This window comes from Sphingobium sp. 3R8, from assembly GCF_020166615.1.
GTDB lineage: Bacteria > Pseudomonadota > Alphaproteobacteria > Sphingomonadales > Sphingomonadaceae > Sphingobium > Sphingobium bisphenolicum.
On the sequence record NZ_JAIQXR010000017.1, the window covers coordinates 57,473 to 113,357 of the forward strand.

The following is a 55,885-nucleotide window of genomic DNA, read 5'->3' on the forward strand; positions in this document are numbered from 1 at the left end:
GCCGACGTCACCATGGCCGCCTATCGCTGGACCTACCGCCAAGTGAAGGCCGGCATGACCCCTGCCGATATCGGCGCGCTGATGAGTGCCGCGACCAAGCAACTGGGCGGGCAGGTGGAGTTCAACCTGATCCTGCTGGGCGAGGCCGCCGCCTATCCGCACGGCTCCGGCAAGCCGCAGGCGGTGCGCGCGGGGGAAGTCGTGCTTATGGACTGCGGCTGCACGGTCGAGGATTATCAGTCCGATATCAGCCGCACTTTCGTTTACGGCGCGGCCCCCAGCGCGCAGCAGCGCAAGGTCTGGAATGACGTGTCGCAGGGGCAGAAGATCGCCTTCGCCGCCGCCAAACTGGGCGCGCCCGCCGGCTCGGTCGATGACGCGGTGCGCAGCTATTATGAAAAACAGGGTTATGGCCCCGGCTATGCGCTGCCCGGCCTGTCCCACCGCACCGGCCATGGCATCGGCATGGAAGGGCATGAGCCGGTCAACCTGGTCCATGGCGAAACCACGAAGCTGGACGTTGGCATGTGCTTCTCCAACGAACCGGGCCTGTATCTGCCCGGCACCATGGGCATCCGCATGGAGGATTGCTTCCACATGACCGCGCAGGGACCGGCATGGTTTTCCAAGCCGCCGGTGTCGATCGAACAGCCGATCGGGTAAGCGCCGGACCATGGAGTTGATTGAACTCGATGCGTCCGGCTGGGCAAAGCCGTTGGACTTCTATCTCGCCCTGTTGCCACGACTGGGCGCGCCTGAATGGCATGGTCTTAATCTGGATGCCCTGTACGACAGTTTGCTGGGCGACATTAACGCCGTTGAGCCGCCCTTCGCTGTAACGATAGCAAATATCGACAACCTGCCGGTCGAGATGGCCGACTTCATGGCGCGGGTGGCAACTGTGTTCGCCGATGCCCGACATGACCATGGTGTGGAGGTCACGCTGCAATTGATCTGACGCGGGTTGTGACACCACGACCAAATCCCCCGCTTGTGCGGCGGGCCGCTTCCCACTAAATCGCCCCCATGACCTCGACCAACGACATTCGCCGCTCCTTCCTCGACTATTTCGGGGCCAACGGCCACACCATCGTCCCGTCCGCGCCGCTGGTGCCGCATAACGACCCGACCTTGATGTTCGTCAATGCGGGCATGGTGCCATTCAAGAATGTCTTCACGGGTCTGGAAACGCGCCCCTACAAGACCGCGACGTCGAGCCAGAAATCGGTCCGCGCCGGCGGCAAGCATAATGACCTCGACAATGTCGGCTATACCGCGCGCCATCATACTTTCTTCGAAATGCTGGGCAATTTCAGCTTCGGCGATTATTTCAAGGAACAGGCGATCACCCACGCCTGGACCCTGCTGACCAAGGAATGGGGCCTGCCCGCGGACAAGCTGACCGCGACCGTCTATCACACGGACGACGAGGCGTTCGACCTGTGGAAGAAGATCGCCGGCCTGCCCGAACAGCGCATCATTCGCATCCCGACAAAGGATAATTTCTGGGCGATGGGCGACAGCGGCCCGTGCGGTCCCTGTTCGGAAATCTTCTACGACCATGGCGACCATATCTGGGGCGGCCCTCCCGGTTCGCCGGAGGAAGATGGCGACCGCTTCGTCGAAATCTGGAACCTCGTCTTCATGCAATATGAGCAGGAAGCGAACGAGATCGTCAGCGAACTGCCCAAGCCGTCGATCGACACCGGCATGGGTCTGGAGCGCATCGCCGCCGTCATGCAGGGCGTGCAGAACAATTACGATACGGACACGTTCAAGGCGCTGATCGCGGAGTCCGGCGCGATCACCCGCACCGCGACGGATGGCGAATTTCAGGCAAGCCACCGCGTCATCGCCGATCATCTCCGCTCGACCAGCTTCCTGATTGCAGACGGCGTGCTGCCCGCCAATGAAGGCCGCGGCTATGTCCTGCGCCGCATCATGCGCCGCGCCATGCGCCATGCGCATATCATCGGCGCCAAAGACCCGTTGATGTATCGCCTCGTTTCCAGCCTCGTGTCGGAAATGGGCGGCGCCTATCCCGAACTGGTCCGCGCCCAACCGCTGATCGAGGAAACCCTGCTGCGCGAGGAAACCCGTTTCCGCAAGACGCTGGAAAACGGCCTGCGCCTGCTGGATGAAGCCACCACCGGCCTGGGCGACGGCGCGACGTTGCCGGGCGAAACCGCGTTCAAGCTCTATGACACCTATGGCTTCCCCTATGACCTGACAGAGGATGCGCTGCGCACCCAGGGGTTGTCGGTCGACCGCGCAGGTTTCGACGCCGCCATGGCCGAACAGAAAGCCGCCGCCCGCGCCGCCTGGAAGGGCTCCGGCGAAAAGGCGTCGGACGAAATCTGGTACGACATCTCCGAAACCTTCGGCACGTCCGAGTTCGTCGGCTACGCCTCCACCCAGGGCGAAGGCGAAGTGCAGGCCATCGTCAAGGACGGCGCGCGCGTCGATAGCGCCACCGTCGGCGACACGGTCGCGATCATCACCAACCAGACGCCCTTCTACGGCGAAAGCGGCGGCCAGAATGGCGACGCGGGCACCATCACCTCGCTCGGCGGCCTCTCAGCCGAAGTGGCCGACACGTCCAAGCCGCTCGGCCGTCTCCACGCCCATCAGGCGACGATCACCGCAGGCAGCGTGAAGGTCGGCGACACCGTCCAGTTGACCGTCGATGTCGAGCGCCGCGACCGCATCCGCGCCAACCATAGCGCCACCCATCTGCTGCACGCGGCCCTCCGCAAGGAACTGGGCCAGCATGTGACGCAGAAGGGCAGCATGGTCGCGGCCGAACGTCTGCGCTTCGACTTCTCCCACCCCGAAGCGCTGACCCACGCCCAGATCGCAAAGGTCGAGGCGGATGTGAATGCGCAAATCCGCCATAATGAGGAAGTCACGACCCGCCTCATGACCCCGGACGATGCGATCGGCGCGGGCGCGATGGCGCTGTTCGGCGAGAAATATGGCGACGAAGTCCGCGTGCTTTCCATGGGCCGGGGCGACGAACATCATTATTCGGTCGAACTGTGCGGCGGCACGCATGTCCGCGCGACCGGCGACATCGCTTTGTTCAAGATCGTGTCGGAAAGCGCCGTCTCGTCGGGCGTCCGCCGGATCGAGGCGCTGACCGGCGAAGCCGCGCGCCTCTGGCTGGTGGACCGCGACGACAAGCTGCGCCAGACCGCCAACGCGCTCAAGACTTCGCCCGAGGAAGTGCCCGCCCGCATCGTCGCGCTGGTCGAACAAAGCCGCAAGCTGGAACGGGAACTGGCCGAAGCGAAGAAAGCGCTGGCCCTTGGCGGCGGATCGGGCGCAGCCCCGGCCGGTCCCGAACAGGTCGGCGCTGTCAGCTTCCTGGGCCAGGTCATCGACGGCCTCGACCCCAAGGAACTGCGCGGCATCGTGGACGGCAACAAGAAGACCCTAGGCAGCGGCGTGTCCGCGATCGTCGCGGTGGTCGACGGCCGCGCGACCATCGCGGTCGGCGTCACCGACGACCTGACCGCCAGCATCAGCGCGGTCGATCTCGTCCGCGTCGGCGTCGAAGCGCTGGGTGGCAAGGGCGGCGGCGGGCGTCCCGATATGGCACAGGGCGGCGGCCCGGACGGCGACAAGGCCGCAGCCGCGATCGACGCGGTGAAGGCGGCGCTGGCGAGCGTGCCGGTTTCGTAACGCGACGGTAAGATTTTGCTGTGACATCATGCCTCTGCCTGACAGTGGAGGGATGACATGCGCTTAGTTGTGATCGGGATGGTCGCCATGATGGCGACGTCCGCTACGGCGCAGGTGTCCGCAGCGCCGCCGCCACCACCTATCGCGGTGCCATCTGCGACCCGCGTCCCGCCCCCTGTCTTCTCCCCATCGCCGGGGGATCTGCGCGGGTTGCCCGTGACGTCGATCATGGTCCGTATGATGCTGGGTAAGCGGATTCTGTGGAATGGCCCGCTCAATATCGGGGGAAATGGCGTCGCCCGCATATCTGTTAACGAACCGGTCGACAGGCCGGACGATTGCAATGCATCGCCAGAGAATAGAGCGTATCGGCAGATCGAGCTATCGATAAACAGCCAGACCTACAGGTCTGGCAATATGCCTGAATATAGGCTGTCTGCCCGCTATGTCCGGCCCGGTGAAGGTGCCGACTGTCCCATGGGAACGCGGACCATTGCCATTGACCAAGGCTTTTCGCTCGATGGCAGGAAGAGCTTCTTGTTCGAAGGGGATGGCGGTATGCAGGTGCAGATCATGCTACAATGATAGCATATGGCGCTACGCTCTGGCTTTTTCTCGCCTGATCGGATGAACCAGGTAAGGCGATATTATGCGGATAAAGCGCTGAACCATGTCCCTGGATTTAACCGCGATCATCGATGACATTATCGCCCAGATCGCCATGGCGGAGGATCGCGGTACGGTCGCCAGCTACATCCCCGAACTGGCGAAGATCGATCCTGCGCAGTTCGGCATTGCCATCGCGACAGCCGACGGCCGCCTCCTGACCGGCGGTGACGCCGACACCGGCTTTTCGATCCAGTCCGTGTCGAAAGTCTTCGCCCTGACCCTGGCGCTGGGCAAGGTCGGCGACCAGCTATGGGACCGTGTCGGGCGCGAGCCATCGGGCAATGCCTTCAATTCCATCGTCCAGTTGGAGCAGGAGAAGGGTGTCCCGCGCAATCCCTTCATCAACGCCGGCGCGATCGTCGTCGCCGACGTCAATCTGGGCGGGCACCAGCCGCGCGTCGCCATCGGCGAGATGCTGCGTTTCGTGCGCTATCTGACCGGCGACGACAGCATCGCCATCAACGAGGATGTCGCGGCGTCCGAAACCGCCACCGGCTATCGCAACATGGCGCTCGCCAACTATATGCGCGCCTTCGCCAATGTCCGACATCCGGTCGATCTGGTGCTCGGCACCTATTTCCATCAATGCGCGATCGAGATGAGCTGCCGCCAACTGGCGCTCGCCGGCCGCTATCTGATGCTCGATGGCCGGCATCCCGACGGGGGCAGGGTGGTGTCGCCCAGCCGCGCCCGGCGCATCAACGCGCTGATGCTGACCTGCGGCCATTACGACGCCTCGGGCGATTTCGCCTTTCGGGTCGGCATACCCGGCAAGTCGGGCGTAGGAGGCGGCATTCTCGCCATCGTGCCGGGCCGTGCCTCGATCGCGGTCTGGTCGCCGGGCCTCAACGACAGCGGCAACAGTTGCCTGGGCACCCAGGCGCTGGAGCTATTGGCGCGCCGCACCGGCTGGTCGGTTTTCAGCCCGCCCGAAGAGGGCGATTAGCCTACCTCGTCCGGCCGCAACCGCCGCAGCTTGGGTGCGGTCGCCATCTGCGCCGCCTCCTTGATCCCGACGCGCAGATCCTCGCGGGTCTGGTGGATCGATGCGATCACCGGCCCCATCGCGACGCCCAGGTCGACCAGCGCCGTCTCGGCCAGTTGCAGCGAGCTTTCCAGCGTCTCGGGCACCGCATCGCTCGCCCCCGCCTTGTAGAGTTGGGCGGCATGATCGGTATCGCGCGCACGGGCGATGATTGGCAGGTCCGGCACCCATCCGCGCACCCGCTTGGTGACGCGCACCGAAAGGACCGGGTCGTCCATCGTCAGGATCAGCGCGCGGGCATGGCCCAGCCGCAGCCGGTCGAGCATCTCCACCCGCGCGACGTCGCCGAACAGGATCGGATAGCCCAGTCGCCGCGCCTCCGCGACCACATCGGGGTCCGATTCGACGACGACGAACCGCTGTTTGTGCGCCTTGAGCAGGTCGCACACCATGCGGCCCACGCGGCCGAAACCGATGACGACCGCTGCCGCCTCGATATGGTCCTCGGTCGCTTCGATCCGCTCCTCGCCCAGCGCCATTTCCAGCCGCCGGGCGACGTCATGGCCGATCCGCGCCAGCAGCGGCGTGATGGTGAGGCCGATGGCGGTCACGATCTGCCAGAAGGCGGCGGTCGATGGCAGGATCAATTGCGCAGCCGCGGCGGTCGACAGCACGATCAGCGTGGTTTCCGACGGGCTGGACATCAGCACCCCGACCTCCAGCGCCACGCCCTTGCGCACGCCCGACAGATAGAGCAGCGCCGACGTCACCAGCGTCTTGGCCAGCACCACGCCCAGCACGGCGAGCAGCAGGCTGGGCCAGTTGGCCAGGATGACGCGGATGTCCAGGCTCATGCCCACGGTGATCAGGAACACGCCCAGCGCCAGCCCCTTGAACGGGGCGGTCATCACCTCGACCTCGCTATGATAGTCGGTTTCGGCGATCAATATCCCGGCGAGCAGCGCGCCGACGATCGGCGACAGCCCAGCGATCGAGGTGGCGAGGCTGGAGACGATCACGACCAGCAGGCTCGCCGCCAGGAACACTTCGGGGCTTTTCGTGCGCGCCGCCTGGCTGAAGATATGGGGCAGGACCAGCCGACCCAGCACCAGCATCACGGCGATGGTGATGCCGCCCTTCATTAGCGTATTGGCCATTTCGCTCCACGCGCCGTCGGGACTTGCGGCTACGGAAGGGGCGAGCGCGCCCAGCATGAAGATGATCGGCACCAGCGCCAGATCCTCGAACAACAGCATGGAGAAGGCGGCGCGTCCGACCGCGCTCTGCGTGCCGACCATCGGCAGCACGACTGCCGTGGAGGACAAAGCCAGTGCGAGGCCCAGGCCGATCGCCCCGGCGGTTGGCTGTCCCAGCAGGTACAGACCCGTCGCGATCAGCAGCGCGCCGCCGATCAATTCGGTCGCACCGACCCCGAAGACCTGCGCGCGCATCGTCCATAATCGCCGGAAACTCAGTTCCAGGCCGATCGAGAAGAGCAATAATATGACGCCCAGTTCGGCGAAAGGCTCGATCGCCGCGCCATTGGATATGGTGACATGGTATAGCCAGGGATATTGGCCGACCAGCGATCCCAGACCCGCCGGTCCGACCGCGAGGCCGACCAGAATGAAGCCGATCACCGGACTGATGCGAAGCCGCGCGAAACCGGGAATGACGAGTCCCGCCGCCCCCAGGATGACGAGGGAGTCGCTGAAACTATTGGGATTGATTGCACCGGCCATGGCGGCATCATTGCGGCAACGGGTCGCAATATCCAGCCTTTTGGTCGAAAAAAGCATATTGTCGATGATGGTGCGGACGGCGGGACTTGAACCCGCATTTCCAGGGGAAGGCGGATTTTAAGTCCGCTGCGTCTACCGATTTCGCCACGTCCGCCCATCATGCCCTTGGGCAGGGCATCCCCTGACGGCTGGCGCGCGATAGGTCAAGCCATGGATCGACAAGATGGATCGACTCAGGCGTCGTCCTTGCCGTTAAGCCGTTCGCGCATTTCCTTGCCCGGCTTGAAATAGGGCACCCGCTTGGCGGATACCGGCACCTGCTCGCCGGTGCGGGGATTGCGCCCGGTGCGCGCATCGCGGGCGCGGGTTGTGAAAGCACCGAATCCGCGCAATTCCACGCGGCCGCCGGTGGAAAGCCGGTCGACAATTTCCCTGAAGAAGAGATCGACGATCTTTTCCACTTCCGGCAGGCTGAGCCCCGGATTTTCCTCGGCCAGCTTCTGGATCAGTTCCGAACGGATCATTGGTTCTCCAGCGCCCCTCTGCCGTGCCCCACGTCCTGCATAGAGGTTCCGCAAGGCGTTGACAATCGGGCAACATCAAGATCGTTACGTTTCCAAAAGGACGATGGCATCACGACATGAAAAAGCCCGCCGGACATGGGTCCGGCGGGCTTTTTCATTTGTCGAAGGACAGGAAGGTTCAGCCTTCGGTCTTCGCCTTGAGCGCTTCGCCCAGGATGTCGCCCAGCGACGCGCCGCTGTCGGACGAACCATATTGTGCGACTGCCTGCTTCTCTTCGGCGATCTGCATCGCCTTGACCGAGAAGGTCGGCTTCTTGGCGCGGTCGAAACCGGTCACCATGGCGTCGAACTTCTGGCCGATCTGGAAGCGTTCCGAACGCTGCTCGTCGCGGTCGCGACCCAGGTCGCTGCGCTTGATGAAGCCGGCGGCACCATCTTCGCCAGCCTGGACTTCCAGGCCGCCGTCGCGGACTTCCAGAACGGTCACGGTGACGATCGCGTTCTTGTTGAGGCCGGCAGCCGCAGCAGCGGTGCCGCCAGCGGCCGGGCCGCCACGCTCAAGCTGCTTCATGCCCAGGCTGATGCGCTCCTTCTCGACGTCGATGTCGAGAACGACGGCCTGAACGGCCTCACCCTTGCGGTGCAGCGCCAGCGCGTCTTCGCCCGAAATGCCCCAGGCGATGTCGGACATGTGGACCATGCCGTCGACGTCGCCGTCCAGGCCGATGAACAGGCCGAACTCGGTCGCATTCTTGACTTCGCCTTCGACGGTCGAACCGATCGGGTGACGCTCGGCGAAGCTGTCCCACGGGTTCGACTGGGCCTGCTTGAGGCCGAGCGAGATGCGGCGCTTTTCGGGATCGACTTCGAGGACCAGAACTTCGACTTCCTGGCTGGTCGATACGATCTTGCCGGGGTGAACGTTCTTCTTGGTCCAGGACATTTCCGACACATGGACCAGACCTTCGATGCCCGGCTCCAGCTCGACGAACGCACCATATTCGGTGATGTTCGTGACGCGGCCCGACAGCTTGGCGCCGATCGGATATTTGGCGGCGGCGCCTTCCCAAGGATCGCTTTCCAGCTGCTTCATGCCGAGCGAGATGCGCTGGGTGTCGCGGTTGATGCGGATGATCTGCACGCGGACGGTGTCGCCGATGTTGATCATCTCGTTGGGGTGGTTGATGCGCTTGTACGACAGATCGGTGACGTGCAGCAGGCCATCGATGCCGCCCAGGTCAACGAACGCACCATAGTCGGTGATGTTCTTGACGACGCCTTCGATGATCTGGCCTTCGGCCAGCGTCTGGATGAGGCCGCTGCGCTGTTCGGCGCGGGTTTCTTCCAGGATGGCGCGACGCGACACGACGATGTTGCCGCGACGACGATCCATCTTCAGGATCTGGAAGGGCTGCGGAATGTCCATCAGCGGGGTGACGTCGCGCACGGGGCGGATATCGACCTGCGAACCGGGCAGGAACGCCACGGCGCCGTCCAGGTCGACGGTGAAGCCACCCTTGACGCGGCCGAAGATGACGCCTTCGACGCGGGCGCTTTCGGTGAACTCGGCTTCCAGCTTGTCCCAGGCGGCTTCGCGGCGAGCGCGGTCGCGCGACAGCATGGCTTCGCCATGGGCGTTTTCGACGCGATCGACATAGACTTCGACTTCGTCGCCGACCTTCAGGTCGGCCTTCTGGCCCGGCGCGGCGAATTCGCGCAGCGGCACGCGGCCTTCGGACTTCAGGCCGACGTCGATGACGGCCAGGTCGTTTTCGATGGCGGTAACGGTGCCCTTGACGACGCGGCCTTCGAAACCGCCGTCTTCGCCACCGAGAGAATCATTGAGAAGCGCGGCGAAATCGTCGCGCGAGGGGAATGCCGTAGAGGCCATGGTTGGTCCTTCACTCATCATTGCTGGCCAATCGGTTGTGTCCGATGGTCTTTGGCCAAAGCATGTTCAGGACCGAATATCCTGAACATATCCCGCGAGTTAGGAGCTTGGGAACGCGCATTCTTGAAAAGCGAAAAGGGCGCCCGGAACAACCGCGCGCCTTGACGGGTCAACTTCTGGAGCGACCTTCAAGCTGGGCGTCCACAAGCGCGATCGCCCGCTGGACGGCCGCGTCTATAGTCAAATCGCTCGTATCTAGCAAGTCTGCGCCTTGCGCGACCTTGAGCGGGGCATGGTCGCGGCTCATGTCGCGCGTGTCGCGGGCCTGGATGTCGGCGATCAGGCTATCCATGTCCGGGTGCCCGCCATGGCTGAGCGCGTCCTTGTAGCGGCGCTCGGCACGCACATGGACGCTGGCCGTCACGAAAATCTTGGCGTCGGCGTCGGGTGCGATGACCGTGCCGATGTCGCGCCCGTCCAGGATGGCGCCGCCCGGCTGGGTCGCGAAATCGCGTTGCCGCTGGACGAGGGCGTCACGTACGCTCTGATGCACCGACACGCGCGAGGCGAGGGAGCCGACCGCTTCGCTGCGCAGCGCCGGATCGGCCAGGATCGCGTCCTCGAATCCGGCGGCGGCCAACGCATCGGCTTCCACATCCGGGTCGCCGCCCGCCTTCAGCACGGACAGGCCGACCGCGCGATAGAGCAGGCCGGTGTCCAGCACGGGCAGGCCGTAATGGCGGCCCAGCGCCTTGGCGATGGTGCCCTTGCCCGATGCGGCGGGTCCGTCGACGGCGATGATCATCGCTTCTTCCCTTTCAGCGCATTGCCCAGCCCCAGCAGGGCGATCGCGGCCCACACGACCTCCAGCGCCATGGACGCCAGATTGAAATGAACGGTCAACGACCAGATAAGCAGCAGTGCGCCGACCAGGTTCATCGCGTTGAAAATGACGAAATTCAGGGTTTTGGCCATATTGCTATAGGCATAGGCGACAACCATCAGCGCGCTGCCCATCAACCCGATGACGTTGGCAAGGTCGAACGTCATGCGATGGCTCCCAATTGGGCCAACAGCGGCACGAAGGTCGGGAAGCTGGTGGCGACCGGGCGCATATCGTCGATGGTCACGCCGTCTTTCGACACCAGTCCGGCAATGGCGAAGCTCATCGCGATCCGATGGTCCAGTTTCGTCGCGATCGGCCCGCCACCAGTCAGAGGCGCACCGCCGCTGCCTTCGATGATGATGCCATCCTCCAGTTCCTCGATGCTCACACCGATCGCCCGCAGCCCGGCCGCCATGGTGGCGATGCGGTCCGATTCCTTGACGCGCAGTTCGTCCAGCCCGCGAAACACGCTGCGCCCCTGCGCCAGCGCGGCGGCGATGAAAGCGACCGGATATTCGTCGATCATGCTGGGCGCGCGCGCCGGGTCCGGCTCGACACCCTTGAGCGCCGACGCCGTGACGATGAGGTCGCCGACCGGCTCGCCGCCGACGTCGCGGGCGTTGATGACCTCGATGTCGCCGCCCATCTCGCGCAGCAGGTCGATGAGGCCGGCGCGCGTCGCATTCAGTCCGACATTGGCGATTGTCACCTGCGATCCGGGCACCAGCAGCGCGGCGACCATGGGGAAGGCGGCGGAGGAGGGGTCGCCGGGCACCACGATCTGCTGCGGCTGCAACTCCGCCTCGCCGACCAAGGTGATGATCCGCGTGCCGTCTGCCTCCACCTCGACGTTCAGTTCGGCGCCGAAGCCCTTGAGCATCCGCTCGCTATGGTCGCGGGTCGGGATCGGCTCGACGACGCGGGTGATGCCAGGCGTGTTGAGGCCGGTGAGCAGGATCGCCGATTTGACCTGCGCCGATGCGACGGGAAGGCGATAGTCGAGCGGTACGGCCGGGCAGGCGCCCTTCATCGTCAGCGGCAGACGGTCGCCGGGGCTGGTCGTGAAGCTCGCCCCCATGCGCGCCAGCGGCTCGGTGACCCGCGCCATCGGGCGCTTGCTCAGGGACGCGTCGCCCACGAACGTCGCCGTCAGGTCATGGCTGGCGAGCAGGCCCATCAGCAGGCGCGTCGATGTGCCGCTATTGCCCATGTCGAGCGCGACGTCAGGCTGGAGCAGTCCGCCCACGCCCACGCCATGAATGTGCCACACGCCATCGGCATCGCGCTCTATGGTCGCGCCCATCGCCCGCATCGCGGCGGCCGTGGACAGCACGTCCTCGCCTTCCAGCAGGCCTTCGACCCGGCTGTGCCCGATGGCCAGGGCCGACAGCATCAGCGATCGGTGGGAAATGCTCTTGTCGCCCGGCACGGTCACGCTGCCCGCCAGCGGCGGCGCGGCGGTGAAGGTCATGGGGGTGGGCTGGTCTTCAATTTGGGTCACGGGGTATCCATTGTCCTGGAACCGAAAAAATGCGCCCGGCTTTTGACAGCGCGGTCCCGCTATGGCAAGGCGCCCGACGTTTCGCGGGCAACGTCTGTTGTGCCGCGTGAATTTCTATTTGAGCATCTAAGAAGGAACAGGCCGGACATGGTGAAGGCTGAATGGGGCACGAAGCGGACCTGCCCGAAATGCGCGACTCGCTTCTACGACCTGGGCAAGGATGATCCGGTAACCTGCATCAATTGCGGCAGCGCCTGGGAACCAGAGCCGGTGCTGAAGTCGAAGCAGCCGCTGCCTTATGAGGAAGCGGCGCCCAAGAAGGTGATCGAGACCGCCGACGGCGAGCTGGAAACGGCCGACGACGATCTGGACATCGACGTCGATGACGATGGCGATTCGCCGGACAATGACGTCGATCTGGGTGGTGACGACGATCTCGGCGTCGATGCGGCGAGCGATGACGACAGCGACGACAATTAACTGAAATTTGTTCTTGCCAAGGAGATTGCCGCCACCTAATGGCAGCGACCTCCGAGGCGCCGGACCCAACGGCGCTTCACTGGTGACGGGGCCTTAGCTCAGCTGGGAGAGCGCCTGCATGGCATGCAGGAGGTCAGCGGTTCGATCCCGCTAGGCTCCACCAATTTTTCGGAACAAGAAAATGTCCGGGGGACATTTTCCCGAAAAATGCCTGAGCGCAAGCGAGGGGCGCCCTATCCTGCGGGAGGGGCGGCGCTTGCAACTTGCCAGGAAATATAGTTGGCCGACGGCATTGCCGGACATGGCCTGACCATATGATTGCGGCCCGGCCGCGCATGATGGGGCCTTAGCTCAGCTGGGAGAGCGCCTGCATGGCATGCAGGAGGTCAGCGGTTCGATCCCGCTAGGCTCCACCAATGTCGTCGAAGAGGAAGCCGTCGGTGAAGATGGTGCCCAGCGGCTTTTCTCCCCATCGCCAAACATGTTCGGGACGCAGGATTTTACGCGTTCATTGCGCTCCAGACTCGCCAAAGCGACGCTTTCCTGCCATTGCTGCGGCATGAAGGACGAATTGGCCATCCAGGCCGCCGAACTGGGCGACGACGACGCGATCCGCGCCATCCTGACGCGCTTGTGCGACGTGACGCATATGGGCTTTGCCGCTGTTGCGCACGTGACCGAAGATCGCTGGATCGCCTGCCAGGTGCTCGACAAGATCGCCTTCGGCCTTGAGCCCGGCGCCGAGTTGGAGGTGCAGATGACGATCTGCAACGAAATCCGCCAGACCGAAAATTATGTGGTCATCGACCATGTCGATGCCGACATCGCCTGGCGGAAGCATCCCGTGCCGATCTTCTATGGCTTCAAAAGCTATGTGTCCTTCCCGGTCATACTGGCGGACGGCAGCTTTTATGGCACGCTCTGCGCGATCGATCCCATGCCGCGGCTGGTGAGCGGGGCCGCGACGATTGCGATTATCGAAGATTGCGTGCGCGACGTGAGCGCTCTCCTGTCAGCCCGCCTCCTGCCGCACCTCATGGCTGCCGGCGCGACGACGGACGCCCCGCGCCCTCAGGCGGGCTGAACAAAGCTGTCCATCACCCGCTTGCGGCCGGCCGTCTCGAAATCGATCTCCAGCTTGTTGCCCTCGATTTCCGCCACGGTGCCATAGCCGAACTTCTGGTGGAATATGCGCAGGCCCACGCGCATGTCGTCGCGACCCTTGTTGCCCAGAGATACGGCCGATGACCGCGCCTCCACGATCCGCACCGGCTCCCGGCTGAACTGGCCGCTCGTCTGCGCGCGCTGCCAGCCCGGACCCCGACCGCTGCCCCGCGCGACATTGGCGAAGGGGTCGTCGCGTTCCGACCAGTTGGCGCGCCACAGCGATGCGCCACCGCTCATGCTGCTTTCCGATTCGACATGTTCGGGCGGCAACTCCCCGACGAAACGCGACGGGATGCTGCTGGTCCACTGGCCATAGATGCGGCGATTGGCGGCATGGATGATGGTGCAGCGCTTGCGTGCGCGCGTGATCGCGACATAGGCGAGCCGGCGCTCCTCCTCCAGACTGTTGAGGCCGCCCTCGTCCAGCGCGCGCTGCGACGGGAAGACGCCTTCCTCCCACCCCACCAGGAATGTAGTGTCATACTCCAGCCCCTTGGCGGCATGGATGGTCATGATCGTGATCTTGGCGGACTCCGCCTGCGCCTCATTGTCCATGACGAGGCTGACATGCTCCAGGAACGCGCCCAGCGTCTCATATTCCTCCATCGCGCGGGCCAGTTCGGACAGATTCTCCAGCCGCCCGGCGCTCTCGGTCGTACGTTCGGCCTGTAGCATCGCGGTGTAGCCGCTCTCGTCCAATATCTGCCGCGCCAGTTCGGCATGGGGCAGTTGCGTCGCCCGGTCGCGCCAGCGCGCCAGATCGCCGATGAAACTGCCCAGCGACCGCCGCGCCTGCGGCGTCAATTCGTCGGTGTCGAGGATGCGCGCCGCCGCCAGCGCCAGCGGTATCCCCTCCGCCCGCGCCAGTCGATGCAATTTCTCCACCGCCTTGTCGCCTAGCCCGCGCTTGGGCACATTGACGATCCGCTCGAACGCCAGATCGTCGGCCGGTTGATTGACGAGGCGCAGATAGGCCAGCGCATCGCGAATTTCCGCGCGCTCGTAAAAGCGAAAGCCGCCGACGATGCGATAGGGCAGGCCGATCTGGATGAAACGGTCCTCGAACTCGCGGGTCTGGTGCTGGGCGCGCACCAGGATCGCGACCTCGTCCAGCGATCCGCCGCTGCGTTCGATCGCCTCTATCTCCTCGCCTACGCGCCGCGCTTCCTCCGGCCCGTCCCATACGCCGACGACCTGCACCTTTTCGCCCACGTCGATATCGGTCCACAATGTCTTGCCCAGGCGGTTGCCATTTTCGGCGATCACCCCTGATGCGGCGCCCAGTATGTGGGGCGTGGAGCGATAATTCTGCTCCAGCCGGATGATGGTCGCGCCGGGAAAATCCTTTTCGAACCGCAGGATATTGGCGACCTCTGCGCCGCGCCATGAATAGATGGACTGGTCGTCGTCGCCGACGCAGCAGATATTCTTGCGCGTCTGGGCCAGCAGCCGCAGCCAGAGATATTGGCTGGAGTTGGTGTCCTGATATTCGTCCACCATGATGTAACGGAAACGTTCCTGATATTGCTCCAGCACGTCGCGATGCTTCTTCAATATCGTCAGAACATGCAGCAGCAAGTCTCCGAAATCACAGGCATTTACCGCACGAAGCCGGGCCTGATAGGCGGCATAGAGCGTCTGCCCCTTGCCATGGGCATAGCCTTCCGCCTCGCCCGCCCCGACATCCTCCGGGGTCCATCCCTTATTCTTCCACTGGTCGATCAGCCCGGCCAGTTGCCGTGCGGGCCAGCGCTTCTCGTCGACCCCCTCCGCCTGGATGAGCTGCTTGAGCAGCCGCAACTGATCGTCGGTATCGAGGATGGTGAAATTGGATTGCAGTCCGACCAATTCGGCATGACGGCGCAGCATCTTCGCCGCGATCGCATGGAAAGTGCCGAGCCAAGGCATCCCCTCTACCGCGTCGCCGATCATCCGCCCGACGCGCGCCCGCATCTCGCGCGCGGCCTTGTTGGTGAAGGTCACGGCCAGGATCTCGGACGGCCAGGCCCGCCGCGTGCCGATCAGATGCGCCAGCCGCGCGGTCAGCGCCGCCGTCTTGCCGGTGCCCGCACCCGCCAGCACCAGCACCGGCCCCTCGGTCGTCAGCACAGCCTCCCGCTGGGGCGGATTGAGCCCGTCGAGATAGGGCGGGTCATTGGGGGAGGGGGTAGGGACTGTCATGGCTGGACAACTAGGCATGGGGTGGATCGGGGGCAAGGGGCGCGCCTCTTGCGGTGACAGGGCTTCTATGAGAACAAAAGGCGAATCATGCAAGGGAGCAAGCCGATGGTGACGGGACGATGCCAATGTGGGGCGATACGCTATGAAGCGACCGGCGAGCCGGCTTATAGCGCCATTTGTCATTGCAGCGACTGCCGCGCCAGCGCCGGCGCGCCGATGGTGGGCTGGGCGCTGTTCCCGGCGGACGCCGTGACGATCACCGGCGATCCGGTCCGCTACCAGTCGTCCGACAATGCGACCCGGCATTTCTGCGGCACCTGCGGCACCGGCCTTTTCTACACCAATCCTGTGGTTTTTCCCGGCGCCATCGATATTCAGAGCGCCACGCTGGACGACGCCGCGACCCTTCCGCCGGAGGGGCATGTGCAGATGGCCGACGCCGTGCCATGGATGGCGACGGCGCACGAACTGCCCAAATATGATCGCTACCCCGACGGCCCCTGACCCCCGACGCCGTTCATCTGGTCGCACCTATGCCACGTTCGGCCGTCATGGCGGAACGGGGATGTCCTGAAGCCGGTTCTTCGTCCGCCCGTCCTAGAAGCGGGCGACCTGCGGGTCGAAGAACATAGGAAAGGATGATCCCGATGAAATCCATCATGCTGGCCGGCGTTGCGATGCTGAGCTTCACCACTTTGGGTGCCGCGGCCGTGGCGCAGGATACGCCCGCGCCCAGCAGCCAGCCGCCCGGTGACGCCATGACGCCGCCGTCCGAACCCGCAGCCCCGGCGACGCCAGCCACGCCCGGCGATGCGGGTATGGCGACCCCGCCAGCGCCTGCCGCGCCGGCAACTCCCGCCATGCCTGCAACGCCGCCACAGGGCGATCCCAATGCCGGCCAGCCGACCGGCGCCGTGCCGGCGGACCCCGGCATGGTTCCTGCGCCTGCTGGCGTGCCCAAAAACCCGGCCGCTCCGGTCGGCTCTTCCGCCAACCCTGTGACGGTCGGCGGCAACATGACCCCGCCACCGACAGAGGCGAAGGACTATCCGCGCTGTTCCCGCACGGTGCAGGACAGTTGCGTCAATCCGGGCGAGGCCGGGAAGATGCGCAAGCGTCGCTGACCGCCGATGCCGGGACGGGCAGGGCGGCGATCAACGCCGCCAGCCCGGCCCGGTCCCGTGCCGCATCGGCCAGGCTGTATCCGTCGAGCACGGCCATGAAGGCGACAGTGGCTTCCGCCAATATGGCGGTCAGGCCACAAGCCCGGCGGATCGCGCAGTTTGCGCAGTCCGCCATTTTCATGTCCGGCTCGCTATACCGGACCACCGCGCCGATGCGCATCTCTCCGGGGGCCTCCGCCAGCGCGAAGCCTCCGCCGCGCCCGCGCCGGGTGGTAATGAAGCCGCCCTGCGCGAGATGGTGCACCACCTTCATCAGATGGTTGCGCGACAGCCCATAGGCGTCGGCAATCTCTGGAATGGTTGCCCATCCGGTCGGCGCGACGGCGAGGTGGATCAGCACGCGCAACGCATAGTCGGTGTGACGGGTCAATTGCATGGCGTCATCCGATACCGGTGCGGTGTCGCGCTTCAAACATATATTCTATTTACTCCTTTAAAGACGTAAATTAAATACATCTTATCGACTCGACAAAAAGGTCAATCAGATGTCCAACTCGCTGTCTCCGCGCACCATCGCCATCGTCAAATCCACCGGCCCGGCGCTGCGCCAGCACGGCGTGGCGATCACCACCGCCATGTATGCCCGCCTGTTCCAGGATGCCGAAGTGAAGGCGATGTTCGATCAGGCGGCGCAGGATAGCGGCGAGCAGCCCAGGCGGCTGGCTGCGGCGATCCTTGGCTATGCGGAGAATATCGACCGGCTGGAGGCGCTGGGCGGCGCGGTGTCGCGCATGGTGGCGCGCCATGTCGATACCGGCGTGAAGCCCGAACATTATCCCAAGGTCGCGGCTGCGCTGCTCCCCGCCATCCGCGAGGTGCTGGGCGAAGATGTCGCCACCGACGCCGTGCTGGCCGCCTGGGGCGAAGCCTATCAGTTTCTGGCCGACATATTGATCGCGCAGGAGGCTGAAGCCTACGCCGCCTCGGCTTGATTTCAGTCCGTTGGATTCGCGCAAAGTCAGGCAGCGGTCAGGCGCCCTGACGGCGTTTCTCGCCATGCTCGAATCAAGCGGAGGCGGGTCAGGCCCGTTCGTCAGTCTTCCATTCGCAACAGCGTGATCCGCGCCTTGCCGATGTCGCGCACCGTGTCGATGGCGAAGCCCTTGACGACCACATCTTCGCGCCTGTCGGTTTCGATGCTGATCCAACTTGCGGCGTTGGTCCATCCCAGCCGCCCCAGCTTGTCGAGCGCTACCTGGCCTGCGCCGGTGCCATAGGGCGGGTCCATGAAGATGAGGTCGAGCGGCCTGGCCGCGGACCCCAGCGACAGCACGCTGGATGGCCGGATGTCGGGACGGATGCCCAGCCGGTCGCCATTGGCGCGGATGGCGTCCAGCGCCGGCTTGTCCTGCTCGACGAACAGGCAGGACGCCGCGCCGCGCGACAGCGCCTCAAAGCCCAGCGCGCCCGATCCGGCGAAGAAATCGCCTACGGCCAGCCCCTCGAACGATCCCAGCCGGCTGGTGAGCATCGAAAACAGCGCCTCGCGCGTCCGGTCCGCCGTCGGCCGGGTGGCGTCGCCCTTGGGCGCGGTCAGCGGCCGGCCGCGCCATTGGCCCGAAATGATCCTCATGCCCAGATAATCCTTATACCATGGCCTTCAGGCTCTTGCGGAACAGCACCAGATCATGCTGCCGCACCTCCTCGACCGCGCCGACCGGCAGTTCGCCCAGATGGAACGGGCCATAGCTGGTGCGGATCAGCCGGTTGACCTTCAGGTCCAGATGTTCAAGCACGCGGCGGACTTCGCGGTTCTTGCCTTCGGTCAGGGTCATCTCGATCCACTGGTTGCGCCCGGTGCGCCGCTCCAGATTGGCCTCGATCGCGCCATAGCGGATGCCATCGATCTCCAGCCCGTCGAACAGATCCTCCAACTGCTGCTGGCTCACCTCGCCAAAGGCGCGGGCGCGATAGGTGCGCGGCACGCCGGTCGCGGGCAGTTCCATCTCGCGCTTGAAACCGCCATCGGTGGTCATCAGCAGCAGGCCTTCGGTGTTCATGTCCAGCCGGCCGATCGGCATCAGCCGTGGCAGGTCCGGCGGCAGCCGGTCATAGATGGTCGGCCGCCCCGCCGGATCGCGCTCGGTGGTCAGGAAGCCGGTCGGCTTGTGGAACAGGAACAGGCGCATCGGCGCGGGCGCCGCGATCGCCACCTCATCGACGGTCACGCCATGCAGCGATGTCAGCAGCGTCGCGGGCGTATCGATCACCACGCCGTCCCTGGAGACACGGCCTTCTTCGATCATTCGCTCGATCTCCCGGCGGGAAGCAACCCCGGCGCGGGCCAGCAGCTTGGCGATGCGCTGCGGCTCGCCCTTGCCGTCGCTTGCCGCCGCGGCGCGGGCCGGGTGCGGATTGGCGGCATGGACCGGCGCAGCGCCCTTGGCCCGCGGCTTGCGCGGCGGATAGGATTTGGCCGCGCCGAAACGGGACGCATCGCCCCCTGCGCGATCGGGTCGGGCGCGATCGGGCCGGCCCCGATCCGTCCGGGGACGATCAGTCCGTTCGCCTTCGTTGCGGGGGGAGCGCGGCTTGTCGATGGTGTCGCGTGGCCCCGCGCTGCGTGCAGGGCGCGATGGTGCGCCGTCGGTCTTGGCCCGATCGGGGCGAGTCCTGCCACCGCTCGGCCGATCCGCCCGGCTATCGTCCTTCTTCTCGAAACGCGGCTTGGCGTCGCCCCGGCGGCTCTCGCTCCGCCGCCCGTCATCCTGTCGCCCATCCCCCTGTCGCCCATCCCCCTGCCGCGGTGCCGCGCCGCGTCCAGTGGGCGCGCCGGGACGCCCGCCCGATCCGCTCCGGCCGGGGCCGGCGGGACGTTTCGGGCCGCCTGGTCCTGCCCTGCGGGGCGGTCCTGATTTTTTCGGCGGTTCCAAGGGCGGGTTCCTTTTCATGGGCACTGGCACTTCCCATATGGGTGCAAAGCCAGCAACAGGCTGAAATGTGCCGCTCCGGCGCTTGGGCGAGGGGGCTATGCCTCCCAGCAGGCAACCCGGTGCGGGGGCGCGGCGTTTCATCGGGTGCATGGCGGAATCAGGGCGGATCGGCAAATGTTTTTCGGGCTGGTGAAAGAGGGAGGCGCGCACCTGTCGCGCCGTAAGGCGATCCGCACCGTGCTGGTGGTGGAGGATGAGGCGCTGGTCGCCTTCGATAACGAACATGCGCTGGAGCAGGCGGGCTACCGGATAGCGGCGACGGTGGACGATCATGACCATGCGGTGCGGGTCATGGACAGCGGCGGCGTGGACCTGGTGATCGCAGACGTCGCCCTGCATGGCGAGAAGACCGGCATCGACGTTGCCCGTCACGCTGGAGCGCTGGGCCTGCCGGTCCTGTTCGTCACCGCCCGCTGCCCGATGGAGGCGCGCGCTCTGGCGGTGGGCTGCCTCGCCAAGCCCTATGCGCCGCGCGATCTGGTCGCGGCGATCGGCGTCGTCGATGCGCAGTTGCGCGGCGCAAGGCGACCCAAGCTGCCGCCGGGGCTCAGCCTGTTCGCGCCCGCGGGCTGATCGGCGCACAGGACGCTTGCCTGGCGGCGATCAGGCCATATGGTGGCGCGCAATTCGACGCCACCGGGGACGCACGCCAAAATGACCGACGCCATAGAGGGCCGCAGCAGCTGGCTCGACGCCGTGAAACCCTATGTCGAAAAGGCGCCGCTGGCGGCACTGTGCCTGGGCATTTCGTCGGGTTTCCCGTTCGCGATGATCGGAGCCAATCTGGCTTCGCGTCTTGCGCAGGATGGCATCGATAAGAAAAGTGTTACGGCTTTCAGCCTTGTCCTCTTGGCTTATAATCTCAAATGGCTTTGGGCCTGGATGGTGGAGGGCGTCCATATTCCCGTCATCGGCAGGCTGGGCCAGCGCGTATCGTGGATGCTATTGGCTGGCGTACTGGTGATGGCGGCAGTGGCCAACCTCGCCTTCGTCGATCCCTCCGCGGATATCGGCGGAACGGTGCTAGCCGCTGTTCTGCTGGGGATCGCAGGCGCGACATTCGACATCGTCATCGACGGTTATCGCATCGAGATATTGAAGCCCGAGCAATTGGGCATCGGCGCCGGTATGTCGCAATATGGCTGGCGGATCGGCGCAGCGGCGGCAGGGGCGCTGGGTTTGGTAGTCGCTTCGCATTGGAACTGGACGATCGCTTATCTCGTCTGCGCGCTGTTCGCTTTGCCTGCGATGCTGGCTGCGCTGATCGTCGGTGAACCGGAACGGCATCGTGAAATCTCCGCCCGCAAAAAAAATGGTGGCGAATTGGTGCAGGCGGTGATCGGGCCGTTTGTTGATTTCTTCCAGCGCAAAGGCGCGCTACTGGTTCTTCTGTTCATCGTCGTGCACAAGATTGGCGATACGCTAGCGAACCTCACCTTTCGGCTTTTGTTCAACGATCTCGGCTACACCAATGACGAAATCGCTCTCTATGACGTGGGCGTCGGTTTCTGGGCCTTGCTCGGCGGCATCTTCGTTGGCGGCATCCTTTATGCGCGGCTTGGTCTGAAGCGGTCGGTGCTGATCAGCTTGATCCTCATGGCCGTATCCAATGTCAGTTTTGCGGCGCTCGCTGCCGCAGGAAAGAGCAATTGGGGCATGGCCGGGGCGATCGGATTCGAGAATTTCGCCAGTGGGATCGGCGGCGTGGCGGTCGTCGCCTATTTCTCGGCCCTGTGCGACCTGCGTTTCACCGCCGCGCAATATGCGCTGATCTCGGCGGCGGCCAGCATCGTCGGGCGCTTCCTGACCGGCACGACTGCGGGCAGTTTGATCGAGCGGTTCGGCTATGTCGATTTCTACCTGTTCACGACCGTGCTTGCCGTACCGGGCATCCTGCTGTTCTGGCTGATGATGCGGGCCGGCCTGATCGACGCCAGCGTGGGCACCGCCGCGACGGCCGACCCCGGCGATCAGCCCGCCGCGTAGAGGTCCAGCGGCCGGCCCAGGTCGTTATGCGCCTGCGCTACCGCTTGCAGGCAGGTGAGGGCGCCCAGCGCATGATCGTTGCCCAGCAACTCGCTTACCTGCCCAAAGGCGGCATTGGGATCGCGCAGCGCGTCGCCCGTCGCCTGCATCATCAGCGCCTCGTCGGCGGTCATGCGCGCGCAGCAACAGGGGGCGACCAGGATCTTGCGGCTCGACGCGCGGGCCAGTTCCAGCATCATCGCGCGCATCAGCACCAGCGGGCGGCGATAGCTCCGGCCGAACGCGCCTAGCATCGCATTGGCGGCGTGGGCGTCATTGACCCCAGCGGTGGCCATCCGGCGCATCACGAACAGGAAGAGGCGATTGCCATAGCCGCCCGGAATGGGCCGGGGCAGGTCGAGGGGGGAAGTCTCTCCATAAGCCATAGAATCGCGCCTTCTACATAGGTCAGAGGCTCATCCTACGCTATTGCGAGTCAGTCGCAAGTCTATTCAGTCGGGCAATTGCTCGTTCAGTCGCAAAATTTCGCCGGCCAGATAGAGCGAACCGCCGATCAGCAGCTTGGGCGCGTCGTCGCCGGAAGCCGCGCACTCTGCGGCAATTGCAGCGATGGCCTGGCGCGCGTCATCATGGGCGGTGCAACCGATGCCCCATTTGGCGGCGATGGCCGTGAAGCGATCGGCCGGATGATGGTCGTGGCCCGGCACCGGGAGCGCATGGATATGCGCGATCTTGCCCGCGAAGGGGGCGAGGAAGGCGTCCACTTCCTTGTTCGCCAACATGCCGATGACGAGATGGAGCTTGTGCCCCTCCAGCCGGTCTGTGGTGAAGAAGGCGCCGATCGCCTCGCCCGCGCCGGCATTATGCCCGCCATCGAGCCAGGCGGTGGCGTCCTGCGGCAGGGCGTCCAACAATGGCCCCCGGTCCAGTCGCTGCAATCGCGCCGGCCAATGCGCCCAGAGCGGCGCGGCCTTGAGCGCGGCCTCGGACAAGGGCACCGCGTCCTGATGGCGTAGCATGGCGAAAGCGAGCGCGGCATTCTGGACCTGATGCGCCCCGGCCAGGCGCGGCAGTGGCGTTTCCAGCCGCCCCTGTTCGTCGCGATAATGCAGCCGGTCGCGATAGACGGCGGCGTCCCAGGCGTCGCCCTGTCCGATCCAGCGCGTGGGCGCCTTCGCGGCCGCGTCCATGATGACGGGGAAGAGCGATTCGGCGTAGCGCTGCGTCACCAGCGCTGCGCCGGCCTTGGCGATGCCGGCCTTTTCGGCGGCGATCTGGGCCAGCGTGTCGCCGAGAAAGGCCTGATGGTCGATGCCGAGCTGGGCGATGCCGCATACCGCCGGGTCGACGATGACATTGGTCGCGTCGAGCCGGCCGCCCAGGCCCACTTCGATGATGCAGGCGTCCGCAGGATGTTCGGCGAAAGCCAGGAAGGCGGCGGCCGTCGTTACCTCGAAGAAGCTGGCGTTGACGCCTTCCGCGATATCGAGAACCCGTTCAAGATAACGCGCGAGCAGCGCGTCGGAAATGAGCTGGCCCGACACGCGGATGCGTTCGTTGAAGCGCACCAGATGGGGGGAGGTGAAAACATGGACGGTCTTGCCGTCCGCCTCCATCGCGGCGCGCAGGAAGGCGCAAGTCGATCCCTTGCCGTTGGTGCCCGCGACATGGAAGACCGGGGGCAGGGCGCGGTGCGGATCGCCCAGCCGCTCCAGCAGCCGGGTGATGCGTTCCAGCCCCAATATGTCCGCGCCGGGCGAGAGCGACCAGAGCCGGTCGAGTTGCGCCTGCACTTGTGCATCGTCCGAAACCGCATGGTCAGCCATGGCGCGCCCGTTCCCCTTTAGCGCGAGCGCTGGTTCAATCCGCCGCGCGGGGCGTCAGATAGCCGATCACACGCGCCAGCGTGTCGCGCAGTTCGCCGCGATGGACGACCATGTCGATCATGCCATGGTCCAGCAGATATTCGGCGCGCTGGAAGCCTTCGGGCAGTTTTTCGCGGATCGTGCTTTCGATCACGCGCTGGCCCGCGAAGCCGATCAGCGCATTGGGTTCGGACATCTGGATATCGCCCAGCATGGCGTAGCTGGCGGTCACGCCGCCGGTGGTCGGATCGGTCAGCACGACGATATAGGGCAGGCCCGCGGCATGCAGCTTCTGGATCGCCACGGTCGCGCGCGGCATCTGCATCAGGGAGAGAATACCCTCCTGCATCCGTGCGCCGCCAGCGGCGGTGAAGATGACATAGGGGCATTTATGGGCGATCGCATCGTTGACGCCCTGGATGAAGGCCGCGCCCACGCCCATGCCCATGGACCCGCCCATGAAGGCGAAATTTTGTACGCCCATCACCAGCGGCACATCATCGATCGCGCCTCGCGCGTTGATGAGGGCGTCCTGGTCCCCGGTCGCCGCGCGGGCGGCCTTGATCCGGTCGGGATAGCGCTTGCTATCACGGAATTTGAGCGGATCTTCCTGCACCTGCGGCGTGGGCAGCAGGATGAAGCCGGCGTCCAATATCTGTTCGAACCGTTCCGACGGGCCGATGCGGCCATGATGGTCGCACCGCGGGCAGACCGACAGATTCTCTTCCCATTCCTTGATGAAGATCATCTCGTGGCAAGACGGGCATTTGTGCCACAGCGTTTCGGCGGTGCTTTCCTTCTTGGTGAAAGGCAGGGCGTTACGAACGCGGTTGATCCAGCTCATGCGGCGGTCTCCCGAATATGAAGGGCGTCGCGCAGCGTGGCGACAAAGTCCTGGACGAAGGGCGCGGCGGCATCGCCATGCGACCCGATGATATCGACGATGGCGGAGCCGACGACCACGCCGTCGGCGATCCGGCCGATGGCGGCGGCCTGTTCCGGTCCGCGCACGCCGAACCCGACGGCGATCGGCAGCTTGGTGGCGGCCTTCAGCTTGTTGACGGCGATCTCGATATTGGCCTGTGCCGCCGACTGCTTGCCGGTGATACCTGCGACCGAGACATGGTAGAGGAAGCCGCTGGCGCCATCGAGCACTGCGGGCAGGCGCGCCGCGTCGGTCGTGGGGGTGGCGAGGCGGATCAAGTGAACGCCGGCCGCGCGCAGGGCGGGGCCGATCTCGGCATCTTCTTCCGGCGGAATATCGACGCAAATGACGCCATCGACTCCGGCCGCCTTGCACTGTTCGGCGAACCAGTCGGCGCCGCGGATCAGCATCGGATTGGCATAGCCCATCAGCACCAAGGGTGTATCGGGGTGGCGCGCCCGGAAATCGGCGGCGAGGGCGAAGATATGTTTCGTCTTCGTGCCCGACCCCAGGCTGCGCAGGTTCGCCAGTTCGATCGCCGGGCCATCGGCCATCGGGTCGGTGAAGGGCATGCCCAGCTCGATGATGTCAGCCCCCCCTGCGACCAGCGCGTCGAGGATGGCGGGGGTCGCGCCGACGTCGGGATCACCGGCGGTCACGAAGGTGATGAGCGCAGCGCGGCCCTGCGCCTTGCAGGCGGCGAAGCGGGTGGATAGGCGATCCATAGTCACATCTCCACTCCCAGCGCATCGGCGACGGTGAAGATATCCTTGTCCCCCCGGCCGGAAAGGTTGACGACGATAATCTTGTCCGCGTCCAGCGTCGGCGCGACCTGCTCGGCGGCCGCAACGGCGTGGGCGGATTCGAGCGCGGGGATGATGCCTTCCAGCTTGCTGAGCGTCTGGAAACTGGTCAGCGCCTCGTCATCTCTGATAGGCATATATTTCACTCGGCCGATCTCATGCAACCAGCTATGCTCAGGCCCGATGCCGGGATAGTCTAGACCAGCGGAAATGCTGTGCGCTTCGGTGATTTGGCCGTCCTCGTCCTGGAGCAGATAGGTGCGGTTGCCGTGCAATATGCCCGACGCGCCCCCGGCCAGCGAGGCGGCATGTTTCTTGTCCAGCCCTTCGCCGGCCGCTTCCACGCCGATCATTGCGACGTCGGGATCGTCCAGGAACGGATGGAACAGTCCGATCGCGTTGGAACCGCCGCCGACCGGCGCGATCAGCAGGTCGGGCAGGCGACCTTCGGCCTCCATGATCTGCGCGCGCGTTTCCTTGCCGATGATCGACTGGAAGTCGCGCACCAGTTCGGGATAGGGGTGCGGACCCGCGGCCGTGCCGATGATGTAGAAGGTGTCATGGACGTTCGACACCCAGTAGCGCAGGGCGTCGTTCATCGAATCCTTGAGCGTGGACGACCCCGAATGGACCGGGATGACTTCCGCGCCCAGCAGCTTCATGCGGAAGACGTTGGGCTTCTGCCGCTCGACGTCCTTGGCGCCCATGAAGATCTTGCATTCCATGCCGAACAGGGCGGCGACGGTCGCGGTGGCGACGCCATGCTGGCCCGCGCCGGTTTCGGCTATGACCTTCTTCTTGCCCATGCGGCGGGCAAGCAGCGCTTGGCCGATGCAATTGTTGATCTTGTGCGCGCCGGTATGGTTCAGCTCTTCGCGCTTCAGGTAGATTTTCGCGCCCCTCTTTTCTCCATTTGGGCCCGGTTGCGCCTTGGCGCGCAGCGCCTCGGTCAGCCGCTCGGCATAATAGAGCGGATTTGGGCGGCCGACATAGGAGCGCAGCAGTTCGGCGAACTCGGCGTCGAAGGCGGGATCGGCCTTGGCGGTCTTATAGACCTTTTCCAGTTCCAGGATCAGCGGCATCAGCGTTTCGGCGACGTAGCGGCCGCCGAACGCACCGAAATGGCCGCTGGCGTCGGGCTGCGATCGCAGGCTGTTGGGCAAGGATAGGGTGTCAGTCATGATGTCGGTCTTTCCGGGACAGATGGAGCGTTCGCTTCGGTTCTGAGAGAAGCGATCAGCGCCATCGTCCTTCGATGCGCATGGCAGGGGCGTTCAGCGTCAACATGGCTGAACCGCTTTGCAGAAGGCCATGATCTTGTCCACACTCTTGATGCCGGGCGCGCTTTCGACGCCGGACGAAATGTCGATCAGCGGCGCGCCGGTAATGCGGATCGCCTCCAGGACATTGTCGATCCCAAGCCCGCCCGAAAGCCCCCATGGCGCCGGGACGGCCAGGCCGCGCAGCAGCGTCCAGTCGAAACGCAGGCCCATGCCGCCGGGCAGGGCCGCGCCGTCGGGCGTCTTGGCGTCGAACAACAGTCGGTCGGCGGCACCGGCATAGGCGCTGGCACCGTCGATATCGGCGCGGGTCTTGACCGCTATCGCTTTCCACACCGGCAGGCCGAACCGCTGGCGGATGGCGGCGACGCGCTGCGGGCTTTCCTTGCCATGCAGTTGCAGCGCGGTGATCGCGCCGGTGCCGACCAATTCGCCCAGCATCTCGTCAGTCGGATCGACGACGACCGCGACCTTTTCGATATGGGCGGGGGCGTGGGCGGCGAGGCCGCGAATCTGCTCGGCCTCCACATGGCGCGGACTTTTGGCAAAATGGACGAAGCCGACATGGCTCGCCCCGGCGCTGACTGCCGCGCCCACCGTTTCGGGCGTGGACAGGCCGCAAATCTTGATCGCGAGTCGGGACATGGAGCGGGCTTTAGCGGGGATAGGCCGCCAAGTCACATGTCCGGCTGGAGCGATGGCGGCAGCGGCGTAGCGTCCTGGGTCAGGTCCATGTCATGCAGGCCCAGCCACTGGTCGGCTTGGGCGATGCAGGCGTCCCCCAAAAAACGATCGAGGACGGCGACGATCTCGGCATCGCTCATCGTCGCAGGGTCGAGCGGGGGATGCCAGTGGAGGTCGAAATGCGGGCCGCTGGTGCGCAGCAGGTAGAAGGGCAGGAAGCGTGCGCCGACCTTGCGTGCCAGACGCAGCGCGATCGACAGGTTGCCCGACGGCTCGATCGGCCGGCCGAAGGTGGGGAACCAGACCTGCCGATCGCGCCGTTCGTCGGCCAGGATATAGAGCGTCGCCCGGTCCTTCTGGGTCAAATGCTTGAGCACGCCCCGCGCCGCGCCGCCGCCGCCGATCGCCTCGCCCATGTAGCTGGAGCGCGCCTTCTTGAGCTGGGCGGCGATTTTGGGATCTTCGGGGTCTTCATAGACGCCCAGGCCCGGACGGTCGGTCGACCATTTGATATAGGCGGCGAGCAGATCCCAATTGCCGAGATGACAGGTGAAGGCCACCATCGGGCCGGGACCGTCCAGCACCGCCTTATAGCCCGGCTGATCGACCACGGTCACATGGGCGTCGTTCACCAGCCGGTCGATATTGGCGAGTTCGGCCATGGTGCGGCCGATGTTCGTCCAGCGTCGCGTCAATATCGCCTCGCGGTCCGCTTCGGGCAGGTCGGGACGCAGCAGGGCCAGGTTGGCGCGCGCGCGCACATCGCGCAGTTTCATGGTGCGCCGCGCGACATGGGCCGACAGCCAGCCGCCGAGCCAGGACGCGACCGGCGCGGGCAGGGTGCGCATCAGGAAGAAGAGAAAGGGGTTGGAGAGCATCGACCAAGCGTCATACAGCAGCGGACATGACGGTAAAGAGGGCGTAGGCGCTTGTGATGATGCTGTGGGTCTGGTTCGGATTGCAGGCGCTGACCGTGCTGGGCGTCGCCAATTATTGGCGGAACCTGCCGAAGGACCGGCAGGAGGAAGCGCCTGCGGATGTCGTGCTTATCCTGAGCGTCCGCGATGACTGGGATGGCGGGCCGGACCTGATCGCCCGGCTGAAGGCGCAGAACGCGCCGTTCCGCTTGCTGCTGGCGACATCGGGTAACTGCGCTGCCGCCAATGCGCTGGCGGCGCGGGAAGGCGATTGGGCGCAGGTGGTTGCGGCCGGGGTGGCGCAGGATGAGGGCCAGAAGGTCCATAAGCTGCGCGCGGCGCTGCGGGCGTTGCGGCCGGATGATCGCTATCTGGTCTTCATCGACGCCGACATAGAGCCGCCGGCGCGGCTGGTCGGGCGGCTGCTCTTCCCTCTGGTGCGGGGCAAGGCGGATATCGCGACGGGCTATCGGATGCTGTTGCCGGAGGGCAGCGGCCTGGCAGCGCTGGTCGGCGCGGTGGAGATGCAGTTGGCGACGCTGCCCCGTTTCGCCAGCGCGACCATGCCCTGGGGCGGGGCGATGGCGATGACGCGGGCGGTCGCGGATCGGCTCGACCTCGGCCGGGCGCTGGCGGGGCGGCTGTCGGACGATATGACGATCGGGCTGGCCGGATGGCGCGCCAAGCTGCGGCTGCGGCCGGTGCGTGATCTGTTGGTGGCCAGTCCGCTGGATGGGAAGGCTGCCGATCTGCTGGGCTTTGGCGTGCGCCAATATCGGCATGTCGTCACCAACAGCGCTGGCATGTGGGCGCTCGCGACCGGCGCTGTTGCGATCCAGTCGACGGCGTGGGGCTGGGCTTTGATTTGGGGCGGCTGGCCGGCAGTGGCGATCGGCTATGGCGCGGCCTGGGGCCGGGCGCTGGCGCGGCGGCGTATCATCACGTCGGTGCTGGAACAGGGGCAGGTAGCGAAAGCGCAGCGATCGCTGGTATGGGATATCATCGCTCCGTTTGCTGTCATATGGGCGCATCTAGCTGTGCAGGGGATGGCGGTGACGTCCAGCCATATCCGGTGGGGGGGCTGGGACTATCGGGTCCGGCGTGGCCAGGTGGTGAAGATGGAGCGTTGCGGCTAACTTCGCACATTTCCCGTCGATATTGAAATATCGCTACAACAATTGGAAATTTCCTGTCGCAGACCAGTGGGATGAGCAGGGGTTTTACGATATTTGCCGGCAGTAGGACAGCCGAGCGAAAACAATCCGGCCAGAATGTTTCGTTGCTTAAAATCCCGCCGGAAACTGATGCCGCCCGTCGTCGCCGATGCGCAGCACGACCTTGCCCGCGACCGCGCTGATCGGCAGATCGCCATAAAGATGCGGGAAGAGCGCACCACAGCGCGACTCCTCCCATCTGATCGCATCGCCGAAGGGGGCGAGGTCGATCATGAGCATGACCAGCCGATCCTGCCCGGCAAAATGCCTGGCCACCGTTTCGGCCGCCTGATCGCGGGTCGACATATGGATATAACCGTCCGTCAGATCGATCGGCGCGCCTTTGAACACGCCATCGGCCTTGAACTGGTCATATTGCTCCGCCGTCAGCACCTTGTAAGCGAACAGGTCGCTCATGCCTCCGGGGTCGTCTCGGTCGATTCGGCGTCTTCGCTTTCCTCGATCTTGGCGGCGCTCACGACATGTTCGTCCTTGGCCACATCGAACAGCCGCACGCCCGCCGAATTGCGTCCAATGACGCGCAGGCTGTCGAGGCCCATGCGGATCAGCTTCGCCTGATCGGTGACGAGCATCAACTGGTTGGCCTGCGTGGCGGCGAAGCTGGCGACGACCGGGCCGTTGCGGCCGATATTGTCGATGTTTGTGATGCCCTGACCGCCGCGGCCGGTGCGGCGGTAATCATAGGCGGACGACAATTTTCCATAGCCATTGGAGCAGACGGTCAGGATGAACTGCTCCCGCTCCTTCATCAGGGCGAACATCGCCTGATCGCCCATTTCGCCATCCTTTTCCGGCTTCCAGGGCGCGAAACGGAGATATTCCTCGCGCTGTTCCTGATTGGCGCCGGAGCGATGGAGAATGGAGAGCGAGATCACCTCGTCGTCATTCTTCAGCGTCATGCCGCGCACGCCGGTCGAGGTGCGGCTCTGGAATTCGCGCACGTCGGTCGCGGCGAAGCGGATCGCCTTGCCCTGGCGCGTGGCGAGCAGCACGTCGTCCTCTTCGGTCAGCAGCGCGACGCCGATCAGCCGATCGTCGCTGCCTTCGTCGAAGCGCATGGCCAGCTTGCCGTTGCTTGGCACATTGGCGAAGGCGTCCATGCTGTTGCGGCGTACCGTCCCGTTCGCCGTCGCGAACATGACGTGCAGATCCTTCCAGCTATCCTCATCCTCGGGCAGCGGCAGAACGGTGCGGATGGTTTCGCCCGGACCCAGCGGCAGCAGGTTGACCATCGGTCGTCCGCGCGTCGCCGGGCCGCCTTCGGGCAGGCGCCACACCTTCATGCGATAGACCTTGCCCGCGGTAGAGAAGAACAACACCGGCGTATGGGTCGACGTCACGAACAATTCGGTGACGGCATCCTCATCCTTGGTCGCCATGCCCGACCGGCCCTTGCCGCCGCGCGCCTGGGCGCGGAAGCTTTCGAGCGGGGTGCGCTTGATATAGCCCTGCACCGTGACGGTGACGACCATCTCCTCGCGCTCGATCAGATCTTCGTCCTCGATGCCGTCGGCGGCGGCGGTGATTTCGGACAGGCGCGGGGTCGCGAATTCCTTTTCGACCGCTTCCAGCTCTTCGCGCATGACGGCATAGAGCTTCACCCGATCGCCCAATATGGCGAGATATTCGGCGATGGCTTCGGCCAGTTCGGCCAATTCCTTGCCGATTTCGTCGCGGCCCAGAGCGGTAAGACGATGCAGGCGCAGGTCCAGGATCGCGCGGACCTGAATGTCGCTCAACTTGTAGACGTCGCCATGGACATCGGTTTCGATCGCTTCGACCAGGCGCAGATAGGGCGCGATCTCGCCGATCGGCCATTCGCGCGCCAGCAGCCTTTCGCGGGCTTCGGCGGGACTGGACGACCCGCGGATGATCTTGACCATCTCATCGAGATTGCTGACCGCGACGACCAGACCCAGCAAGATATGCGCCCGGTCGCGCGCCTTGTTCAGCTCGAACTTGGTGCGGCGGGTAATGACCTCTTCACGGAACTTGACGAAGGCTTCGATGATCTCGCGCAGGCCCAGCAATTCGGGGCGGCCGCCACGGATGGCCAGCATATTGGCGGGGAAGCTCGATTGTGCGGGCGTGTTGCGCCACAGCTGGTTCAGCACGACTTCGGGCGTTGCGTCGCGCTTCAGGTCCATGACGATCCGCACGCCTTCACGGCTGGATTCGTCGCGAATGTCGCTGATGCCCTCGATCCGCTTGTCCTTGGCGGCTTCGGCGATCTTTTCGACCAGGCCGTTCTTGCCGACCTGATAGGGGATGGCGGTCAGCACGATCGACTGGCGATCGCCGCGCCCTTCCTCGACCACATGGCGCGAGCGCATCATGATGGAGCCGCGGCCGGTATGATAGGCGCTGCGCGCGCCCGACTGGCCCAGGATCAGCGGCGCGGTGGGGAAATCGGGACCGGGGACGATGGCGATCAGTTCGTCGGTCGTGATGTCGGGATTGTCGATATAGGCGAGGCAGGCGCGCAGCACTTCGCCCAGATTATGCGGCGGGATGTTGGTCGCCATGCCGACCGCGATGCCACCCGCGCCATTGACCAGCAGGTTGGGGAAGCGCGCGGGCAGAACCTGCGGCTCGCTTTCCGATGCATCATAGTTGGGCGTGAAGTCGACCGTGTCCTTGTCGAGATCGTCCAGCAGCGCGGTCGCGACCTTGGCCAGGCGCGCTTCGGTGTAGCGCATGGCCGCCGGCGGATCGGGGTCCATCGAGCCGAAATTGCCCTGACCGTCGATGAGCGGAACCCGCATCGACCAGTCCTGAGTCATGCGCGCCAAAGCGTCGTAGATCGAGCTGTCGCCGTGCGGGTGATATTTACCCATTACCTCACCGACGAGGCGCGCGGACTTGCGATAGGGACGGTTGTAGACGAAGCCCGATTCCTGGGCGGAGAAGAGAATGCGGCGATGCACCGGCTTCAACCCGTCGCGCACATCGGGGAGGGCGCGGGCCACGATGACGGACATGGCATAGTCGAGATAGCTTGCCTTCATCTCGTCTACGATGGAGATGGGGCTGATGTCCGAAGGGTCGGCGAGGACAGTCTCGTCGGTCAATGCGATTCTCTTTTTTCAGGATGGATTCTGTTACTCAACCCCTAGCCGAGCGAAACAAATCTGTCACCCCTCGCGCGCGCACGCGCGCCCGCATGTGCAACCAAGACGGTATGGGGAGGGGATATGTTCGCAAGTGGAACGAAGCGGCTGTATAACGGTTGCAAAATCCGACGATATCGGCTTGTTCAATGGCCGTTCACGCGCCGCCCCCTAATCGGCGCTCAACCGCGAAAGGTCGCCTGTTGTCCCCCAATCAGGCGCGCAAAGGAGATGAGGATCATGCGTTTTGTTACCCCGGTGGCGCTCGTGCTGGCTTTGGCAATGACCGGCGGCGCGATCAGCGCGCCTGCCTTCGCCGCGAAGAAGGAAGAAAAGAAGGCCGGCCCGAAGCTCCATGTTTCGCCCGACGTCATCAAGGCGCTGCAAACCGCGCAGAAGGCCGCTGAAGCGCAGGATTTCGCCGGAGCCAAGGCTGCGCTGGCTGAAGCCGACAGCAAGGCCACATCCAATGACGACAAATATCAGATTGGCGCGATCAAGCTGAACACATCGATCGCCGCCAAGGATACGGCATTGCAGAGCGAGGCGCTGAACCAGATGCTCGACAGCGGCCTGACCCCGCCCGAACAGGCTGGGCAGTTCAACGCGATCGCTGCCGACCAGGCGATGCAGGCGAAGAATTACGACGTCGCGATCCAGCGCGGCCAGGCGGCGCTTGCCGCCGGTTACAAGGGGGAATCGGTGCAGCCCACCATCGCCCAGGCCTATTTCGGCAAGGCCGGCACCGGCAATGGTTCGGTCGAGCCGGCGCGTGGCTTCAACCAGCAGGGTCTGACCGCGCTCAAGGCCGCGGCCGACGCGATGAAGGCGTCGGGGCAGCAGGTTCCGGCCCAATGGTATCAGATCGGCGTCAGCCGTGCGGAGGCGGCCAAGCTGCCCGACGTGACGGAATGGGCGAAGATGGCCTATCAGGCCGAACCCAGCGGCCAGAATCTGCGGACGCTGGTGCGCCTGTTCCAGCGCGCCAACCCCAATATTTCGAACCGCGAAAATCTTGACGTTCTGCGTCTCCTGTCGATTTCCGGCGGCCTGGTCATCGCGGCGGACTATACCGAATATGCCGAAATGGCGTCGAAGACCGGCATCTATGGCGAGGTCAAGTCGGCGATCGACGCCGGCCGGTCCAAGGGCGTGCTGAGCGCGACGCAGGGCGCCGACGTCTATCAGACCGCCGTGCCAAAGATCGCGGGCGACAAGAGCACGCTGGGCGCTGCTGAGGCCGACGCGCAAAAGGCCGCCAACGGCAAGATCGCCGCCGCCACCGGCGACGCCTATCTCGGCTATGGAGACTATGCCAAGGCTGCGGCGATGTTCGAACTGGCCAAGCAGAAGGGCGGCGTGGAAGCGGACGAGATCAACTCGCGCCTCGGCATCGCCAAGGCACTGGGCGGCGACAATGCCGGCGCCAAGGTCGCGTTCGAAGCGGTGCAGGCCGGTTCGCGCAAGCAGATCGCCGGTTTGTGGCTTGCCTATCTGGGCACCAAGGGCGCCTGATTACCCGGTGTGGGCGCGCGGTTGTCGCGCGCCCACAGGTTTCAATGACTATTATTTTGGGGGAGCCGGGGCGGCCCATGCGCATCGATATCAAGATTTCCCGCCTGCCGATGGCGGCGCTGGCGGCGACTGTGGCGATTGTGGCAACCCCGGTGGCGGCAAAGAAGCAGCCGGTCGTGGCTGGTCCGCCGATCGTCATGTCCGACGGTTTCCGTGCCGCAGCCCAGGCTGCCGAAGCCGCCTTGAACGCGCGCGATGGGACGACGGCTGGCGCCCGCATTGCATCGCTCAGTCCCACCAATGATTTTGAATCCTATGTTGCGGCCGGGATGCGCTTTCAGCTTGCGGCGCAACGCCGCGACGTGCAGGCCGAACGCATCGCCCTGACCGACATGTTCAAGACCACGGCTTTGCCGCGCAGCGAGGCGCCGCGGTTGCGCTATGTCGCAGGTTATCTGTCCTACATGGTCGGCAATTATGCGGATGCCACCGCCCAGCTCGATTATGCCAAGACGCTGGGCTATGACGGCATCGACGCGACCATGTTGCGTGCCGACATCGCTCTGCGCCGTAACAAGCCCAAGGAAGCACGCCCCTTCGTGCAGGAAGTGATTGCCCGGCAGAAGGCGTCGGGACAGCCTGTGCCGCTGGCCTGGACCGATCGCGCCATCGCCATGGCCTATCAGGCTGGCGACTGGGCCGAAGTCGGGCAACTTTACCGCGACCGGCTGAACCAGCAGGATGGCAAGGAAGAATGGCGCTCCGCGCTGGTCAACTACCAGTCGGCCGCCGAACTGGAACCGCAATTGCAGCTCGACCTCTATCGCCTGCAGGCGGCCAATGGCGCGATGGCGAGCGAGCGGGACTATCAGGCCTATGCGCAGGCGGCCGAGAAATCAGGCTATTATTCCGAAGCCAAGGCGATCATCGAATCCGGCCGCAAGGCCGGCAAGCTCACGCCGACCCAGAGCGTGACCAGCCAGTTGCTCAAGAGCGTCACGCCCAAGGCTACCAAGGAAATCGCTGCCTTGCCCGCCATGGCGAAGAAGGCGACGACGGCAAGCAATGGCAAGGACGCGCTGGCCGTCGCGGACAGTTATTTCTCGCTGGGACAGTTTCCGCAGGCCGTCGAACAATATCGGCTGGCGCTGACCAAGGGCGGGATCGATGCCGGGCGCGCCAATGCGCGGCTGGGCGTGGCGCTGGCGCGGTCCGGCGACCTGCCCAATGCCCAGGCGACGCTGGCGCAGGTCAGTGGCCCATGGACCGCGATCGCCGGCTTCTGGACGGCCTGGGCGCAGCATCAGGATCGCAAGGCCGGCTGACGCACGCCGGCCTGTTCCGCTGCCCGGTTCAGACGGGCAGGGGGACGCCGGGCTGGTTCTTGGACGTGCGGATGGTCAGCGATGTCTTGACGCTGACCACATTGGGCGCAGGCGTCAGCTTCGACGTCAGGAATTGCTGGAAGCTTTGCAGGTCGCGCGCCACCACTTTCAGGATGAAGTCGATTTCGCCGTTCAGCATGTGGCATTCGCGCACTTCGGGCAGCGATGCGACATGATCCTGGAACGCCTTGAGATCGGCTTCGGCCTGGCTCTTCAGGCTGACCATGGCGAAAACGGTAATGGTATAGCCCAGCATAGCCGGATCGACGACGGCATGGTAGGATTTGATCGCCCCCGCTTCCTCCAGCGCACGTACGCGGCGCAGGCACGGCGGCGCGGTCAGGCCGACTTTGCGGGCCAATTCCACATTGGTCATCCTGCCGTCCTGTTGCAGTTCGCCCAGGATCTGCATGTCGATGTCGTCGATATTGGGGCCGGCCATTATTTCGCTTATTTCCTGTCCTGTTTATGCAAGCCATCATAATAATGTTTCAGGGCAATGCAATTGTCCCACTATGCGACGATCGCTTTCGTTCGCAGCATCGGGGCCTTTTCCTTTCCGCGTTGAGCGCCTATCGATGATCGGGGCCGTATCGGCGCGCTGCGGGGCGCAGGCTTTCAACCCGCATGATTTGGGGATTTTGGTGCGTTTCAACGATCTCATGCAGACAGTGCTGGCGGCGCAAGACCGTAGCGGTCTGGGCGCGGTGACGTTGTGGCGCCAATGTGTCGATCTCCTGGCCCAGCATGATCGGCCGGACCGGATCGCCATGGCGGCGCAGGATCGAGGGGCGCTGCTCGAACGGCTGTCTACTCTCCAGTCACAATTGACCGAAACGCAGCGAATCGCGACCGTGGTGGAACTGGGCGGCCGTCTGCGTTCGCCCAGCCTGGTCGCCTTCTTCGCCAATGACCGGCCCTCGATCGCCGCCGCCGCCGCTGCGCGCGCCCAACTGCCGGAGGCCGCATGGGTCGAACTGCTGCCGCACCTGACGCCCACGGCGCGCGGCGTGCTGCGCGGCCGGCGTGACATAGGTCCGAAGACCCGGCAGGCGCTGGAAGCCTTTGGCGCGTATGATCTGGTGCTGTCTACCGCACGGCCGGACATGGTCGGCGACAGCGACATGATCCTGACGCAGGAGATGCGGGCGGAACCCGATCCGTCGCCGATCGAGCCGAAGGCTTCCGCGACGGTGACGCCGCTGCGTCCGCAGCCAGGCGACGAAAGCCAGATCCGCAATCTGGTCGACCGGATCGCGCGGTTCACCAGCACGCGCAAGCCGCCGGAGGCCGCCAATGCCGACGCCTTCCCCGTCAGGGAGGCCGCGCCCCGCGAGTTCGCGTTCGAAACCGATGCGGAAGGCGTGATCCTGTGGATCGACCAGGGGCCGCGCGCGGCGCTGATCGGCCTGATGCTTGGCGATGTCGCGCTGGAGGGGGGCAGCGGACCCGACGCCTATGTCGCCGGCGCCTTCACGCGTCGCAGCGGATTCCAGAACGGACGCTATACGATCGTCGGCGGGGCGATGGCGGGCGAGTGGCGGCTGTCCGCCACGCCGTTTTTCGATCCGCGCTCCGGGCGTTTCCAGGGCTATCGCGGACAGGCGCGTCGCCCTTTCCTGCATGAAGTCGCCAGCGAACCGAAGCCCGCGGCCATGGCCATCGCCGGGCTTTCGGCGGACTCGCTGCGGCAACTGGTCCACGAATTGCGCACGCCGCTGAACGCCATATTGGGCTTTGCCGAGATCATCGAACAGGAACTGTTCGGCGCTGCCGGCGTCCAGTATCGCGACATGGCGGGCAAGATCGCGGTCGACGCGCGCCACCTGCTCGCCGCGTTCGACGATCTGGATCTGGCGGCGAGGGTCTCGCGTGGCGATGGTGCGACCATGCCCCAGCTGATCGACCCCGCGCTGCTGGTGACGCAGGTCGCAACGCGCTTTGCGGATCAGGGCGCCGTCGGCATCGACATCGCTGTCGCGCCCGGACTGCCGCAGGTGCGGATCGATCCGGTGCAGGGCGAGCGGATGGTGCAGCATCTGCTGCGTACCGCTATTTCGGTTGCGCCGGCGGGTGAGGCCGTCACCGGCGCGTGCTGGTTTCAGCCGGATGGCGCGGCTGGACGGGTGGTATTCGCAGTCGACCGCCCATCCACCCTGATCGGCATGGACGAAGCGCAACTGCTCGACCCGGGCTACGACGCCAGTGGCGACTGGGTCGATGGACCGTTGCTGGGGTTGGGCTTTTCGTTGCGGCTGATCCGCGGGCTGGCCGGCACATGCGGTGGCGGGCTGGCGATCGAGCCGGCGCGGCTGCTGCTGACGATCCCCGCCGTCGCGCTTGCCAGCGATCTGGCAGACCACGCCTGACGGGCCAAGCCCGGAGGGACAGGGAAACCCTATCGCAACCATTGGCCGATAGGGATGTGGCATGATGGCTCAACTTCATGATGGCAATCTGCTCCGGCCGCCACTGGCGCAGGACCTGATTGCGCTCGACCCCGCCTTCGGCACGCGCTTCATCCTGTTCGTCGACACCGAGGAGGAGTTTGACTGGGAGGCGCCGTTCAGCCGCGCCAGCAATCGCGTCACGGCGCTGGCTGGCATGGCGCGTGGTCAGGCCTATTTTGCTGCTGCCGGGGTCAAGCCCATCTATGTCACCGATTATCCGGTGATCGACAGCGATGCCGCCGCCGCGATGATGGGGCAATGGGTGAATGATGGCGCGGCCGATATCGGCGCGCATCTCCATCCCTGGGTGAACCCGCCGCATGTCGAGGATGTGAACGCGGCCAACAGCTATGTCGGTTTTCTTCCCGAAGCGGTCGAGCGCGCCAAGCTGGAGGCGCTGTGCCAGCGTATCGAGGAGCGGTTCGGTCGACGCCCCATCGCCTATCGCGCCGGGCGCTACGGTGTCGGCCCCAACAGCGCGCGCCTGCTGGAGGAGGCGGGTTTCCGGCTCGACAGTTCGGTGCGCAGTCGGTTCGACTATAGTCATCAACATGGTCCGGACTTTCACGGCATGCCGCAAATTCCCTATTGGGCCGGGCCGGGCCGGTCGCTGATCGAACTGCCGTTGTCCACCGCCTTTGCCGGATTGTTGCGCGGGGGCGGCGAGCGTCTGTACCGCGCCGCGCAGGCCATGGGGCCGCTCGCAGGGGCCTTGTCGCGCGCCAGGATGCTGAGTCGCATTCCGCTGACGCCCGAAGGCGTTCCTTTGCATGAGGCGATTGCGGCGATCGACGCGCTGATCGAAGAGGGCGTTCGCGTGCTGAATTTCAGCTTCCATTCGCCGACGCTGGAGCCGGGGCATACGCCTTATGTGCGCGATGAAGGCGATCGGACGGTGTTTTACGGCTGGTGGGACGGCGTACTGGCGCATCTGGCCCGCCGCGGCGTTGCCGCCGCCAGCCTGGATGAACTCATTGCCGCCGTTCCGTGCGCGGACAGGCTTGCCAATCGGCGTGATGCTGCCTAATCGGCAGCGGAGGTGGGGCCTGTAGCTCAATGGTTAGAGCTGGCCGCTCATAACGGCTAGGTTGCGGGTTCGAGTCCTGCCGGGCCCACCAAATTTCATAATCACGATTTTCATTTTAGCTCATTACGCACCCGGCTGCGTCCCATTACCTCACGACATATCGTTCTGGTCCACTCACTCTGGGGCGGCGGCGAGGGACCGGCATTGGCAATGGCCGCATAATGGCTATGACCGCCACTCAAGGGCAGAATGCAGCGTCGCGCGGCGGGGACTGAAAGCCTTCCGATTCTGGCGACAGATGACCTGCCGGGCGCTATCGCCGCGCCGACATTGGAGGCCGTGGGCGATTGCGATGGCATCCGCACGCAGACCGATGCACCGGCTCTGCGGCCCCGGATCGTGAACATCGCCGATCGCGGCCGTCCGGCGGCGCTGGAGCAGCCGGCGCAGTGACGCGGCCCTACAAGAGCGTCATCAATCCCGTAGCGGGATCGATGAAGCCTTCATGGATCATCTTGCCGGCTACATAGAGGATGACGAGAAGACCGATATAGGCGATGGCGCGATAGCGTTCGATGACGCGGGCCAGGAGGTTGGCGGCGATGCCCATCAGTGCGACCGACAGGACCAGCCCGATCACCAGAATGCCGGGATGCTCGCGGGCGGCGCCGGCGACGGCCAGCACATTGTCCAGGCTCATGGAGACGTCGGCGATGGCGACAGCCCAGGCGGCCTGCGCGAAGCCTTTGGGCGCGGCCTTGCCGGCGACGTCATCGCCTTCTTCTGCCGCGCCGCCCGAGCGTAGTTCGCGCCACATCTTCCACGCGACCCAGACGAGCAGCAGGCCACCTGCGAAGACGAGGCCGACCAGTTGCATCAACTGGGTGACCAGCAGGGCGAAGGCGATGCGCAGCACCAATGCGGCGATGACGCCAATCGCGATCACTTTGCGCCGCGATGCGGGCGGAAGGCCGGCTGCCAGCGCGCCGACGACGATGGCGTTGTCGGCCGCGAGCATGATGTCGATCAGCACCACCTGACCGAAGGCGGCGAGCGCGGACGGCGATCCGATATTGGAAAAGTCGGCGACGATATGCTGCCAGATGTCGTTCATGCTGTCTCTTGCCTGTCCAGACGGGCCATTGTCCTGCGCCAGATGAGCACCGGCTTTGTCGGTGCAGTTAGGGACGCAAGCTGTCACCAACCTTTCAGCGGCGATGATGGCGGAAGATCGGGAGCTGGATTTTGGCGTCGCGCCGGGGCTGGCGGGGGAGGGGCAGTGGCAAGCGCCGCCGCGCTTCGGATGTCGGCCGAAGGCGGAAAGGCGACTTGCCGCCGTCGCGGACATGATTGGAGTGTTATGCCCTGGCCTTCATTCCAAGCCAGCGCTCGCCGTTGCTGATGGGGTGCGCTGGCTAGACGGCGACGCTATGCGCTTATTCGAGCCGAAAAAAGGTCGTTCGGTCAACGATAAGTGGAATGAAGTTCGTGCGATATACGGGATGTTTTATTGTGCATCCTGGACGTAAGATAGGCAGGTTCATATCGCGCGGTCCTACCGGAACGTCCCGATCAGCATGTGGAATGGCCGTGGCAGCGATTTCTGAAAATCAAAGAATATCAAAGCGACAAATCGCTTGATTGGTGACCCTACGGGCACCCGGCAGTCATGGCAAGGTATTGATTTAACGTCGGTTCTTGCTTTCGACAAAAGATTGATACCATCACAAGTGCCAACTGCCTATTGGGATTGCGTGGATTTAAATGGGATATGTGGAGAAGAGGTGGCGCTTCATCAGCAGATATGCCGGGAAAACTTGTTCATCGGGCATGGTCGAACTGAGACTGTCCGGTTACTCAGCAGGTAGGCGCTGATAGTTGCCATGCCACTCCCCACCACATGCGGTGCGCGCTTTATTGGCTGAGCGAGCGCGTCGTCGTTTTGCAAGAACTTGTACACAGCCTCTGTATCGTTCGCGGTGCATCGCTGGAAGAACGATAACGCGAAGCATGACGCCAGTGTTACCCTATGATCCGATTTCTTGATGACGATCGAATTCATCTCCTCTACCGTCATGCGGATACAATCGGAGACGAATATGGCCGATGCTCCCAGAGGAGCCTCCGGGAAGAAGCCACGAGTAGCTATTCGGCAGCAAGCCACGCCTCGGGATAAGACTCTTCATTTCCGGGTAGAAACGCGCATAGCGGAAGCACTTGAAGCTGCCGCTGCTGCTGATCAGCGTTCGGTGACTGGAGCGGGCCGGGTCGCGGTAGATACCCCGTGCGGTGATCCGGCGCCCCCATCGCCGCTCAATGGTGTCGTCCATACCGATGACCACAGGACCATCGGGCACGAGCCGTTCGACCACAATGCCCAGTAAACGCCTGGCAACGGCACGCGAACTCCAGGGGGCGCGGTTGAGGATCTGGTGATAGGTTGCAAAGTTGGCAGCATCGGCTCGGCCGGTCATACGCAGGCAAGACGTAACGGTCCGTTTGCCCGTGGCCAGCAGGCCGCCCATCACAAGAACAAGTACATGCTCCCAACTGGGAGCCGTAAAGCAAGGGCGCCATGCCTGCAGCCATTGGCGCAGGATCTGGGGGACGGGATCGCCGATAACGGCCTTGTTCTGGTCCAGCATTCCATGCTTCGAATCCTGACTGAAGCACGTTGCAACGCTTAGGCTGTTGCCATGCGGCGAGGTGACTCGAATAGCTGTGACCCGACGGCAGCTATGGATGTACCATGAAAGACGAGGAAATCATTCTGCGCATCGAGACGTTCGACGCGGCCAACGGCGGCGGCGTCGGATGGTATGAGGACAAGGGCGCTTACCATCTCTATCTGCTGGAAACCGAGGCACCGATCGCCCGCCTCAAGCCTGTCGGCACGCGCGACGAAGTCAGGCTCGGCTACTGGTCACACCGGCGAAAATGGGAAGATATCGACGATATGGGCGGATGCGTCCTGCCCCTCGATCAAGCCCTCGACCACATCGCTGAAAACAGCATCTTCTGGACCTGGACCTGACCAAAAACGTACAAAGTCGAGCTGAGGTCATTCGGAATGCCTTGCTTATAACGTCACAGATGCGCGAACATGTGATGAATGAGGGTAGCGGTCCGATCACATCGAACCGCTACATGGGTGCCACATGATCGAGACGGATCCCAATCATCCCCGAAAAAGATCGCGGAAAGCCGTACAAGTGCGACCCGCAGCCTTCGTTGATATTTTTCTGCCAATGACCATTACGATGTCATCGTAGGATTGGATGCCGATGAAATAACAAATTTAGCGCTGAGATATTATCATCAACAAGGGTCAGGTCCAGAATGCGCCTATTGTTCGACTCCGCGCAAATTATGGATGGCCTGCGTGCGATTGGGAACATTGAGAAACCCCCGGTTTGGTGAGCCATAACCCTATCGTCAGCTTGCCAGCATTCTCCGGCTGGCCTCAACCCAATCCTGCCGTAGATCGACGGTTCCTACACCACCCTGCATGACACAACCGGCTACATTTCAGAGAAGGGCCCCGTCGAGCCGCGGACGATGAAGCTGACATTGTGACGTGGCGCCAGGAACGATCGGCCCTGCTTTGCGGCGATGAGCATTTCGACCGCCTCGTAAGCCATTTCTTCAATCGGCTGATGAAGCGTGGTCAGGCTCGGCCATACGGATTTGGCAATCCAACTGTCATCGAACCCTACGACAGACAACATGTCAGGAATTTTGATGTTCAACTGGCCCGCTGCCGCGAAAACGCCTGCCGCCATGTCGTCGTTCGCCGCGAAGATGGCCGTGGGACGGGAAGCGGCCCGCAGCAGTTGCATACCGCCGCCGATGCCGGACTCAAACGTGAAATCGCCCTCGGCAATGGCGACATGCTCGGGCGCTATATCCCGTTGCCGTAGCGCCGAGTAGAAGCCCGCGCGCCGCCATCCACTGGCGCCATGCGTAGGCGGTCCGCTGATGAATCCGAACCGCCGGTGTCCGAGGCTCCAAAGATGCCTGACAGCCTCAGCTGTCGCTTCGCTGTCGTTGGTCGAGACGAACATCGAGCGGTCGGGAAACTTGTCCGGCGCGATGCGGACGTAAGGGATCTGATGCCGTTCGAGCGCGTCCAGCACCTCTCCGCAGTCGGTAGCCGGCGGTGTCACGACCATCCCGTCGATCCGCCGGTGCTCAAGCATGACATTCATGGTCTCGGTGATGTTGCCGCTGCTGGTGCGGACATTTTCGAGAACCAGCTGATAGGCTGCCTTGTGACACGCATTGTAGGCCCCGTCCTGAATCTTCATGGTGTAACTGGGGCTGGGATTGTCGAACAGCACGCCTATCGTGAAAGAGCGTCCTCCGGCGAGCGAGCGGGCAGCCAAATTCGGCTTGTAGCCGAGGCTGTCGATAGCCGCCTCAACCTTGGTCCTGAGTGCGGCGCGCACGTTGGATTCACGGTTGATTACACGGGACACGCTTTTCATGGATACGCCCGCGTGACGCGCAACGTCGGTAATGGTCACCTTACTCATCTCGCCAAATGCCCTTACAGCCTCGATCATCTACACGATTGCCGGATTGAACGTCTCTCAGCTCTTGAAGTCTCACGCGATGAATCTTCCATGCTTTTGCCCCACTACTACAAGCCAAAAAAATGACAGCGCTATCAGCAAACATGGCGCGACAGCGAGGCATTTACCGTTATGGCCTTCGGAAAACGCGGGGAGGCCTCCGATCCGGTTCTGTCATTTGACTGATTGATCGCTCCCGTACGTCCATTGTTTGAAGCGGCGCAGAATGCCGATTGCATCAGCAGCGATCTTTCCTCAATCACCAATTTATCTATCTCGGGTCGCAGGATACCGCCAGCCCGCTGCTCCGGCGCATAGGGACAAGCCGCCTGTCAGTCGCCAGTCCCGGTCCCGACGGCAAGATTTGCTTCACATATCAGCGTCGCATTTCAAAATTGACAGCGCAGTCATGATTTGTAATGTAGAAAAAAACGCAAGGGGAGTTTGCCATGAATGTCGTTCGTCGTTTCGCGTCCGCATCGCACATTGCGCTTGTTGCAAGCGCTACAGTCGCGACCATGCTGGCCGGTGCGCAGGGCGCCGCTGCGCAGGTCAGCCAAGCTCGCGATGCTGCGCCTGCGGCCGACGAGATTGTAGTCACCGCGCAAAAACGCGCCGAACGTCTTCAGGACGTTCCCCTCGCGGTGACGGCCGTGACATCGGACGCGCTGGCGCAGCAGAATATCAACGACACCAGTTCGCTGGTCAGGGCCGTGCCCTCGTTGCAGTTCCAGCCAGGCGCCACCTCCAACGGTTCGGGCTTCCGCATTCGCGGCATCGGATCGCAGCTGTTCAGCCTCGGCGTGGAAGCTTCGGTGTCGGTCGTGGTAGATGGCGTCGTTGCCGCGCGGCAGGCGCAGAGCTTTGCCGATTTCGCCGACATCGAACGCATAGAAGTGCTGCGCGGTCCGCAAGGCACGCTGTTCGGCAAAAATGCGACCGGTGGCGTAATCAACATCATTACCGCGCGGCCGAAGGACAGCTTTGGCGGGTCATTCGACGCCACCGTGGCCGAGATGGACGAATATCGTATCAAGGGCACAATCACCGGCCCGATCGCCGAGACGCTGAATGCCCGTGTCAGCGGCTATTACAATAATGTCGGCGGCTACATCAGGAATCAGGCCAACGGCAAGGATGTCAACAAGTCGGAAGGCTGGGGCCTGCGTGGCAAGCTTGACTGGCAGGCCACGCCCGACCTCAACTTCCTGCTGGCGGCCGATTATCGCAAGAACAAGTCCGATTGCTGTAATCCCGTGCTGGTCAATGTGCGCAATCCCGACACGTTGACATTGATAGCGCCTGTCACCCCGTCGATTTACAATCGCAGGATCAACGAAGACGAAGTGAACAGGAACTATGATCGCCAGTTCCAGACATCGCTGGAGGCGAGCTGGGATCTTGGCGCTGCGACCGTCACGTCGATCACGGCTTACCAGAAGTATAAGAACGTCGCCAATAACCCGACCGACAAGCTTAACAATCCCAACCCGATCTACATCCCAGGCAACGGCGTGTTGGCCCCCGGCCTGACCATCGGCAAGTTCGATCAGAATGGCGGCACCATCGACCTCGATCAATTCTCCCAGGAATTGCGCGTCGCCTCCAATGGCCAGCGCGACCTGGGCTATGTCTTTGGCCTGTTCTATTCGGATGTGTCGGTCGACCGCACATTCCTGCGCGCGGCGATTGCATGTCCGACCGGCGGCGGTGCCATCGGCACGGTCTGCGCCAATCCGGTCACATTCTCATCGTCGCTGGCCGCGCATAACCAGACCGAAAGCATCGCGGGGTTCGGACAGATCGACTGGCGCGTGGTCGGCGGCCTGAAGCTGATCGGCGGCCTGCGCGTGCAGCATGAAAGCACGTCGGTCGACGGCACCCGCACCGCGCCAGCGATTGCCGGCAGCACCGCATTCCCGGGCAATGCGTCCATCAGCGGCAAGCGCAGTGCCAGCGATACGGCGGTGACCGGCAAGGCCGGCGTCCAATATGAATTCAGCCGGAACGCTCAGGTCTACGCCAGCTTCACCCGCGGCTACAAGGGACTGGGATTTAACACCGAGCTGGCGACCAACTTCGCCACGCAGGAAGCGGTCCAGCCTGAACATGTGAACGGATATGAACTAGGCTTCAAGGGCCGCACCGCCGATGGCCTGTTGAGCGTCGCGGTCGCGGGCTTTATCGCCGACTATACCGACCTCCAGGTGTTGGCGAACCGTTCCGATCCGTCGACCGGCCAGATCGCCTTCGTCCAGACCAATGCGGGCAGTTCGCAGACGAAGGGGGTGGAGATCGAGGCCGCGCTTAATCCGGCCGAGGGGCTGTCGGTCAATTTCGGCATGACCTATGCCAAGACCAGGCTGGACGCCGATGGCCTCAGCTGTCCGCTGCAGGTGCAGGCGGCGGCCGCGACCAACATTCTTACCGGCAATTTCCCGGTGAACAGCTGCTATCGCAGGCGGATTGTTGATGCTTCCGGCACCGTGCTGAGCACTTCGGGCCCACTACAGGATGTGCGTGGCGGCGAACTGCCCTTCTCACCCAAGCTGCGGTTGAACGTTTCGCCCCGCTATGAAATGCAACTGAATGACAGCGGCTTGTCGGCCGTGTTCCAGATAGGCCTCAACTATCAGTCCAAGCAGCGGTTCGCGCTGGAACAAGACCCGTTGCTGGCGCAGAAGGGCTATGCGCTCGTCGATACCTCGATCGGGCTCAAGGGGCCGGAAGGCCGCTGGTACGTGACCGGCTATGTCCGTAACCTCTTTGACAAACAGTTCGTCACGTCGATGGCGCACTCCTCGCCGATCTCGACCGCGGCGCTGCCGTTCGACCTGGCGGCGTTCATATCGAAAGAGTCCAACCGCTATTTCGGCGTGAATTTCGGCATGAAATTCTGATCCACGCGGGGCGGGGCGTCCTTCGTGGAGCGCCCCGCCATTTGATGTCCGACGTTTCGGAGGGTAGTCGCGGAGCCATGAGATGCAGATGCTGACCAGTCGCAGACATGTCCTTACCGGTCTGGCGGGCGGCGTAGCGGCGATGGCGGGCGGTCGAACCCATGCCGCTACCGCGCGAATGGCGCAGCCCAACTTCATCGTCATCCTGACCGACGATATGGGCTATGGCGACATCGGACCGATGGGGGGCAAGACCATCGCCACGCCCTATCTCGACAAAATGGCCCGGTCCGGTCGCGTCCTTACCGATTATTACGCTCCCGCCAATACTTGCACGCCGTCGCGCGCGGGTATGCTGACCGGGCGATACGCCATACGCACGGGCCTCAACCGGCCGTTGCTTGCCCGCGATACGGCGGTTCTTCCCCGCAGCGAGACAAGCATCGCCAAGGCGCTGCGCCCTCAATATGCCAGCGCGATGATCGGCAAGTGGCACCTGGGTCATTCCGGGCCGGACTGGTCCCCCCTCAATTATGGCTTCGATCTCTTCTACGGCCTGCCCTACAGTCACGACATCACGCCCCTGTCACTGTGTGAAGATGCAGGGCAGGGGATGCGGACCGTGCCGTTCGTGCATGCCACCCTGCAACAGCAATTTTGCGACCGCGCCGAACGGTTTATCACCGATAATCGCGAACGCCCCTTCTTCCTCAATCTGTCGCTCAGCAGTCCGCATCTGCCCAATTTCCCCGCTTCCTCCTGGGCCGGAAAATCGCATAAAGCCGGTGCCTATGGCGACAGTGTCATGGAAATCGATGCGATCGTGGGGAGGGTGCTCGACTGCCTGTCCCGCAACGGGATCGAACGGCAGTCGCTGGTCCTGTTCACGTCGGACAACGGCCCCTGGTTTGAAGGTTCCCCGGGCGGCCTGCGCGGGCGCAAGGGCGGCAGCGGTTTCGACGGCGCCTATCGCGTGCCCTTCGTTGCCCATATGCCGGGCACAGTTGGCCGAGGGCGCCGCGACGCGATCGCGATGGGCATCGACCTGATGCCGACATTCCTGGCGATGGCAGGTTTATCGCCCCCGCCCGGACTGGCGATGGACGGAAAGGATATTGGCGCCGTGCTGAAAGCCGGCGCGCCAACGCCGCACGATCATCTTATATTGTTCAACCAGGACGATGTGATCGGCATCCGGACACAAAGATGGAAATATGTCGCGGCCGACTATTACGCCGGTACGCTCGCCCTGACCGATATGCGGGGCTATCCGGGGCTGTACGACATGCTCGCCGGCCCGGAAGACTATAGCGTGGCGTCCGTCCACCCCGCGGTGGCGCGCGGGATGCGCGAACTGTTTCTGGCCGAACGCGAACGATTTCGTCCGCTGCGCACCAACCCGACCGATCCCCTGGCCGATCAGGAGCGCCATCATCCGGCCTGGGTTCTGCCCCAGCCCTGGCGAGACTGGCCGCAGTGACATCGTAAGAGAGAGCAGATTTCAGGAGATTATGATGACCGCAAGCAGTTCCCTTCGCAGGCTTGCCCTCGGCACGGCCGCAGCCCTGGCGGTCATCGTGTCGCCCCTGGCAGCCCGGACGAACGGTGTCGCCGCACCCTCCGCCGCTTCCCCCGCAACCCCAACCGGACAGCAGCAGCGTCAGCGCAACGTGATCTTCATCCTGGTGGATGATTTGCGGTTCGATGGTCTGGGCTTCCTGCAACCGGGGGTCAAGACGCCGAATATCGACCGGCTGGCGGCGGGCGGGACCTATTTCCCCAACACCCGCGTCACATCCTCGCTATGCAGCCCCAGCCGTGCGACCATCCTAACCGGCATGACCGCGCGGAACCATGGCGTGGTCGACAATAATCATTCGTCGGAGGAAGGCCTGACCTTCTTCCCCAAATATCTTCAGGGCGCGGGCTATCAGACGGCCTTTTTCGGCAAATGGCACATGGGCAACGACACCGCCGATCCGCGGCCGGGCTTCGACAAATGGTTGAGCTTCAAGGGGCAGGGCAACTATTATCCCAATAGCGGCATATCGGACGAACGCTTTGCCAAAGGTGTGGTCAACATGCTGAACGTGGACGGCAAGGAAGTGCCGCAAAAGGACTATATCACCGACGAACTGACCGACTATGCAATGAACTGGCTGGCCAAGGAACGCGATCCCAAAAAGCCGTTCTTTCTCTATCTCAGCCACAAGGCGGTCCATTCCGACCCGCTGCCGCCGCCGCGCTACGCCCATCAATATGACAAGGCCGAGTTCCGGCTGCCGGCCAGCGCCGTCGACACGCCCGAGAATTACAAGGGCAAGCCGCGCTGGGTCTATGACCAGCGCAACAGCTGGCACGGCATCGACTTCTTCTACAATTCCGACATGAAGATGACGGATTATCTGAAATATTATTACGGCACCCTGTCCGCCGTCGACGACAGCGTCGGGCGGATCATGGCGTGGCTGAAGAAAGCGGGGCTGGAGAAGGACACGCTGGTAATCTTCACTTCGGACAATGGTTTCCAGGTGGGAGAGCATGGCCTGATCGACAAGCGCAATGCCTATGAGCCCTCGGTCAAGGTGCCGCTTGTCATGTACGAACCGGGCACCGTTCCGGCGGGGGTCGTCAACAGCGGCGCGATCCGCAACTTGGATTTCGCGCCGACCTTCCTCGACCTGGGGGGCGCGCAGCGTCCGTCGCAGTTCGAAGGCAAAAGCGCCTGGCCGCTGATCACCGGCGCAGTGGCCGCAAAGGACTGGAAAGCGCCCGATTTCACCTATGAATATTATTGGGAATGGACCTTCCCGCAAACGCCGGGCACCTTCGCCATCCAGCGCGGTAACCTCAAATATATTCAATATTATGGCGTATATGATGCTGACGAACTGTACGATGTCGCCGCCGATCCGGGCGAAATGAACAATCTGGCCGAAGACCTGAAATATCTTTCGACCAAGATCGAGCTGCGCCAAGCCTTGTTCGACCAGCTCGCCGACCGCAATGGTCGGCACGTTATCCCCTATACCCAGCGTCAATCGATCGGCGCGGTGCGGCGCGGCCGCAATGGCACCGGTGCGGCGCCGTTCCCGGACAGCTGGCTCGTCGAACCCAACCGCGAGGACCGGCTGGACCCGATCGTCAACGACAGCCTTGCCAAGCAGGCCGCGCATGATCGGGGCGAGAAGTTCATCCCTGCACCCATCGTCGGCCAAGGCACCAACAGCGTCGAGCATGGCATGAAGAGCCTGCCCAAATCCAAGCAGCAGTGATCGGGAGATAGCGTAATGACATTGAAATCGGTCCTGTTCGCAGCCGTAGCGGCATCTGCCGTTGCCACACCGCCCGTTGCCCATGCGCAACAGGCCCCCGCCGTCGATATGCGATCCGCTGACGTCCGGGCGGGCGCGACGGTCAAGCGAATGACGACGGACGAAAAGACCGTGCTGACCCACGGCATCATGCCGTTGCCGCTGGGTGAGAAAACGCCGCCGATCCCGGCCGACGCGATCCCGGGCGCGGGTTATATTCCCGGGATCGAACGGCTCGGCATCCCGGCGCTCAAGGAAACCGACGCCAGCCTGGGCGTGTCCTATGTCATGGGCTTGCGCAAGGACGGGGCGACTGCGCTGCCGTCGGGCGTGGCGCAGGCGGCCTCTTGGAACCCCGACCTCATCTATCGCGGTGGGGCCATGATCGGTTCGGAAGCACGGGCGAAAGGCTTCAACGTATTGCTTGCGGGCGGCGTCAACCTGATGCGCGATCCGCGCAACGGACGCACGTTCGAATATCTGGCGGAAGATCCGCTGCTGTCCGGCATGCTTGTGGGCGCGGCGATCCGTGGCGTGCAGTCGAACAACATCATCTCCACGATAAAGCATTTCGCCCTGAACGGGCAGGAAACCGGTCGCAAATATGTCGACGCGAAGATCAGCGAGGGCGCGGCGCGTGAAAGCGACCTGCTCGCCTTCCAGATCGGCATCGAACAGGGCCAGCCAGGTTCCGTGATGTGCGCCTATAACCGCGTCCATGGCGAGCAGGCCTGCGCCAGCGACTGGCTCCTCAACACAGTGCTCAAGCAGTCCTGGGGCTATAAGGGCTTCGTCATGTCGGACTGGGGCGCTGTCCCCAATCTCGACGCGGCGATCAAGGGGCTGGACCAGCAGTCCGGCGAACAGCTCGATCCGGGCGTTTTCTTTGGTGACAAGCTCAAGGAAAAGGCTGCTGCCGATCCTGCCTACAGGTTGCGCCTCGATGACATGAACCGTCGCATCCTGACCGCCATCTACGCCGCGAAACTGGACAGCAACCCGGTGCGACCCGGCGGCAGGATCGATTTCGACGCGAACGCCAAAGTGGCCGAGGAAGCGGCGAAGCAAGGCATTGTGCTGCTTAAGAACAAGGGCGCGCTGCCGCTTGCCAAAACGGCGAAGTCCATTGCCATCATCGGCGGCTACGCCGATGGCGGTGTGCTGTCGGGCGCCGGTTCCAGCCAGGTCCATGGCGAAGGCGGCCCGGTAGTGACCCGGCCCTCAGCCGGCAAGGGCGTGTGGGCGGGCTTCATCGCGCAGCAATATCATCGCTCCAGCCCGCTGGACGCCATCCAGGCGCTGGCCAAGGACGCCAAGATCAGCTTCCGCGACGGCCGCTACATCGCCGACGCGGTAGAAAAGGCCCGGCAGGCGGAAGTCGCCATCGTCTTCGCCACCCAGTGGCAGACAGAGGGGCTGGACGTACCCGACCTTTCGCTGCCCGACGGTCAGGACGACCTGATCGCCGCCGTCGCCGCCGCTAATCCCAACACGATCGTCGTGCTCGAAACCGGCGGCCCGGTTAAGATGCCGTGGCTCGACAAAGTGTCAGCCGTGGTCGAGGCATGGTATCCCGGCGCCCGCGGCGGCCCTGCGATCGCATCTATACTGTTCGGCGACACCAATCCCTCGGGCCGCTTGCCGTTGACCTTTCCAAGGGACGAAAGCCAGCTTCCGCGCCCGAAGCTCGACGGCAGCGACTGGGTCGAGCCGGATTTCTCCGGCGGTCCCAGCTCGGGCAGCGACAAGTTGATCTCCGATTACGACATCGAAGGCTCCGACGTAGGCTATCGCTGGTTCGCCCGGCAGCGCCAGAAGGCGCTGTTCCCGTTCGGCTACGGCCTGTCCTACACCTCGTTCGAGAGCACGGACCTGAAGCTCAAGGGTCTGACCGCCAGCTTCACCCTGAGCAATACGGGTCGACGTGCGGGCGCGGAAGTGGCGCAGCTATACCTCGTCAGCCGTAACGGTGAGGCGAAGCAGCGCCTTGCCGGATTCGCTCGCGTCGACCTTGCCGCGGGCGCATCGCAGAAGGTGACGTTAAGCATCGAACCGCGCATCCTTGCCGACTGGCAGGACGGCGGGTGGGTCATGCCTGCGGGGGAATATGCCTTCGCCCTGGGCACAGATGCCGAAACATTGGCGGCCCCGGTCACCGTCCGACTAGCCGCCAGGAAATGGAAAGACTAGGGCCGTAACGGGCCGGCGTCTCCAGGATGGCCAGGTGGGAGGCTGTCCCTCAGAATGATGGTGTTGGAACGAGGCCCGAGCGAACGGCCTCAAGCATCATTGGAGGAACAGCCATGGAGCAGCGCCCAGGCGCTAACTGAATTGTTAGCGTTGCGCCCGCGATCGCACGATTTTCACGCGGTGTGGTGAGGTGAGGTGGGGCGGTGGCCGGGGTGGAAGGAGGCGTCCGCCCGGAAATCACTTCGACCTTGAAATGCACCGAAATCCAATGTGGCTGGTGGAACTGTCGATCGCCTGCGGGTGGCGGGCGGCCGGCCGATAGCGCTGGCAATAGTTGGGGGCGCACAGATGCGAGCCGCCCTTCACAACCTTGCGCGGGATTGCGATCTCGGGCGCCGAAGGGTCGAGGCTCTCCCGCTTTTTTGCCCCACGGGGATTTGCCGGTACGCAACAGCTGCCCTTGCTCTTTCGTTCAATCCTGGGTTGGCCAAACCAGTCGGCGGTCCATTCCCAGACATTCCCGATCATGTCGAAAAGACCATAGCCGTTGGCAGGGTAGCTGCGCACCGGCGAAGTGCGTTCGTAACCGTCCTCCAGCGTGTTGCCAAATGGGAACGCGCCCTGCCAATAGTTGGCGAGCATGGCACCCCCCGGCGCTAGTGTATCGCCCCAGGCATAGTCCGCGCCATCAAGTCCGCCGCGCGCCGCATATTCCCATTCCGCCTCTGTGGGCAAGGTCTTGCCAGCCCATCTGGCATAGGCTTCCGCGTCCTGATAGACGACATGGACGACCGGATGATCCTCCAGCCCCAGGATGCTGCTATCGGGTCCCAGCGGGTGTCGCCAGTCCGTACCCGCGCTGAATGACCACCACTGGCTATAGTCACCCAGGTCGACCGGCCCGCTAGTGCGCTGGAACAACAGCGATCCAGCGCCCGCCAACGCCGGGTCCATGCCAGGATAGTTCTTTGGATCAGGTGCGATTTCGGCTAAGCTGCGATAGCCGGTCGCCGCGACAAAAGCAGCGAAATCCGCGTTGGTGACGGGCGTCTCGTCGATCCAGAAGCTGTCCACCCGGACGGCCCGCACAGGCGCTTCCTCGGGATAGAAGGCGTGCGATCCCATCCGGAACGTCCCGCCTTCTATCCACCGCATGCCGTTTTTCACGTTCAATCCGTTAGTCCTTACATTGCCATCGGTGCCAGCCGCAGCCGCGCGTATTCCTCGTTTAGAGGTCGGAGATCGGCGTCTTCGGTCGGTACGTCCCGGTCGGGCTCAAACACAGAATACTGTTGCGACGTTCGCAACATAGAACTTGAGGTTGCTCTCCGCCACCTCGGCGACGTCGAAAGGATGCGCGGTCTAGCCGGGTCGTCCACCAGCTAGGTTCGAGATTGGAAATCTTTTCACGTTGGCGCTTAAGCGAATCATTAGGGACGGATCTCCCAGATCGAACCGTTGATCGGAACAATGGCGTTGCTTATTGCGTCGCTTTTTTTGGTCGATTCGCTGGGCCGGAGTGAATACAACCTGCCGCTGTCAGCTATGGCTGGTGATGGCACTCCTGTGAGCAACAAGGCTGCTTGCCGCCTCACAACTATTGGCGGCACAGTAGGCCCACAGGCAAGCAAGCCAGGAAGCGCCCCCCCTACCTGATGAACCTTATGACGATCACAAGTCTCGCGCCCGATTCAAAGCTGCGAATGTTTACCACGACAATGCGCATTCCCAGCGGGGTTCAACTGCCCGAAGGGCTGTAGGCGTCCTACCGACGTAAAACACATGAAATCCGGCGGGTTCGGGCTGCTCACGCACGGAACTGCGTGAATCCCAGCGATCTCGTGCGTATCGCTAATCCTATGGTGTCCGGAAACCCCTGTCGGAAAGTAGCCCTGTCCGACAACGTGATATCAGGGGTTTTCCGACATGCTCATTGGCTACATGCGTGTTTCTTCCACCGACGACCGGCAATCGGTCGATCTTCAGCGCGATGCGTTGATCGCAGCCGGTGTCGATTCCCGGCATCTCTTTTCCGATAAAGCGTCCGGCGCCCGTGAGGATCGCACCAGCCTTAAGGCCTGTCTCGAATACCTGCAGGCTGGCGATACACTGGTGGTCTGGAAGCTGGACCGCCTCGGGCGCTCTTTGCCGCATCTGCTAGCGATCCTTACCGATCTCAGGGAGCGCGGGATCTCATTTCGGTCGCTCACCGAGCAGATGGATACGGGCACACCGCATGGCGAGCTTCTGTTCTCGCTCTTTGGAGCGCTCGCTCAATACGAACGGGCGCTGACGCGCGAAAGGATCGAATATCAGGAATGCGGAGGTCCACCTACAACGGCGGCTCTACGTTTCGCGGCTCATACACCTGATCGACAAGCTGCCATGCTAACGCCTCTTCTGCGTTCATGAAGTGATCGCGGTCGAGCGTCTGCGCCACCACATCGACCGGCTGACGGCAATGGTGCGAGTAGAGGCGGACCAAGCGCTCCCGCATCCGTAATATGTCCGCTGCGTGCCGCTCGATATCCGATGCCTGCCCCTTGAAGCTCCCGGACGGCTGATGGAGCATCACGGATGCATTCGGCAGGATGGCACGCATCCCCGGTGCCCCTGCCATTAGCAGGAACGACCCCATTGATGCGCCTAGCCCAAGACAGAGCGTGGCGATGGGACACCGGACATATTGCATAGTGTCGTAGATCGCCAAGCCGCTGGTGACGGCTCCACCCGGCGAATTGATGTAGAGCGTTAGCGGCTTCTTGGGGTTTTCGGATTCGAGGAAAAGCATCTGTGCGCAGACCGTAGCCGCAAGGTTGTCCTCGATCGGGCCCTTGACGAACACGATCCGCTCGCGCAGCAAGCGGGAGTATATGTCAAATGAGCGTTCCCCGCGTGAGGATTGCTCAATTACCATCGGGATCAGGCTCATTGGCCCTTGCCCGTTGCCAAACGTTCGATCATTTCTAGCAAGCGATCACGTTCAGCACGAAATTTCTCAGCATCTTCGCGCCGTTCATTTTCGGAACGATCAAGGCGTGCCTTGAGGTCGTCCACCTGATCCTCCAGCGCGTTGATTAAGCTCTCCCGCTCGTTCCGTTGCAGAGGGGTGCCGACACCAAGGCCCATGCGATCCCCGTCCGCTGCCTTGGCCGTCGCCTGTTCGTCGCCGGAAAGGTCGAGCCACCATTGTCCCTTCTCATCGCGATTGGCTGGTAGCACCCCGCTCCGAACCTGCCGACGTATGGTGTCCACCGAGACGTTTAGCCGCTGTGCGGCCTCGGGTATGCTGACGATCATAGCTGCTCCTGCATATGCTTGCCTATGCTACATATGCAGATATTGGATGGTGAGTTCAAGGGGAAGCTGCGTCGCTTCCCGATTGGGAACGTGTGACGGGAATCCGATCGTGCTCATCGCACTGACCACCCCTTCCCATCGTTCGTTTACGCCGATAGGCTTGTCGCATGCTGCTGATCGTAGGAACTGTCCGCTTACCGGCCCAGAATTTGGACGCCGCCTGCCCAATCATGAAGCGTATGGCTGATTCCAGTCGCGCAGAGGAAGGCTGCGTCGAGTACGGTTATGCAGAAGATGTATTCGACCCCGGCCTCATCCACGTGAAAGAGATGTGGACGGATCAGGGCGTTTTAGATCGACACTTCGCTTCTACGCACATTGCTGAGTGGCGTGCGGCTTGGCCCAGTCTCGGTATTGGTAATCGTGACCTGCGGGTCTACGAAGTTGGGGAACCCCAAAAGACGTAGCCTCCCGTCCGCCTGCCAACAGCTTGATCATAACGGCAATCACATGCCGGGCGGCGCTATCGCCTGATTGCCGTCACCTTCTTAGTTTTCCCGATAGGGATGGTGAAGCGGGAAAGGGCATGGGTTCCCGA

The 55,885-nt window shown here is 63.6% G+C and carries 51 protein-coding genes, 4 tRNA genes and 1 pseudogene (1 of these 56 only partly in view); 29 read left to right on the top strand and 27 right to left on the bottom strand.

Annotation, left to right across the window (positions count from 1 at the left end; translation table 11 throughout):
* The 5 genes from K9B33_RS16120 to K9B33_RS16140 all read left to right on the top strand — a co-directional run.
* On the top strand, positions 1-663 hold the 3' portion of the coding sequence (locus K9B33_RS16120) for a M24 family metallopeptidase (protein ID WP_224550100.1). The gene continues 597 nt to the left of window position 1, outside the view; 663 of the gene's 1,260 nt are visible here — the last part of the coding sequence; its start codon lies off the left edge, out of view; the stop codon is at positions 661-663.
* A 10-nt stretch (positions 664-673) separates the two neighbouring features.
* Positions 674-958, top strand: a complete 285-nt coding sequence (locus tag K9B33_RS16125; RefSeq protein ID WP_224550101.1) for a barstar family protein — start codon at positions 674-676, stop codon at positions 956-958.
* Positions 959-1,026: 68 nt separating this feature from the next.
* Positions 1,027-3,684 carry an alanine--tRNA ligase gene (gene alaS / locus K9B33_RS16130; RefSeq protein ID WP_224550102.1) on the top strand — a complete coding sequence of 886 codons (2,658 nt, stop codon included), beginning with the start codon at positions 1,027-1,029 and terminating at the stop codon, positions 3,682-3,684.
* A gap of 228 nt (positions 3,685-3,912) precedes the next feature.
* Complete coding sequence (locus K9B33_RS16135; RefSeq protein ID WP_224550103.1) at positions 3,913-4,269, top strand: hypothetical protein; 357 nt, start codon at positions 3,913-3,915, stop codon at positions 4,267-4,269.
* An 85-nt stretch (positions 4,270-4,354) separates the two neighbouring features.
* Entirely contained in the window at positions 4,355-5,299 is a 945-nt protein-coding gene (locus K9B33_RS16140) for a glutaminase (RefSeq protein WP_224550104.1), read from the top strand.
* On the opposite strand, the gene K9B33_RS16145 is transcribed toward K9B33_RS16140, so the two are convergent.
* From K9B33_RS16145 to aroA, 7 genes are all read right to left on the bottom strand, one after another.
* The gene (locus tag K9B33_RS16145) at positions 5,296-7,080 is read right to left on the bottom strand and encodes a cation:proton antiporter (RefSeq protein ID WP_224550105.1); all 1,785 of its coding nucleotides are present in this window, start codon (positions 7,078-7,080) and stop codon (positions 5,296-5,298) included. The genes K9B33_RS16140 and K9B33_RS16145 overlap by 4 nt on opposite strands.
* A gap of 68 nt (positions 7,081-7,148) precedes the next feature.
* A tRNA-Leu gene (locus K9B33_RS16150) sits at positions 7,149-7,234 on the bottom strand.
* Between the two features lie 79 nt (positions 7,235-7,313).
* Complete coding sequence (locus K9B33_RS16155; RefSeq protein WP_169573269.1) at positions 7,314-7,604, bottom strand: integration host factor subunit beta; 291 nt, start codon at positions 7,602-7,604, stop codon at positions 7,314-7,316.
* Positions 7,605-7,782: 178 nt separating this feature from the next.
* Entirely contained in the window at positions 7,783-9,495 is a 1,713-nt protein-coding gene (gene rpsA, locus K9B33_RS16160; protein ID WP_224550106.1) for a 30S ribosomal protein S1, read from the bottom strand.
* Positions 9,496-9,664: 169 nt separating this feature from the next.
* Positions 9,665-10,300 (bottom strand): (d)CMP kinase, encoded by a 636-nt coding sequence (gene cmk / locus K9B33_RS16165; RefSeq protein WP_224550107.1) that lies wholly within the window; start codon positions 10,298-10,300, stop codon positions 9,665-9,667.
* Positions 10,297-10,545, bottom strand: a complete 249-nt coding sequence (locus tag K9B33_RS16170; protein ID WP_224550108.1) for a CBU_0592 family membrane protein — start codon at positions 10,543-10,545, stop codon at positions 10,297-10,299. Before K9B33_RS16170 ends, cmk begins: the two co-directional genes overlap by 4 nt.
* Entirely contained in the window at positions 10,542-11,882 is a 1,341-nt protein-coding gene (aroA, locus tag K9B33_RS16175) for a 3-phosphoshikimate 1-carboxyvinyltransferase (protein WP_411974031.1), read from the bottom strand. The genes K9B33_RS16170 and aroA overlap by 4 nt, the downstream gene beginning before the upstream one ends.
* A 147-nt stretch (positions 11,883-12,029) precedes the next feature.
* Here aroA and K9B33_RS16180 point away from each other — a divergent pair, with 147 nt between their 5' ends.
* From K9B33_RS16180 to K9B33_RS16195, 4 genes are all read left to right on the top strand, one after another.
* Positions 12,030-12,362 carry a TIGR02300 family protein gene (locus tag K9B33_RS16180; protein WP_224550109.1) on the top strand — a complete coding sequence of 111 codons (333 nt, stop codon included), beginning with the start codon at positions 12,030-12,032 and terminating at the stop codon, positions 12,360-12,362.
* Between the two features lie 87 nt (positions 12,363-12,449).
* Positions 12,450-12,525, top strand: a tRNA-Ala gene (locus tag K9B33_RS16185).
* A 177-nt stretch (positions 12,526-12,702) separates the two neighbouring features.
* Positions 12,703-12,778 (top strand) — tRNA-Ala (locus K9B33_RS16190).
* A 143-nt stretch (positions 12,779-12,921) separates the two neighbouring features.
* Complete coding sequence (locus K9B33_RS16195; protein WP_224550110.1) at positions 12,922-13,446, top strand: GAF domain-containing protein; 525 nt, start codon at positions 12,922-12,924, stop codon at positions 13,444-13,446.
* Here K9B33_RS16195 and K9B33_RS16200 read toward each other — a convergent pair.
* On the bottom strand, positions 13,434-15,710 hold the full coding sequence (locus K9B33_RS16200; protein ID WP_224550111.1) for an ATP-dependent helicase: 2,277 nt from the start codon (positions 15,708-15,710) through the stop codon (positions 13,434-13,436). The genes K9B33_RS16195 and K9B33_RS16200 overlap by 13 nt on opposite strands.
* A gap of 105 nt (positions 15,711-15,815) precedes the next feature.
* Between K9B33_RS16200 and K9B33_RS16205 the strand changes: the two genes are divergently transcribed.
* Both K9B33_RS16205 and K9B33_RS16210 read left to right on the top strand, forming a co-directional pair.
* Positions 15,816-16,214 (top strand): GFA family protein, encoded by a 399-nt coding sequence (locus K9B33_RS16205; protein WP_224550156.1) that lies wholly within the window; start codon positions 15,816-15,818, stop codon positions 16,212-16,214.
* A gap of 143 nt (positions 16,215-16,357) precedes the next feature.
* Positions 16,358-16,834, top strand: a complete 477-nt coding sequence (locus tag K9B33_RS16210) for a Fe-S oxidoreductase (RefSeq protein WP_224550112.1) — start codon at positions 16,358-16,360, stop codon at positions 16,832-16,834.
* Here the strand turns inward: K9B33_RS16210 and K9B33_RS16215 are convergent.
* Complete coding sequence (locus tag K9B33_RS16215) at positions 16,794-17,270, bottom strand: RrF2 family transcriptional regulator (RefSeq protein ID WP_224550113.1); 477 nt, start codon at positions 17,268-17,270, stop codon at positions 16,794-16,796. The genes K9B33_RS16210 and K9B33_RS16215 overlap by 41 nt on opposite strands.
* Positions 17,271-17,379: 109 nt before the next feature.
* Here K9B33_RS16215 and K9B33_RS16220 point away from each other — a divergent pair, with 109 nt between their 5' ends.
* Positions 17,380-17,826, top strand: coding sequence for a globin domain-containing protein (locus tag K9B33_RS16220; protein WP_224550114.1), 447 nt, complete (start codon positions 17,380-17,382; stop codon positions 17,824-17,826).
* 101 nt (positions 17,827-17,927) lie between these two features.
* Here K9B33_RS16220 and rsmD read toward each other — a convergent pair whose 3' ends face one another.
* Together rsmD and K9B33_RS16230 are read right to left on the bottom strand one after the other, a co-directional pair.
* Complete coding sequence (rsmD, locus tag K9B33_RS16225; protein WP_224550115.1) at positions 17,928-18,467, bottom strand: 16S rRNA (guanine(966)-N(2))-methyltransferase RsmD; 540 nt, start codon at positions 18,465-18,467, stop codon at positions 17,928-17,930.
* Between the two features lie 13 nt (positions 18,468-18,480).
* Complete coding sequence (locus K9B33_RS16230; protein ID WP_318011146.1) at positions 18,481-19,434, bottom strand: pseudouridine synthase; 954 nt, start codon at positions 19,432-19,434, stop codon at positions 18,481-18,483.
* 507 nt (positions 19,435-19,941) lie between these two features.
* On the opposite strand from K9B33_RS16230, the gene K9B33_RS16235 reads away from it, so the two are divergent.
* Both K9B33_RS16235 and K9B33_RS16240 read left to right on the top strand, forming a co-directional pair.
* Positions 19,942-20,400, top strand: a complete 459-nt coding sequence (locus tag K9B33_RS16235) for a response regulator (RefSeq protein ID WP_129927002.1) — start codon at positions 19,942-19,944, stop codon at positions 20,398-20,400.
* Between the two features lie 81 nt (positions 20,401-20,481).
* Positions 20,482-21,813: an AmpG family muropeptide MFS transporter gene (locus K9B33_RS16240; RefSeq protein WP_224550117.1), complete on the top strand. Its 1,332-nt coding sequence runs from the start codon at positions 20,482-20,484 to the stop codon at positions 21,811-21,813.
* On the opposite strand, the gene K9B33_RS16245 is transcribed toward K9B33_RS16240, so the two are convergent.
* The 7 genes from K9B33_RS16245 to K9B33_RS16275 all read right to left on the bottom strand — a co-directional run bounded on the left by K9B33_RS16245 (position 21,798) and on the right by K9B33_RS16275 (position 28,248).
* On the bottom strand, positions 21,798-22,238 hold the full coding sequence (locus tag K9B33_RS16245) for a DUF6628 family protein (protein ID WP_224550118.1): 441 nt from the start codon (positions 22,236-22,238) through the stop codon (positions 21,798-21,800). The two genes, K9B33_RS16240 and K9B33_RS16245, sit on opposite strands and share 16 nt — an antisense overlap.
* Positions 22,239-22,304: 66 nt before the next feature.
* Entirely contained in the window at positions 22,305-23,639 is a 1,335-nt protein-coding gene (locus tag K9B33_RS16250) for a bifunctional folylpolyglutamate synthase/dihydrofolate synthase (RefSeq protein ID WP_224550119.1), read from the bottom strand.
* 34 nt (positions 23,640-23,673) lie between these two features.
* Positions 23,674-24,522 carry an acetyl-CoA carboxylase, carboxyltransferase subunit beta gene (gene accD, locus K9B33_RS16255; RefSeq protein WP_224550120.1) on the bottom strand — a complete coding sequence of 283 codons (849 nt, stop codon included), beginning with the start codon at positions 24,520-24,522 and terminating at the stop codon, positions 23,674-23,676.
* The gene (trpA, locus tag K9B33_RS16260) at positions 24,519-25,328 is read right to left on the bottom strand and encodes a tryptophan synthase subunit alpha (protein WP_224550121.1); all 810 of its coding nucleotides are present in this window, start codon (positions 25,326-25,328) and stop codon (positions 24,519-24,521) included. The genes accD and trpA overlap by 4 nt, the downstream gene beginning before the upstream one ends.
* A gap of 2 nt (positions 25,329-25,330) precedes the next feature.
* A complete protein-coding gene (gene trpB, locus K9B33_RS16265; RefSeq protein WP_224550122.1) occupies positions 25,331-26,587 on the bottom strand; it encodes a tryptophan synthase subunit beta in 1,257 nt (418 codons plus the stop codon).
* A 99-nt stretch (positions 26,588-26,686) separates the two neighbouring features.
* The gene (locus tag K9B33_RS16270; protein WP_224550123.1) at positions 26,687-27,331 is read right to left on the bottom strand and encodes a phosphoribosylanthranilate isomerase; all 645 of its coding nucleotides are present in this window, start codon (positions 27,329-27,331) and stop codon (positions 26,687-26,689) included.
* Between the two features lie 32 nt (positions 27,332-27,363).
* On the bottom strand, positions 27,364-28,248 hold the full coding sequence (locus K9B33_RS16275; protein WP_224550124.1) for a lysophospholipid acyltransferase family protein: 885 nt from the start codon (positions 28,246-28,248) through the stop codon (positions 27,364-27,366).
* A gap of 59 nt (positions 28,249-28,307) precedes the next feature.
* Between K9B33_RS16275 and K9B33_RS16280 the strand changes: the two genes are divergently transcribed.
* The gene (locus tag K9B33_RS16280) at positions 28,308-29,423 is read left to right on the top strand and encodes a glycosyltransferase (RefSeq protein WP_224550157.1); all 1,116 of its coding nucleotides are present in this window, start codon (positions 28,308-28,310) and stop codon (positions 29,421-29,423) included.
* Positions 29,424-29,570: 147 nt separating this feature from the next.
* Here K9B33_RS16280 and K9B33_RS16285 read toward each other — a convergent pair whose 3' ends face one another.
* Together K9B33_RS16285 and gyrA are read right to left on the bottom strand one after the other, a co-directional pair.
* The gene (locus K9B33_RS16285) at positions 29,571-29,918 is read right to left on the bottom strand and encodes a DUF952 domain-containing protein (protein WP_224550125.1); all 348 of its coding nucleotides are present in this window, start codon (positions 29,916-29,918) and stop codon (positions 29,571-29,573) included.
* A complete protein-coding gene (gene gyrA, locus K9B33_RS16290; protein WP_224550126.1) occupies positions 29,915-32,593 on the bottom strand; it encodes a DNA gyrase subunit A in 2,679 nt (892 codons plus the stop codon). Before gyrA ends, K9B33_RS16285 begins: the two co-directional genes overlap by 4 nt.
* A 279-nt stretch (positions 32,594-32,872) precedes the next feature.
* Here gyrA and K9B33_RS16295 point away from each other — a divergent pair, with 279 nt between their 5' ends.
* Positions 32,873-34,147, top strand: coding sequence for a hypothetical protein (locus tag K9B33_RS16295; RefSeq protein WP_224550127.1), 1,275 nt, complete (start codon positions 32,873-32,875; stop codon positions 34,145-34,147).
* A gap of 77 nt (positions 34,148-34,224) precedes the next feature.
* Positions 34,225-35,472 (top strand): hypothetical protein, encoded by a 1,248-nt coding sequence (locus K9B33_RS16300; protein ID WP_224550128.1) that lies wholly within the window; start codon positions 34,225-34,227, stop codon positions 35,470-35,472.
* Between the two features lie 28 nt (positions 35,473-35,500).
* On the opposite strand, the gene K9B33_RS16305 is transcribed toward K9B33_RS16300, so the two are convergent.
* Positions 35,501-35,974: an Lrp/AsnC family transcriptional regulator gene (locus K9B33_RS16305; RefSeq protein ID WP_066602894.1), complete on the bottom strand. Its 474-nt coding sequence runs from the start codon at positions 35,972-35,974 to the stop codon at positions 35,501-35,503.
* Between the two features lie 220 nt (positions 35,975-36,194).
* On the opposite strand from K9B33_RS16305, the gene K9B33_RS16310 reads away from it, so the two are divergent.
* From K9B33_RS16310 to K9B33_RS16325, 4 genes and pseudogenes are all read left to right on the top strand, one after another.
* The gene (locus K9B33_RS16310) at positions 36,195-37,901 is read left to right on the top strand and encodes a sensor histidine kinase (RefSeq protein WP_224550158.1); all 1,707 of its coding nucleotides are present in this window, start codon (positions 36,195-36,197) and stop codon (positions 37,899-37,901) included.
* 61 nt (positions 37,902-37,962) lie between these two features.
* Positions 37,963-38,999 (top strand): annotated as a pseudogene (locus K9B33_RS16315) (polysaccharide deacetylase family protein).
* A gap of 25 nt (positions 39,000-39,024) precedes the next feature.
* Positions 39,025-39,100, top strand: a tRNA-Ile gene (locus tag K9B33_RS16320).
* A 158-nt stretch (positions 39,101-39,258) separates the two neighbouring features.
* Complete coding sequence (locus K9B33_RS16325) at positions 39,259-39,462, top strand: hypothetical protein (RefSeq protein ID WP_224550130.1); 204 nt, start codon at positions 39,259-39,261, stop codon at positions 39,460-39,462.
* A 7-nt stretch (positions 39,463-39,469) separates the two neighbouring features.
* On the opposite strand, the gene K9B33_RS16330 is transcribed toward K9B33_RS16325, so the two are convergent.
* Positions 39,470-40,123: a YjbE family putative metal transport protein gene (locus K9B33_RS16330; RefSeq protein WP_224550131.1), complete on the bottom strand. Its 654-nt coding sequence runs from the start codon at positions 40,121-40,123 to the stop codon at positions 39,470-39,472.
* Positions 40,124-40,178: 55 nt separating this feature from the next.
* On the opposite strand from K9B33_RS16330, the gene K9B33_RS16335 reads away from it, so the two are divergent.
* The gene (locus K9B33_RS16335; protein ID WP_224550132.1) at positions 40,179-40,538 is read left to right on the top strand and encodes a hypothetical protein; all 360 of its coding nucleotides are present in this window, start codon (positions 40,179-40,181) and stop codon (positions 40,536-40,538) included.
* 498 nt (positions 40,539-41,036) lie between these two features.
* On the opposite strand, the gene K9B33_RS16340 is transcribed toward K9B33_RS16335, so the two are convergent.
* Entirely contained in the window at positions 41,037-41,654 is a 618-nt protein-coding gene (locus K9B33_RS16340) for a transposase (protein WP_224550133.1), read from the bottom strand.
* A gap of 104 nt (positions 41,655-41,758) precedes the next feature.
* Between K9B33_RS16340 and K9B33_RS16345 the strand changes: the two genes are divergently transcribed.
* Positions 41,759-42,043, top strand: a complete 285-nt coding sequence (locus K9B33_RS16345) for a hypothetical protein (protein ID WP_043155122.1) — start codon at positions 41,759-41,761, stop codon at positions 42,041-42,043.
* A 487-nt stretch (positions 42,044-42,530) separates the two neighbouring features.
* On the opposite strand, the gene K9B33_RS16350 is transcribed toward K9B33_RS16345, so the two are convergent.
* The gene (locus K9B33_RS16350) at positions 42,531-43,544 is read right to left on the bottom strand and encodes a LacI family DNA-binding transcriptional regulator (protein ID WP_224550134.1); all 1,014 of its coding nucleotides are present in this window, start codon (positions 43,542-43,544) and stop codon (positions 42,531-42,533) included.
* A gap of 488 nt (positions 43,545-44,032) precedes the next feature.
* Between K9B33_RS16350 and K9B33_RS16355 the strand changes: the two genes are divergently transcribed.
* The 4 genes from K9B33_RS16355 (at position 44,033) to K9B33_RS16370 (ending at position 51,987) form a co-directional block, all read left to right on the top strand.
* The gene (locus K9B33_RS16355) at positions 44,033-46,483 is read left to right on the top strand and encodes a TonB-dependent receptor (RefSeq protein ID WP_224550135.1); all 2,451 of its coding nucleotides are present in this window, start codon (positions 44,033-44,035) and stop codon (positions 46,481-46,483) included.
* An 82-nt stretch (positions 46,484-46,565) separates the two neighbouring features.
* Positions 46,566-47,963: a sulfatase-like hydrolase/transferase gene (locus tag K9B33_RS16360; protein ID WP_224550136.1), complete on the top strand. Its 1,398-nt coding sequence runs from the start codon at positions 46,566-46,568 to the stop codon at positions 47,961-47,963.
* Positions 47,964-47,994: 31 nt separating this feature from the next.
* Positions 47,995-49,758 carry a sulfatase gene (locus K9B33_RS16365; protein WP_411974032.1) on the top strand — a complete coding sequence of 588 codons (1,764 nt, stop codon included), beginning with the start codon at positions 47,995-47,997 and terminating at the stop codon, positions 49,756-49,758.
* A 15-nt stretch (positions 49,759-49,773) separates the two neighbouring features.
* Complete coding sequence (locus K9B33_RS16370) at positions 49,774-51,987, top strand: beta-glucosidase family protein (protein ID WP_411974033.1); 2,214 nt, start codon at positions 49,774-49,776, stop codon at positions 51,985-51,987.
* A 237-nt stretch (positions 51,988-52,224) separates the two neighbouring features.
* Here K9B33_RS16370 and K9B33_RS16375 read toward each other — a convergent pair whose 3' ends face one another.
* A complete protein-coding gene (locus tag K9B33_RS16375) occupies positions 52,225-53,142 on the bottom strand; it encodes a formylglycine-generating enzyme family protein (protein WP_224550161.1) in 918 nt (305 codons plus the stop codon).
* 771 nt (positions 53,143-53,913) lie between these two features.
* Between K9B33_RS16375 and K9B33_RS16380 the strand changes: the two genes are divergently transcribed.
* A complete protein-coding gene (locus K9B33_RS16380) occupies positions 53,914-54,399 on the top strand; it encodes a recombinase family protein (protein ID WP_224550137.1) in 486 nt (161 codons plus the stop codon).
* Here K9B33_RS16380 and K9B33_RS16385 read toward each other — a convergent pair.
* Both K9B33_RS16385 and K9B33_RS16390 read right to left on the bottom strand, forming a co-directional pair.
* Positions 54,320-54,919, bottom strand: coding sequence for an ATP-dependent Clp protease proteolytic subunit (locus K9B33_RS16385; RefSeq protein WP_224550138.1), 600 nt, complete (start codon positions 54,917-54,919; stop codon positions 54,320-54,322). The genes K9B33_RS16380 and K9B33_RS16385 overlap by 80 nt on opposite strands.
* Complete coding sequence (locus K9B33_RS16390) at positions 54,916-55,287, bottom strand: helix-turn-helix domain-containing protein (protein WP_224550139.1); 372 nt, start codon at positions 55,285-55,287, stop codon at positions 54,916-54,918. The genes K9B33_RS16385 and K9B33_RS16390 overlap by 4 nt, the downstream gene beginning before the upstream one ends.
* Before the next feature lie 167 nt (positions 55,288-55,454).
* Here K9B33_RS16390 and K9B33_RS16395 point away from each other — a divergent pair, with 167 nt between their 5' ends.
* Positions 55,455-55,754 carry a putative quinol monooxygenase gene (locus K9B33_RS16395; protein ID WP_224550140.1) on the top strand — a complete coding sequence of 100 codons (300 nt, stop codon included), beginning with the start codon at positions 55,455-55,457 and terminating at the stop codon, positions 55,752-55,754.
* The last annotated feature ends 131 nt before the right edge of the window (positions 55,755-55,885 follow it).

What these genes read in the sequence shown, in the direction of transcription:
- K9B33_RS16125 (WP_224550101.1), top strand. Translation starts at nt 674, where the DNA reads ATGGAGTTGATTGAACTCGATGCGTCCGGCTGGGCAAAGCCGTTGGAC.
- alaS (WP_224550102.1), top strand. Translation starts at nt 1,027, where the DNA reads ATGACCTCGACCAACGACATTCGCCGCTCCTTCCTCGACTATTTCGGG.
- K9B33_RS16135 (WP_224550103.1), top strand. Translation starts at nt 3,913, where the DNA reads ATGGTCCGTATGATGCTGGGTAAGCGGATTCTGTGGAATGGCCCGCTC.
- K9B33_RS16140 (WP_224550104.1), top strand. Translation starts at nt 4,355, where the DNA reads ATGTCCCTGGATTTAACCGCGATCATCGATGACATTATCGCCCAGATC.
- K9B33_RS16145 (WP_224550105.1), bottom strand. Translation starts at nt 7,080, where the DNA reads ATGGCCGGTGCAATCAATCCCAATAGTTTCAGCGACTCCCTCGTCATC.
- K9B33_RS16155 (WP_169573269.1), bottom strand. Translation starts at nt 7,604, where the DNA reads ATGATCCGTTCGGAACTGATCCAGAAGCTGGCCGAGGAAAATCCGGGG.
- rpsA (WP_224550106.1), bottom strand. Translation starts at nt 9,495, where the DNA reads ATGGCCTCTACGGCATTCCCCTCGCGCGACGATTTCGCCGCGCTTCTC.
- cmk (WP_224550107.1), bottom strand. Translation starts at nt 10,300, where the DNA reads ATGATCATCGCCGTCGACGGACCCGCCGCATCGGGCAAGGGCACCATC.
- K9B33_RS16170 (WP_224550108.1), bottom strand. Translation starts at nt 10,545, where the DNA reads ATGACGTTCGACCTTGCCAACGTCATCGGGTTGATGGGCAGCGCGCTG.
- K9B33_RS16180 (WP_224550109.1), top strand. Translation starts at nt 12,030, where the DNA reads ATGGTGAAGGCTGAATGGGGCACGAAGCGGACCTGCCCGAAATGCGCG.
- K9B33_RS16195 (WP_224550110.1), top strand. Translation starts at nt 12,922, where the DNA reads ATGAAGGACGAATTGGCCATCCAGGCCGCCGAACTGGGCGACGACGAC.
- K9B33_RS16200 (WP_224550111.1), bottom strand. Translation starts at nt 15,710, where the DNA reads ATGACAGTCCCTACCCCCTCCCCCAATGACCCGCCCTATCTCGACGGG.
- K9B33_RS16205 (WP_224550156.1), top strand. Translation starts at nt 15,816, where the DNA reads ATGGTGACGGGACGATGCCAATGTGGGGCGATACGCTATGAAGCGACC.
- K9B33_RS16210 (WP_224550112.1), top strand. Translation starts at nt 16,358, where the DNA reads ATGAAATCCATCATGCTGGCCGGCGTTGCGATGCTGAGCTTCACCACT.
- K9B33_RS16215 (WP_224550113.1), bottom strand. Translation starts at nt 17,270, where the DNA reads ATGCAATTGACCCGTCACACCGACTATGCGTTGCGCGTGCTGATCCAC.
- K9B33_RS16220 (WP_224550114.1), top strand. Translation starts at nt 17,380, where the DNA reads ATGTCCAACTCGCTGTCTCCGCGCACCATCGCCATCGTCAAATCCACC.
- rsmD (WP_224550115.1), bottom strand. Translation starts at nt 18,467, where the DNA reads ATGAGGATCATTTCGGGCCAATGGCGCGGCCGGCCGCTGACCGCGCCC.
- K9B33_RS16235 (WP_129927002.1), top strand. Translation starts at nt 19,942, where the DNA reads ATGTTTTTCGGGCTGGTGAAAGAGGGAGGCGCGCACCTGTCGCGCCGT.
- K9B33_RS16240 (WP_224550117.1), top strand. Translation starts at nt 20,482, where the DNA reads ATGACCGACGCCATAGAGGGCCGCAGCAGCTGGCTCGACGCCGTGAAA.
- K9B33_RS16245 (WP_224550118.1), bottom strand. Translation starts at nt 22,238, where the DNA reads ATGGCTTATGGAGAGACTTCCCCCCTCGACCTGCCCCGGCCCATTCCG.
- K9B33_RS16250 (WP_224550119.1), bottom strand. Translation starts at nt 23,639, where the DNA reads ATGGCTGACCATGCGGTTTCGGACGATGCACAAGTGCAGGCGCAACTC.
- accD (WP_224550120.1), bottom strand. Translation starts at nt 24,522, where the DNA reads ATGAGCTGGATCAACCGCGTTCGTAACGCCCTGCCTTTCACCAAGAAG.
- trpA (WP_224550121.1), bottom strand. Translation starts at nt 25,328, where the DNA reads ATGGATCGCCTATCCACCCGCTTCGCCGCCTGCAAGGCGCAGGGCCGC.
- trpB (WP_224550122.1), bottom strand. Translation starts at nt 26,587, where the DNA reads ATGACTGACACCCTATCCTTGCCCAACAGCCTGCGATCGCAGCCCGAC.
- K9B33_RS16270 (WP_224550123.1), bottom strand. Translation starts at nt 27,331, where the DNA reads ATGTCCCGACTCGCGATCAAGATTTGCGGCCTGTCCACGCCCGAAACG.
- K9B33_RS16275 (WP_224550124.1), bottom strand. Translation starts at nt 28,248, where the DNA reads ATGCTCTCCAACCCCTTTCTCTTCTTCCTGATGCGCACCCTGCCCGCG.
- K9B33_RS16280 (WP_224550157.1), top strand. Translation starts at nt 28,308, where the DNA reads ATGCTGTGGGTCTGGTTCGGATTGCAGGCGCTGACCGTGCTGGGCGTC.
- K9B33_RS16285 (WP_224550125.1), bottom strand. Translation starts at nt 29,918, where the DNA reads ATGAGCGACCTGTTCGCTTACAAGGTGCTGACGGCGGAGCAATATGAC.
- K9B33_RS16295 (WP_224550127.1), top strand. Translation starts at nt 32,873, where the DNA reads ATGCGTTTTGTTACCCCGGTGGCGCTCGTGCTGGCTTTGGCAATGACC.
- K9B33_RS16300 (WP_224550128.1), top strand. Translation starts at nt 34,225, where the DNA reads ATGCGCATCGATATCAAGATTTCCCGCCTGCCGATGGCGGCGCTGGCG.
- K9B33_RS16305 (WP_066602894.1), bottom strand. Translation starts at nt 35,974, where the DNA reads ATGGCCGGCCCCAATATCGACGACATCGACATGCAGATCCTGGGCGAA.
- K9B33_RS16310 (WP_224550158.1), top strand. Translation starts at nt 36,195, where the DNA reads ATGCAGACAGTGCTGGCGGCGCAAGACCGTAGCGGTCTGGGCGCGGTG.
- K9B33_RS16325 (WP_224550130.1), top strand. Translation starts at nt 39,259, where the DNA reads ATGCAGCGTCGCGCGGCGGGGACTGAAAGCCTTCCGATTCTGGCGACA.
- K9B33_RS16330 (WP_224550131.1), bottom strand. Translation starts at nt 40,123, where the DNA reads ATGAACGACATCTGGCAGCATATCGTCGCCGACTTTTCCAATATCGGA.
- K9B33_RS16340 (WP_224550133.1), bottom strand. Translation starts at nt 41,654, where the DNA reads ATGCTGGACCAGAACAAGGCCGTTATCGGCGATCCCGTCCCCCAGATC.
- K9B33_RS16345 (WP_043155122.1), top strand. Translation starts at nt 41,759, where the DNA reads ATGAAAGACGAGGAAATCATTCTGCGCATCGAGACGTTCGACGCGGCC.
- K9B33_RS16350 (WP_224550134.1), bottom strand. Translation starts at nt 43,544, where the DNA reads ATGAGTAAGGTGACCATTACCGACGTTGCGCGTCACGCGGGCGTATCC.
- K9B33_RS16355 (WP_224550135.1), top strand. Translation starts at nt 44,033, where the DNA reads ATGAATGTCGTTCGTCGTTTCGCGTCCGCATCGCACATTGCGCTTGTT.
- K9B33_RS16360 (WP_224550136.1), top strand. Translation starts at nt 46,566, where the DNA reads ATGCAGATGCTGACCAGTCGCAGACATGTCCTTACCGGTCTGGCGGGC.
- K9B33_RS16365 (WP_411974032.1), top strand. Translation starts at nt 47,995, where the DNA reads ATGATGACCGCAAGCAGTTCCCTTCGCAGGCTTGCCCTCGGCACGGCC.
- K9B33_RS16370 (WP_411974033.1), top strand. Translation starts at nt 49,774, where the DNA reads ATGACATTGAAATCGGTCCTGTTCGCAGCCGTAGCGGCATCTGCCGTT.
- K9B33_RS16375 (WP_224550161.1), bottom strand. Translation starts at nt 53,142, where the DNA reads ATGCGGTGGATAGAAGGCGGGACGTTCCGGATGGGATCGCACGCCTTC.
- K9B33_RS16380 (WP_224550137.1), top strand. Translation starts at nt 53,914, where the DNA reads ATGCTCATTGGCTACATGCGTGTTTCTTCCACCGACGACCGGCAATCG.
- K9B33_RS16385 (WP_224550138.1), bottom strand. Translation starts at nt 54,919, where the DNA reads ATGAGCCTGATCCCGATGGTAATTGAGCAATCCTCACGCGGGGAACGC.
- K9B33_RS16390 (WP_224550139.1), bottom strand. Translation starts at nt 55,287, where the DNA reads ATGATCGTCAGCATACCCGAGGCCGCACAGCGGCTAAACGTCTCGGTG.
- K9B33_RS16395 (WP_224550140.1), top strand. Translation starts at nt 55,455, where the DNA reads ATGCTGCTGATCGTAGGAACTGTCCGCTTACCGGCCCAGAATTTGGAC.